This window comes from Rhizobium sp. SG570, assembly GCF_012275345.1.
In the GTDB taxonomy this organism is placed as follows: Bacteria; Pseudomonadota; Alphaproteobacteria; order Rhizobiales; family Rhizobiaceae; genus Rhizobium; species Rhizobium lusitanum.
The window spans coordinates 171,868-229,538 of record NZ_JAAZQI010000005.1 but is presented as its reverse complement, the minus strand read 5'-3'; the positions used below and the strand labels follow the sequence as shown (position 1 = coordinate 229,538).

Below are 57,671 nucleotides of genomic sequence, written 5' to 3'. Positions count from 1 at the left end.
ATGATGCCGGCCTCCGCCACATCGGCGCCGCTGCCGGACGCCTTCAGCAAGCTCGTGGTGCCGACGAAGACCTTCCTCATGAGTCCTGAAGTCGTCGAGAAGAACCGCAAGGCCTGGATCGACGAATGGCTGGCCGCCACCAGCGGCAACTGACATCGCGACCATGCTGACGGCACTCGAAAGAAGACGCGCCATTTCCGGCGGGGCGCTCAGCCTCGCCGGCATCGCGCTTTTCGTCGGGATCGCCGTCGTCGTCCTGCTTGCCGCCGGCATCGAATCCGGCGGCGACTCCACGCTCGCAGATCCCTATCTGCTGCGCGTGCTGCGGTTCACCCTGCTGCAGGCGACCCTGTCGGCGCTGCTCTCCATCGTGCTTGCCATCCCCGTCGCCCGCGCCCTGGCGCGCCAGCCGCGCTTTCCCGGGCGGCTGTGGCTGATCCGCCTGATGGCCGTGCCCATGGGCCTGCCTGTCCTGATCGGCGCGCTCGGTCTGCTCGGCATCTGGGGGCGCCAGGGATTGCTCAATCAGGCCCTCACGGCACTTGGCCTGTCGCAGCCCGTCAGCATATACGGCCTTGCCGGCATCCTGCTGGCGCATGTCTTCTTCAATATGCCGCTTGCCTGCCGGCTGATGCTCGCCGGGCTGGAGCGTGTGCCGGCGGAATATTGGCTTGTTGCCGGAGGCCTCGGCATGCGACCCGCCTCGGTCTTTCGCTTCATCGAATGGCCTGTCTTGCGCGGCCTCATTCCCGGCATCGCCGGTCTGATCTTCATGCTCTGCGCCACCAGCTTCACACTGGTGCTGATCCTCGGCGGCGGCCCGGCCGCGACCACGCTGGAAGTCGCGATCTACCAGGCGCTGCGCTTCGATTTCGATCCCGGTCGTGCCGTATTGCTGTCGCTGCTGCAGATCGTCGTCACAGCCGCGATTCTCGGCGCGATGACACTGTTTCCCTCGCCTGACGATCATGGGCTGACGAGCGGCCGCTCCCTGCGGCGCATCGACGGGCAGCTGCGCGCCGCGCGATGGGTCGATGCCGTATTGCTGTCAAGCGCTGCCCTCTTCATCGGCCTGCCGCTTGCCTCGGTCGTCGTCGCCGGCCTCGAAGCCGATCTTCTCAAGCTCGCCTGTCAGACGATCTTCCTGCAGGCGGCTGTCACGAGCTTCGCCATCGCACTCGCCGCCGGCCTTCTGGCCGTGGCGATATCGTTCGCGATCATCCGCGCCCGCTCGGTGATCTCCGCCGACCGCAACAAGACCTTCAGCCTGCGCGGTCTGGCGGCGGCTCTGAGTGGAACCTCCTCCCTCATCCTGCTCGTTCCGCCGATCGTGCTGGCAACCGGCTGGTTCCTGGCGCTCAGGCCATTCGGCGATCCCAGCCGCTTCGCCGCCGTCCTGATCGTGACAATCAATGCGCTGATGGCGCTGCCCTTCGTCATCCGCGTCCTCGAGCCGGCTTACGTGGTTCATAGACGCCGCACCGAGCGGCTGGCGGCGAGCCTCGGCCTTGAGGGGCTCTCCCGCTTGCGCCTGATCGACTGGCCCGGCCTGCGCAAACCGCTTTTCACGGCGCTCTCCTTCGCCATCGCGCTTTCGCTCGGCGATCTCGGCGCTGTCGCTCTTTTCGGCTCGGACAGCCTGATGACCCTGCCCTGGCTGGTCTACAGCAAGCTCGGCAGCTACCGCACCAACGATGCCGACGGATATGCCTTGATCCTCGGCGTGGTATGCCTTCTCCTCACCATCGCCGGCACGGCGGGCCAAGGCACCCGCGAAGACGAAGGCAGGCGAAATGACTGACCGCGGCGACATGATCGAACGCAGCATCGCGATGACCGGCGTAGAACTGCGCCTCGGCACGCATGATTTCCGCTTCGATTGCGCATTGCCGGAGGGCAGGATCATTGCCATTGCCGGCCCCTCCGGCTCGGGCAAGTCGACCTTCCTCAACCTGTTGGCCGGCTTCGAACAGCCCGATCGCGGCCGCGTCCTGCTTGCCGGACAGGATGTGACCGGCAAGCATCCCGCCGAACGGCCGGTGTCGCTCGTCTTCCAGGACAACAATCTCTTTGCCCATCTGGATCTCTTCACCAATGTCGGCCTTGGCATCAGCCCGTCGTTGAAACTCTCCGCCCGGGACCGCCAAAGGGTCTCGGAAGCGCTGGCGCGTGTCGGGCTCCCGGGTTTCGAAAAGCGCAAGCCGGGAACGCTTTCCGGCGGAGAGCGGCAGCGCGCAGCCTTCGCCAGGGCACTGGTGCGCGACAAACCGATCCTGCTCCTGGACGAACCCTTCGCCGCACTCGATCCTGGGCTGCGCTCCGGCATGGTCGAGCTGCTGAAGGCTCTCCACCACGAAAGCGGTAATACGGTCCTCATCGTCTCGCACGATCCGGCCGAGGTCAGGCGTCTTGCCGACCATGCCGTCTTCATCGACGGCGGCACGATTCGGCTTTCCGCGCCCATCGAAGCCTTCCTGAAGGAGGGCGGCATTCCGGCACTGACCACATTTTTGCAGCATTGAATGCGACGCAGCATGCTGTTGCCGGTTTTGCCTTAATTTCGTCCAGCCAAACGGCTGAAAGTCCTGGGAGAAATGCTTGCTAAAATACAACGCTGCCACATTTAAACGGAGTCTCGCTATGCAACCGGTGCCAAAATCGGCTAGAGCAAGGGGTGGAGACCGTCCGGTAAACGCGGATTGATGGGGTGAAAGCAACCTTTATCGGCGCGCGACGACGATCGGCCCGGTAACGATCAACCGGATTTTGGCGCCGAGCCGGCATGGCAGCGAAATGAGTGAGACACAGGTACTGAAGCAGAGCGAACGAGCAAAACGAAGGATCAGCGTGCCCGTCGCAGCCCGTTTGCGCCGCCTGGCTTCTCTTCTTGTCGCCGCGGCAATGTTGAACAGCTGCCAAACGGTGATGGATCAGTCCTATCAGCCGAGCGTTTCGCCCTCAGCCAATCCGCAGATCGTGTCCGAGGTGCAGAAAAACGATCCGCGCGCGCAGATGGGCGCGCGCGAGCATCCACGCATTCTCGCGAGTTACGGCGGCGAATACAAGGACGCCAAGACCGAACGTCTCGTTGCCCGCATCGCCGGCGCCTTGACCAGCGTGTCGGAGAACCCGCAGCAATCCTATCGCATCACCATTCTGAATTCGCCGTCGATCAACGCCTTCGCCTTGCCGGGCGGCTATCTCTATGTGACGCGCGGCCTTCTGGCTCTTGCCAACGATGCGTCGGAAGTTGCCGCCGTGCTGTCGCACGAAATGGCGCACGTGACAGCCAATCACGGCATCGAACGCCAGAAGCGCGAAGAGGCCGAGGTCATCGCCAGCCGCGTCGTCGCCGAGGTCCTGTCGAGCGATCTCGCCGGCAAGCAGGCGCTGGCCCGCGGCAAGCTGCGCCTCGCCGCCTTCTCCCGCCAGCAGGAACTGCAGGCCGACGAGATCGGCATTCGCACACTCGGCCAGGCAGGCTATGACCCTTACGCCGCGGCACGCTTCCTGAACGCCATGGAAGACTACAGCCGCTTCATGACGGCCAATTCCGACGTCGACCAGAGCCTGGACTTCCTGTCCAGCCATCCGAGCACTCCGCAGCGCATCGACCTCGCCAAAGCACACGCCCGCGAATTCGGCGAGGAAGGCAAGGTCGGCGACACCGGCCGCGACTATTATCTGAACGGTATCGACGGCCTGCTCTATGGCGACAGCCCGGAGGAAGGCTATGTGCGCGGCCAGACCTTCCTGCATGGCGGCCTTGGCATTCGTTTCGACGTGCCGCCTGATTTCCGTATCGACAACAAGGTCGAGGCTGTCATGGCGACCGGTCCTGGCGATATCGCCATTCGCTTCGACGGCGTTGCCGACACCCAGAACCAGAACCTGACGAATTATATTTCCAGCGGCTGGGTGACCGGCCTCGATCCTTCGTCGATCCAATCGATCACCGTCAACGGCATGCCGGCCGCCACCGCGCGCGCTTCTGCCGATCGCTGGGATTTCGACGTCACCGTCATCCGCGACCGCACGCAGATCTTCCGTTTCCTGACGGCGGTGCCGAAGGGGAACCTCGCCCAGCTCGATCAGACGGCCAATGTGCTGCGGTCGAGCTTCCGGCATATGACCCCGGAGGAGGCTTCATCGCTGAAGCCGTTGCGGGTTCGCGTCGTCACCGTCAAGCCCGGCGATACGATCACCACGCTTGCTGCCCGCATGATGGGCATCGACCGCAAGCTCGACCTGTTCAAACTGATCAATGCCCTGCCCACCGGCGCAAACATTGCACCGGGCGACAAGGTCAAGATTATTGCGGAATAACGGCGGGTTTACCTTCCCCCGCTCGGGAGAAGGTGTCTCTCAGGCATAGGTTGCCATACGCGGGTCGGCATCCACCAGCGCGCTGCGGAGCTTGTCCATCGCGCGGCTTTCGATCTGACGCACACGTTCCTTGGAAATGCCGAGATCGGCGCCAAGCTCCTCCAGCGTCGCCCCATCTTCGACAAGGCGGCGGGCGCGGATGATCTTCATCTCGCGTTCGTTGAGGTGCTTCAGCGCCGATGCGAGCCAGATGCGACGACGTTCGCCGTCGATCATGTCGGAAACCTGCTCATCCGGAAGCGGCTCGTCGCTGATGAGAAAATCGATACGTTCGGCGCTCTCGGAATCACTTGCTATCGAAGGCGCCTGCAGCGAGGTGTCGCTGCCGGAAAGGCGCGCATCCATGGTCTGCACATCGGCAAGGCTGACGCCGAGCGTGACGGCGATTTCCTCGTGGATAGACTGAACGGTAATGCTCGAATTGCTTCTTGCGAGCTTGGCGCGCAGACGGCGGAGATTGAAAAACAGCGCCTTCTGCGCCGAACTCGTGCCGCCGCGCACGATCGACCAATTGCGCAGGATATAATCCTGGATCGACGCGCGGATCCACCAGCTGGCATAGGTCGAAAAGCGCACTTCCCGCTCCGGCTCGAAGCGGGCGGCAGCTTCCAGCAAGCCGACGTAACCTTCCTGCACGAGATCGCTCATCGGCAGTCCGAAATTGCGGAATTTGCCTGCCATCGAAATGACAAGGCGCATATGGGCGGTTGCGATCTGATTGCGGGCGCCGCGATCATCGTGATCCTTCCAACGTATGGCGAGATCATGTTCTTCGTCACGATCTAGATATGGAGCAGCCATCGCAACTTTAATCATGCGCCGATCTGCAGACATATTCGTCATATGCATCTCCTGGGTTCGGCCTCAAGTCGTCTCTGTGCCGCGGTCGACGAAAAGGGCAGCAAGCGTCGTTTCCGAACATCCCTGCTCGGATGAAAATCAATGAATGAAATGCAATTGGAGACCAATCTCCGGCTCGCCGGATAATCGATGACTAGTCTAACTCGATATCAGCGAACGAATCTGACGATTGAAGCATCTTCAGATCGCCGGGGAGCTTCGAATGAAAACGCATAGGCCGGTCCTCGTGAACATCAATGAAACAGCCAGTCGAGACAACTCACCCGTAGGAAGGAACCCGCACCGACCGCCAACACGAGCTTTAAACGCGGCAGACGGAAAAAGGTTCCAAAGAAAAAACCCGGCACGAGGGCCGGGTTTTTTGAAGCAGTATCTGGCACTGGCCTTATGCGGCTTCGTCCTGTGAATCGTCTTCTTCGACGACCTTGCCGCGCTTGGGACCCTTGTTGAGATTGGCCTCGACGAGGCGAACGGCTTCGGTCTCCGACATCTTGTTTACGGCAGCAATTTCGCGCGCCATGCGATCGAGCGCGGCTTCATAGAGCTGACGTTCGGAATAAGACTGTTCCGGCTGATTCTCGGCACGATAAAGATCGCGAACCACCTCAGCGATAGAGATCAGATCGCCGGAATTGATCTTGGCATCATATTCCTGAGCGCGACGCGACCACATGGTACGCTTGACGCGGGCCTTGCCCTGGACGACCTTAAGTGCACGCTCGACGAAATCCGTCTCGGAAAGCTTACGCATGCCAATGCTCATGGCCTTGGCCACGGGCACCTTCAGACGCATCTTGTCTTTTTCGAAGTCGATCACAAAAAGCTCAAGCTTCATGCCTGCGACTTCTTGCTCTTCAATCGCGGTGATCGTACCAACCCCATGAGCGGGATATACGATCGATTCACCAGTCTTGAAGCCATGGCGTGCTGCTGAAGGTTTTTTCTGCTGGGTCGTCATTCTTTTCAAAAACTCCCTGTTACGCACCGGTAAAGGCCGGCGCCGGGTCAGTCAGGCCCGGATGAGACGGAAGCACCGTCGGGTGACTTCATCCTGGTCCAGCCAGACTCATGCAAAAGAAACCCCTCCATCGCGATCCCAGACCCGACAACTCAAAACGTTGATATGTCAAGGAAACCGCGTACGGATTGGTGATTTGCTTTCGTGATGGTTTTGGGCATGCGAAATGCCGCTGTGGATCAGTGTGGGCAAGCTATCACAAAAATCTGAGGAAATCAATAATTTGCTTCACGCGCGCCAAAAAGGCCACGTTGACAGCCCATGCGGCCCAACGGCAATGATTCGTTCCGTGCGATATCGACTACACCTTTATCGGCAGCCTGTCACGGCTTTCGATCAGTCGCCCGCACCCGGGTTCGCCGAGAAATACTTCTCGAACTTGCCCTCTTCGCCGTCCATTTCCTTGGCTTGCGGAAGCGGATCGCGCTTTACCGTGATATTCGGCCAGATGGACGCATATTCGGTATTGATCTTCAGCCACTTGTCGAGACCCGGCTCCGTATCGGGCTTGATCGCCTCGGCAGGACATTCGGGTTCGCAGACGCCGCAATCGATGCATTCGTCAGGATGGATGACGAGAAAATTCTCGCCCTCGTAGAAGCAGTCGACGGGGCAGACTTCCACGCAATCGGTGTATTTGCAGCGGATGCAATTGTCGGTCACGACGTATGTCATGAAGCACTCCAGGAATGTCTCTAGTTTTCCGCGGATGCGCAACCTGGAACGTCGCGCCCTCCCGCGGTGCCGAACGAACAGACGAATGCCAAGCGAGCACGCGTGCCGTCCGGCTGGTTACCGGCAGGTTGATGGTGAGGTATCGACTTTGTAAGCCAATTTCAAGGACAAACAATCTTGAAAACCATCCGGGGCAGACAGAGTTTTCTAATCCCCGTCCTTGGTCAGGCGATCGATGGCGCGCCGGTCGCGTTTCGTCGGCCTGCCGCTGCCCGGCGCCCGCAAGGCCTGTTCGAACGCCGTGAGGCGTTTTGTCTCATCTGGCGGAGGCGTCAGGTCCTCGTAGAGCAGCTTGGCTTCCTCAAAGGGTCCCCTGCGTTCGCCGGGTGCACGCACGACGAGGACCAAATCGCGCCGTTCGAGGGACAGCTCGATCCGGTCGCCTGCCTTGATGCCATAGCTCGGCTGCACGACCCGTTCGCCGTTCACCCGCACGCTGCCATTCTGCACATAGACCTGCGCCAGCGAACGGGATTTCACCATGCGGGCAAAGAACAGCCATTTGTCGATGCGCTGGCGCGAACCGGAAAATGTCTGTCCCTCATCCTTCATGGCCTATTTCTTCATCTGCTCCTTAAGCGCAGCGAGCTTTGCGAAAGGAGAATCCGGATCGATCGGCTTTTCCTTGCGCGGCGGCTTGGCTTCGAAGCGTAAAGGCTGCGACGCGCCGCGATTGTTCCGGTCGTTCCGATTGTTGCGGTCATTGCGATCGCCGCGTTCCTGGCGGTCGTTGCGCTCGGGGCGGCCACCTTGATGCGGCGGACGGCCACCATCGCGATTATTGCCGCGCGGGCCCTTGTCGGCACCACGGACTTCGCGACCGTCGCGCTTGTCACGGCCTTCGCGATTGCCTTCGCCGCTCGGCTGCTGCTGCTCGCCAGCGCGGCGGTTGCCGTTCTGAGCGCGGCCCTCGCCCTGTTGGCCACGGCGATCACCGTGACCACGCCCGCCTTGACGCTGCTGTTGATCGCTGCGACCGCCAAGACGCCAAAGCAGAACCGGCTTCGGCTCCACCGGCTCGGCTGCAACGGCCTCGGTTTCAGTGGCTTCGGTTGCCGCAACCGCCGGCTCAGTCGATGCATCCGCAGCCGGAACTGGTTCCTCGGCGGTTGATTCGGCCTCCTTGGCGGGCTCGTCGCTGGCAGCGTCGGCATCGTCGTGGTCTGCCTTTTCGGCAGCAGCTTCCGTCGCCTGCGCGGCCGGAGCCGCCACTGCATCCTGCTGTGCGAGGAAGGCTGTCGCCTCCTCCGCCTTCACGGGATCGGCACGATAGCCGAGACCCTTGAGGATCTCTTCCATATCCTCGAGCGTCGCGCCGAGGATCGAGAGCATCGCCGTCGTCGTCGTGAAGCGGCGGCCGTCATAGGCGCCTTCAGGTCGCGAAGCCTGGCCGGGCTTCCACTGCAGCAGCGGGCGGATGATATCCGCCAACCGCTCGAGAATGTCGATGCGCACCGCGCGCTTGCCAAGGAAGCGGAAACCGGCGAGCTTGTAGAACATGCGCTCGTAGCTCGGATCGGTGACAACAGAGGTGCGGCCGGCGGCCAGCACCGGAATGAGATCGCCATAACCCGGCTTGTCCAGGCCATCGTTCTTCAATGCCCAGAGCAGGCTGATGAGCTCGGCCGGAGCCGGCTTCAACAGCGCAGGCACGAAAATATGATAGGCGCCGAAGCGAACGCCGTAACGGCGCATGGAGGCGCGCGCGTCCTGATCCAGCGACTTCACCTCTTCGGTGACATCGCGGCGGAAGAGCACGCCCAGATTTTCCACCAGCTGGAAGGCCAGCCCCTTGGCGAGGCCCTGCAGATCCTCAGCGCGCTGGAGGTCGTCGAGCGGCTTCAGGATCGTGCTGATGTGATGGTTCACGAAGCGCTCAATGCGGGCGGCTACATGATCGCGCGCGTTGCCGGTCAATTGCTCGTCGGCGAGCAGGAGGACACGCGGCCGCATGATATGATCGCTGCCCGACAGGCGCGCCACGGGATCGCCGAGCCAGCGCACGAGACCATCGGCGCTGATCGCAAGATCGCTGTTGCCGGCCGCGTGCATGCGAGCGGCACGCGCCTCGAACTCCAGCGCAAGCGCCTTCAGCGAAGCCGACTGGACAGCCTTGGCGTCCGGCCCCTCCGTTCCGGAGATTGGCGTGAACCGGAATCCGGTCAACTGCCCCACATGATGCCCCTCGACGAAGACATCCCCATTCACACTGATTTCAGCTTCCAGCATCGCATTCTCTCTCAGGCGCTTCATGAGCACAGATGTCCTGCGATCAACAAAGCGTTTCGTCAACCGTTCATGTAACGCATCGGACAATCGATCTTCGATTTCCCGCGTCTTTTCTTGCCAGTGTGTCGGATCGGCAAGCCAACCGGGCCGGTTCGACACATAGGTCCAAGTCCTTATCTGCGCGATTCGCGCCGAAAGCGTGTCGATCTCGCCATCTGTCCGATCGGCACGATGCACCTGCTCGGCCAGGAAGTCCTCTTTCACCGTGCCATAGCGCACGAGATCGGAAAAGAGGGTAGCGATAAGATCGGCATGCTGGGCGGGCGTGATACGCCGATAGTCGGGAAGCGCACAGGCCTCCCATAATTTTTCGACCCGCGCCGGGCTGCTGGCAAGATCGGCAATCTCCAGATCGCGTGACAGATATTCCAACGCCTGCTGGTCTACCGCAGGCAGCGCCCGCGTCAAGCCCTGCACGCGCGGGGCGTCTTCGAGACTGGCGCGCAGCTCGGCGATCGAGGCGAAGTCGAAATCCTTGCTGCGCCATTGCAGCACCTTCACCGTGTCGAATTCGTGCCCCTCCATCCGACGCACCAGCTCGTCGTCGAAGGGATCGACCTGACCCGTCACGCCGAAAGTGCCGTCCTTCAGATGGCGCCCGGCGCGGCCTGCGACCTGGCCGAGCTCGGCGGGATTGAGATTGCGGAACTGATAGCCGTCGAACTTGCGGTCCTGGGCAAAGGCGACATGATCGACGTCGAGATTGAGGCCCATGCCGATGGCGTCGGTGGCGACCAGATATTCGACATCGCCTTCCTGGTAGAGCGCCACCTGCGCATTGCGGGTGCGGGGGCTCAGCGCGCCGAGCACGACGGCGGCTCCGCCGCGCTGGCGGCGAATAAGCTCCGCGATGGCATAAACCTCGTCGGCGGAAAAGGCGACGATCGCCGTGCGTTGCGGCAGGCGCGTGATCTTCTTCTGCCCGGCATAGAAGAGATGCGACAGCCTCGGCCGCTCGATGACGGTAATCCCGGGCAGAAGCTGCTCGAGAATCGGCCGCATCGTGCCGGCGCCGAGCAGCAGCGTCTCGTCCCGGCCGCGCAAATGCAGGATGCGATCCGTAAAGATATGGCCGCGTTCCAGATCTCCGGCCAGCTGCACTTCATCGATGGCCACGAAGGAAGCACGCGTCTCGCGCGGCATGGCCTCGACGGTACAGACCGAAAAGCGCGCATTGGGCGGCGATATCTTTTCCTCACCCGTCACCAGCGCAACATGCTGGGCCCCGACCTTCTCAACGACGCGCGTATAGACCTCACGCGCGAGCAGCCGCAGCGGCAGGCCGATCACGCCACTGCCATGCGCCACCATGCGCTCGATGGCATAATGGGTCTTGCCGGTATTGGTAGGTCCGAGCACTGCGGTCACGCCGCGTCCGCTCAGGATCATGGGGTGCGAGATTTGAGTCATGGGTCCGTGCATGAGCGAGAAACTACCGTCTTCCGATCAGCGAGCTCCTCCTTGAAGAGAAGAACAAATGACGACCATATGTGACAAAGGCAAGACCTGAATCAAAAAACAGCGGCCGCAACAGCTGATTTCATAAACGGCAGTCTCAACCAAAAGCTACATTATCCCTGCACCCCATGCGAGTCCCCCCGACTGGGGAACAGCTTGGGAACGAATCGGCGACGAATCGCTGACTCGGCGGCGTTCTTCATTCGTTCACTACTATATATGGATTTCGATTCACAGAATCCCACCAGATACTGAATCGCACTTTCATGGCCTTTTTCGTGGAAAGGGGAGTCAAGCAATGAATTCGCGGGAGGCGAAATTTCACACGGATTTACGGTTAATCATTTGTAAATATACCGGATTTCCCGATGTGCCCGTCGTCGCATTAACAATCGGGCCAAAGCCGGAACGAATCAGCGACGAATCGCTGATTCCGGCAGTTTCTGCCTTTGTTCTCTACAATATATAGCGGCTTTTCGTCGAAAGCACGCAGGACTCTGAATGGTTGAGACCGCGATTCGGCCCGAATCTTGGATTGCGGTTAATCTTTCAGCGAGCCCAGATATAATGAATCAATAAATACACCCTGTAATTGTATCCGTTAACGCTTCGACCAAAGCCGGAACGAATCGGAGACGAATCGCTGATTCTTCCGCGTATTTCGTTTGTTCACGGCCATATCTAGTAGCTGGCCAGAAATGCATCGCGAGATGAAGAACGGCACGCGCCCGCCGGCCAACGCGCAAACTGGTCCCCATTAACCAATCGGACCTGCGACGCACCACTTTCCGGCGAACCGCCCAGGCTCCTTCCCGCTCGAGCCTCGAGCGCAAGCGCCTTCCCCGCCGACCCCAACGTTAACCAAGGCCATATGCAGAACGAATCGCAGACGAATCACAGACATGATCGCCTTCCCGTTTCGTTCACCGCAACATATTGTATTTTCAGCAAATTTTAACCATAGGCATAAGTCCTGCCTGGCCGGTTCGCCATCACATCACATGATCGCGTTAACCCTTTGCCGGACACCGAGCCCATTGCACTCGCGTATTTTTATTTCTTAGCCGGAACAATTTTCCCGGAAGAAAGTTTCTACGGCAGCAACGCAAGGAACTCCGCTAGTTCCCCACAAACGAACCAGCGGGGTCGCATGGAATATGCTGTTGGCCGGGCGCCAAGCCCGTGCCGGCGAAATGTTCGAGCGACGCACATGGAGGACGCATCATGCTTGGTACGGTACTGCTCGTCATACTGATTCTGCTACTGATCGGCGCACTTCCGAGCTGGGGTTACAGCCGGGCTTGGGGATATGGTCCATCAGGCGGCCTCGGACTTGTTCTCGTTATCGTTCTTATTCTGCTATTGATGGGTCGGATCTGATCCTCAGACCATTGTTGAAAACCTCGAAACACTAGGGAGCTAACACCATGAAGAAGATCATCGTCGCGATCGCGCTCGTCGGCGCACTAGCGTCGTGCACCGCCACGGAGAAAGGCACAGCCATCGGCGCCGGTACAGGCGCCCTGATCGGTGGCGTGGCCACGCATAGCTGGGGTGGCGCCGCGGTCGGCGCTGTCGCCGGTGGTGTCGTCGGCAACCTTATCGGACGGTCGCATGAACGTAGCGGCTATTGCATCTACCGCGACCGCTATGGTCACCGTTACGAGGCTCGTTGCCGCTAAGGCAGGCTGACGCCTCATGGCCGGTTGCCCTTGACGGTCGATCATGATCGTCAGGCTCTTTGCGCCGCCCCCCAGGGAGAGCAACTCCTGTAGGACAATCCTCTTCCCGCGAGAACCGATCGCGGGAAGGGAGCAGTGTTTTGAGAAAGGAACGGCATCATGGCCGCAATCATCGCAAGCATTGCAGCGTTCGCGCTCATTGGCACCAGTTTTTATGCGCTCGTCTGCGCGACAAGGGCGCGTGACAAGGAAAAGCGGCGGATGCCGTTGGAAGCCGTCGTCCTGGAATTCAAGCCGCGACGGCAGCAATCGGCCAATTCAGGCCGAGGATGATTGCCGGGCTCGCCCGGCAATCCCACCGATAACGAAGATCGGCTTCAAGCGAAGAATTGCCCGCCATTGGCTGATATCGTCGATCCCGTGATGAAACCGGCATCGTCGCTGGCAAGGAAGACAACGACGCGGGCGATTTCCTCGGGCTGGCCCAGGCGTCCCACGGGGATCTGCGGAATGATGCGCTCGTTCAAAACCTTTTCCGGCACAGCAAGCACCATTTCCGTGCCGATATACCCTGGGCAAATGGCATTCACGGTGATGTTCTTGGCAGCCCCCTCCTGCGCGAGCGCCTTGGTAAAGCCGAGGTCGCCGGCCTTGGCGGCGGAATAATTTGCCTGGCCCATCTGCCCCTTCTGACCGTTGATCGACGATATGTTGATGACGCGGCCGAAGCTGCGGTCGCGCATGCCCTGCCAGACATGATGCGTCATGTTGAACAGGCCGGTGAGGTTTGTATTGATAACCTCCTGCCATTGCTGTGGCGTCATCTTGTGGAACATGGCGTCCCGGGTAATGCCGGCATTGTTGACCAGAACCTCGACATGGCCGAGATCGTGCTCGACCTTGGCGATGCCCTTGCCGCAGGCCTCGTAGTCGGTCACATCCCACTTGTAGACGGCAATGCCTGTCACTTCGTGGAAGGCCCGCGCTTTTTCCTCATTGCCGGCATAGGTTGCCGCCACCTTGTAGCCCGCATTGCGCAGCGCCATTGAAATGGCCGCTCCGATTCCTCGCGTACCCCCCGTTACCAATGCCACTCTGCTCATGTGCCACTCCCCTTTGTTGCTGCGGAGACGAGACGACCGCTCATCAGGTCGCCTGCTCCGCCTTCACCGCCTCTTCTGGAAAACCTTGCTCGGGATCTCGAGCGCCCCCGCGCTCAAGATGCTTCAAAATGCCTCGAAGCACATGGCAACACCCATGCCGCCGCCGATGCACAGCGTGGCGAGACCCTTGCGGGCGCCGCGGCGCTTCATTTCGAACAGCAGCGTGTTGAGGATGCGCGCGCCGGAAGCGCCGATCGGATGGCCGATGGCGATGGCGCCGCCATTGACGTTGACGATCGACGTATCCCAGCCAAGGTCCTTGTTGACGGCGCATGCCTGAGCGGCGAAAGCCTCGTTGGCCTCGACAAGGTCGAGGTCGTTGACCGACCAGCCCGCTTTTTCCAAAGCTTTGCGGGACGCCGGGATAGGTCCCGTGCCCATGATCTGCGGATCGACGCCTGCCGTTGCCCAGGAAACGATGCGCGCGAGCGGCTGGATGCCGCGGCGCGAGGCTTCGGCCTCGGTCATCAGCACGGCTGCGGCCGCACCGTCATTGAGGCCGGAAGCGTTGCCGGCCGTCACCGTGCCCTCCTTGTCGAAGGCGGGCCTGAGCTTGACCATGCCATCCAGTGTCGCGCCATGGCGGATATATTCGTCGGTATCGACAGTGACGTCGCCCTTGCGCGACTGGATCGTGAAGGGAACGATCTCGTCTTTGAACCGCCCGGCCTTCTGCGCTGCCTCTGCCTTGTTCTGCGAAGACACGGCAAACTGATCCTGATCCTCGCGCGAAAGCTGCCATTGGCGCGCGATATTCTCCGCCGTGATACCCATGTGATAGCCGTGGAAGGCATCCATGAGGCCATCCTTGATCATCGTGTCGACCATTTTCATGTCGCCCATCTTGGTGCCGGCGCGAAGATGCGCGGCATGCGGAGCCATCGACATGGATTCCTGCCCGCCGGCAACGATGATCTTCGCGTCGCCGGTCGCGATCTGCTGGAGGCCGAGCGCGACTGCACGCAGGCCGGAACCGCAAAGCTGGTTGACGCTCCAGGCGGTCGCTTCCTGCGGGATGCCGGCCTTCATCGCAGCCTGGCGGGCGGGGTTCTGTCCTTCGCCGGCCTGCAGCACCTGGCCAAGGATCACTTCATCGACTTCCTTGGCGTCGACGCCGGCGCGTTCCAGTGCGCCCTTGATGGCGGTGGCGCCAAGCTCGTGCGCGGGAACGGCCGCAAAAGCGCCGTTGAAAGAGCCGACGGCGGTACGCGCCGCGCTGGCGACGACGATGGATGAACTGCTCATGGATGCCTCCTCACAGAATGGACAGTATATGAGGCGAAACTGTCAAAGCTTTGCGCCTGAGTCAAACAGCAAGAATTTTCATCGCGCACATTTCGCGAAGCTGTCACTGCCTTCAAAAAATGCAATCAAAGGAAAGGTCTTGCCGCATCGCACAAAGCGATTGTCACCAAGCTTCTTTTGCGTCTACACTTAGGGGTGGAGGAGTATTCCATACAATCAGACGGGGCCAGGAGACTGATAATGGCAAAAAATGAGGGCCAGATCGTAATCAAGAAATATGCCAATCGCCGCCTATACAACACCGGAACCAGCACTTACGTGACGCTGGACGACCTTGCGGAGATGGTAAAAAAGGGCGAGGAGTTTACCGTCCAGGATGCAAAAAGCGGTGAGGATATTACGCATTCGGTCCTGACGCAGATCATTTTCGAACAGGAATCGAAGACCGGCAACACGCTGCTGCCGATTTCTTTCCTTCGCCAGTTGATCGGTTTTTACGGCGATCAGATGCAAATGGTCGTACCGAGTTTTCTCGAGCATTCCATGCGTTCGTTCACAGAGCAACAGGTGCAGATGCGCGAGCAGATCAACCGGGCCTTCGGCGAAACGCCTCTCGGCAAGAACCTGCAACTGCCGATCCAGATGGTCGAGGAACAGGTTCGCCGCAACACCGAGATGTTCCAGCAGGCCATGCAGATGTTCTCGCCCTTCATGAAGCCCCCGGCGAAGGAAAGCCGCAAGGCCGAGGCCAAGGATATCGACGAGCTGAAGGAACAGCTCCGCGCCATGCAGAGCAAGCTGGATAGCTTGTGAAATCTACCCTTCTCCCCTCGGGGAGAAGGTGCCCGCCATCCTTCAACGCTCCAGAGGGCGGATGCGGGATGAGCGCCGGCCTTGAATTTACGGAGAGTGCATACCCAGCAGCGCGGCCCCCTAACAGGCCGCTTTTCTTCCACCCATACAACCAGATCAAAACGGAAAAAGGCCGGCGAACCGCCAGCCTTTTTAATTCATGCCATCAAGGCAGCGCTGAAATTATGCGCTTTCCTTCGGCGTCAGGACCTGGCGACCGCGATACATACCGGTTTTCAGATCGATATGGTGCGGACGGCGCAGTTCGCCGGAGTTCTTGTCTTCAACATAGGTCGAAGCCTTCAGTGCGTCAGCCGAACGGCGCATACCGCGCTTGGACGGGCTTGTTTTTCTCTTCGGTACAGCCATTTTCGGTACTCCAATTTGCGGACGAAACATATCTACGGCCAGCCAGGCGGCCGAAATAGACATGCATCAATTTCGGAATTTGGCCGGGCTTGTACATGACTTATCGGGCTTTGACCAGTCCCTTCCAGCATTTTTTGCCCGCAGCAGCTGATTCGGCATATCGGAACCGATCGAGGTTCAATCCTCGTCTTCCGGCACGATCCATGTTTCCTGCAGCGCCGCCTCTTCCCACTTCTTCCAGGCAGGCAAGCCTTTCATGACAGCCATATAGTCCTTTGTGTCGGCATTGGTAGCGATATCGTATCGCTCGAGGCGGCTGATGACGGGCGCAAACATCGCGTCTGCCCCAGAAAACGCTCCGAACAGGAAAGGACCGCCGGAGCGGGACCGCGCCTCGCGCCAGATTGTCTCGATGCGTGCCACATCCTCCATGACCCCTTCCAGCCGGTCGGGGCGGCTCACCGGACGGCGCATGTTCATCGGGCATGCATTGCGCAGAGCACTGAAACCCGACAGCATCTCCATGCTGTAGGACCGTGCCAGCGCTCGCGCCTGCCGATCCCTGGGCAGCAGGCCGGCATCGGGGAAAAGCTCGGCCACATATTCGATGATGGCAAGCGATTCCCAGACCTTGAAGCCGCCATGCACCAGCATCGGTACTTTGCCCGTCGGCGAAACCTCGCGAATGTCGGGATTGCCGGCCGGAAAATCGAAGGGGATCAGAACCTCTTCGAAGGCGATGCCGCAACCCTCCAGCGCGATCCATGGCCGGAACGACCAGGAGGAATAGTTCTTGTTGCCGATATAAAGGATCAGCTTGTCCATGATCCCTGCTCCCTTGTTAGCTCCGGAATTCCAGGACGCGAAGTTCCTCGAAATGGTTCATATCATCGAACGAGCAGAAGGCCGGTGGCCGCAGCTCAAGAACGGGCACCTCGGCACGAAGCTCGGCCGCTACCTCGTCCAGCATCGCCTGCCAGCGCGGCAGCGCCTCATCGGCCAGCCGCTCGATGACATAGGTGAAGGTAATGTGAAAGGCATAGGTGTCGTGATCGGGATGGCGATAACCGAGGAGATCGGCCAGCGCATTGCGCCATTCCCGCATCGTCTTGCGGTCCGCTTCCGTTGCGCCATCGACCAAGAGGCCGCTCGGTCGCGCCTTTATCACCGCCACCTTGAACGGATCGCGCATGGAAAAGGCCTTTAGCCGCTCACGCATGATCTCGGTCATCTCGTCGATCGGCGTGTCGAGCGCAATGCCCGCGGGCCAATGAGGCTGCGTGCGGCGATATTCGATGACGCCCTGGAACAGCGTCATATGAAGGCTGGAAACCGGCGTGAAGGTAAATTGCCGGGTTTCCGGCATCTCCAGGTACTTCTGCCTCGCCACTACCATGGCACGCTGTGTTTGCGAGCCCTCAGGCACATGGCAGACGATCGTATTGCCAGGCTCGTACTGGAAGACCCCGGAAAGATCGTAGCGCGTACCGAGATGGCGCGGCGGCTCAGGATGCAGGCTCTTGGCATATTGCAGCAGCTCGGGGGAAAAGGCGGAGAAGTCCATGGCATGTCCGATCGTCGTTGGCAGATCATCCGCCCTTAGGTCATAGCCAAGAATGGCAGATGACAACAAGCCGATCGAACGACAAGTTCTGATCTCAATCATAAAGGCATTTGATGTATTCGTCGGCATTCCTCGCACGCCGCTGGATCAGCGAGGCGAGCTGGCTGAGGCCGCGCCCCGGCTTGCTCGCCACCCGATCGATCGGATTGGGGAGCGAGACCGCAAGAAGAGCGGCCTGGCGCGCAGTGAGCTTGGAAGCAGGCACCTTGAAATGATATCGCGCCGCCGCCTCGATGCCGTATATGCCCGGCCCCCACTCGGCGACATTCAGATAGATTTCCATCATCCGGCGCTTGGGCCAGACGAAGGAGGCCGAAACCGCAAGCGGCAGCTCCAGCGTCTTGCGCACGAAGGAACGGCTGTTCCAGAGAAACAGGTTCTTCACCGTCTGCATCGGGATCGTGCTGCCGCCGCGCGTGGATTTGCCCTGGAGCGTCTCCTGGACCAGCATCCGCATCTCGCCCCAATCGACCCCGCCATGGAAGCAGAACTGCCCGTCCTCGGAAACCAGGACCGATTTCACCAGCACCGGCGCTATCTGGTCGAGCGGAACCCAGCGGCGATCATATCCCTGAAACGTGACCACATCGCGCAGCATCAGGGTCGAGACCGGGTGTACGAACGGCAATACGTAGAGGAGGATGAAGAGATAGGGCAGCAGCAACAAGCCGATCAGGATGAGGACGATGCGTTGCCAAAGCGGACGGTCCTTGAAGCGCGCAAACAACGAGGACCGTTGCGGCATATCGGCTTCCTCCTCATTGTCCGTCGATATGTCCAATTGCCTGACGTCCACGATCGCTCCATCCCGGAACACTCTTCACGCATCCGGGAAACGCTCAGAATGCTGCAATCGTCATACCGTCTACACAAAGCGATGACCAGAGTGCGACGCAATTCCCCAACCGGCTGTTGACAATTCTCGTTGCCAGCCATCGCCTCTCATGCCAAACAGCGGCCATGGACAGCACCCATTCCTCATTCGAACAGCGCCTCAGGGACAATGCCGGCAAGATCGAGGCCACGTTGAGCCGGCTTCTCGGCGATGCCAGCCTCGGCGACGAGATCGTTCGTCCCGCCCGGCTTCTGAGCGCGATGCGCCATGGCGTGCTGAATGGCGGCAAGCGGCTGAGACCCTTTCTCGTCATGGAGTCATCAGCGCTTCTCGGCGGCAATGCGGATGCCGCCCTGAGGGTCGGCGCAGCCCTCGAATGCGTACATTGCTATTCGCTTGTCCACGACGACCTGCCTGCCATGGACGACGACGACCTGCGTCGCGGCCAGCCGACCGTGCATATCGCCTTCGACTACGCGACAGCGATCCTGGCGGGCGACAGCCTGCTGACCTACGCCTTCGATATCATAGCCGCACCCGAAACGGAGTTGCCGGCCGATCGGAAAATGGCGCTCGTGCTTGCGCTCGCGCGAGCATCCGGCATCGGCGGCATGGCCGGCGGCCAGGCACTCGACCTTGCAGCGGAAAAAGAGACGCCGGACGAAAACGGCATCACGACGCTGCAGGCGATGAAGACAGGTGCGCTGATCCGCTGCGCCTGCGAGGCAGGCGCGATCATCGCCGGCGCCGGCGTGGAAGACCGAAGGCGACTGCGGACCTTCGGCGAAAAGATCGGCCTCGCCTTCCAACTTGCCGACGACCTACTCGACCTGACAGCCGATGCCGCCACCATGGGCAAGGCAACGGGCAAGGATGCCGCCCGCGGCAAGGGCACGCTGGTGGGCCTGCACGGCCAGGAATGGGCCGAGACGACGCTCGCAAGGCTGGTCACCGAAGCGGCCGATCTGCTGTCCGGTTACGGCGACAAGGCGCATGTGCTTGTCGAAACGGCGCGGTTCGTGGCGAACCGCAGGAACTGAACTCTCTCGGACGCAGCGGCCTGCCTTGCACCAGAGCACCCCGTTGCAGGGGCCTTTCGAAACAGCCCAATGTCACCATGACAAGAATCTCCGCAGCGGAGGGTGATTTTCGCTGCGCTTTATGACAAATTCCCCTACCGAATTGGCCCGCAGACGCGGAATTGTCCGCGCGAGCCAAGGCCCCCGGGAATTTTCTCCATGCGCGAGACGCTTGCCTATCTGCCGCAGATCCTGCCGGCCTATATCGCCTATATCATCGCCGTCGTCAGTCCTGGACCGGCGATCATGGCCATCATCGGCACATCGATGACGCACGGCCGCAAGGCGGGCATGACCCTCTCGCTCGGCATCTTCGGTGGCTCGCTGACCTGGGCGATCGCCGCTGCTGCCGGCCTCGCCACCCTGCTGCAGACCTACGCGATGGCGCTGGAGGTGCTGAAGATCTTCGGCGGCATCTATCTGCTCTATCTTGCCTACAAGGCATTTCGCGCCGTGCGGGCAAGCGGCGACGTGCCAACCGCCACCATGGAAACAAAGGCACCGACCTTCAAGTCGCTGGTCCTGCGCGGCTACGGCATCCACGTCACCAATCCGAAAGCGATCTTCGCCTGGCTCGCCATCATCGCGCTCGGCATGCCGCAGGGCGCGCCCGCCTCCGTGGCGGTGCTGATCATCATCGTCTGTGGCGCCACAGGTTTCGTGGCGTTCATGGGCTATGCGATGCTGTTCTCGACGCCGCATGCGCTGAAGATCTACAGGAACGCGCGCCGCTGGATCGAAGGCGCCATGGCCGGCTTCTATTGCTTCGCCGGCATCAAGCTGCTGACGAGCAATATCTAGCGTGAGGGCGGCGGATCACTCCGCCGCGACGCTCTTCTGGCCGAACCGCTTCTCGATATAGTCGGCAACCAGCGCCTCGAAGTCCGAAGCGATATTCGGGCCGCGCAGCGTCATGGCCTTCTGGCCGTCGATGAAGACCGGGGCTGCCGGCGTTTCGCCGGTGCCTGGCAGGGAAATACCGATGTCGGCATGCTTGCTTTCGCCGGGACCGTTGACGATACAGCCCATGACGGCGACGTTCAGCGCCTCGACGCCCGGATATTTCTCGCGCCAGACCGGCATGTTCTTGCGGATGTCGTTCTGGATGTTCTGCGCCAGTTCCTGGAAGACGGTCGAGGTCGTTCGGCCGCAGCCGGGACAAGCCGCGACGACGGGTATGAACTGGCGGAAACCCATGACCTGCAGCAGCTCCTGCGCCACCTGCACCTCGCGGGTACGGTCGCCATTCGGCTCCGGTGTCAGCGACACGCGGATCGTATCGCCGATGCCGTGCTGCAGCACATAGCCCATGGCGGCCGACGAGGCGACGATGCCCTTGCTGCCCATGCCTGCCTCGGTAAGGCCAAGATGCAGCGCATGGTCGGAACGCTCCGACAGCATGGAATAGACGGCGATCAGATCCTGCACCTGGCTGACCTTGGCCGACAGGATGATGCGGTTGCGCGGCAGGCCGATTTCCTCGGCGAGATCGGCAGAGATCAGCGCCGACTGCACGATCGTCTCGCGCGTCACCTGGCGGGCCGACAACGGGGAACCCTCGGCGGCGTTCTTGTCCATCAGCGCGGTCAGAAGATCCTGATCGAGCGAACCCCAGTTGACGCCGATGCGCACCGGCTTGTCGTAGCGGATCGCCATCTCGATGATCTCGGCGAACTGCTTGTCCTTCTTGTCCTTGAAGCCGACATTGCCGGGATTGATGCGATATTTCGCCAGCGCCTCGGCGCAGGCCGGATGATCGGCGAGCAGCTTGTGCCCGATATAATGGAAATCGCCGATCAGCGGCACGTCCATGCCGAGCCGCAGCAGCCGCTCGCGGATCTTCGGCACGGCGGCCGCACTTTCGTCGCGGTCGACGGTGATGCGCACGAGCTCCGAGCCGGCCTTGAACAGGGCCGCCACCTGCGCCACGGTCGAATCGACGTCGGCGGTATCGGTATTGGTCATGGATTGCACGACCACGGGCGCACCGCCACCGACGATCACACCGCCGACATCGACGGCAACGGAGGAACGGCGCGGTTTCGGGTCGAAATCACTGGCAGACGACATGGATAGCTCTCGCAGGCCTTTGAAACTGGTGCCTTTCAGGTGGATCACGGAGCGGTCGTTGTCAACCGCTCCGGGTATCTCTTTTGATCGGACAGGATCAAGCCGATAGCGAGCAAAAGCGACAAAATTAATGCTTGCTGTCACCGATACCGTCAGCGTAGCGCGCCAGCGACGACAGCGCCAGCACGACGAGCAGCAGCACCGGCAGCGCCATCAGCACCGGCGAGAATCCGATGTGTTCGGCGGCAAAGCCGATGGCCGAAGGCGCAACCAGCATGCCGGAATAGCCGAGCGTGGTAACGACGGAGATGGCGATGCCGGGCTGCAGGCCCGGAATATTGCCCGCCGCGGAGAAGGCGATCGGCACCATGTTCGAAATGCCGATGCCGCAAAGCGCGAAGCCGAGAATGGCGATCTCCGCATTCGGCGCCAGCGCCGCCGTCAGCATGCCGACGATGGCAAAGATCGTGCAGACGCGCAGCGTCCTTACCGCACCGAGCCGATCACGCACGAAATCGCCGGCGAAGCGCATCGTTGCCATGGTGGCGGAAAAAGCGGCGAAGCCGAAGCCCGACAAGATGACCGATGCTCCCTTTTCCTGGCCGAGATAGAGCGCGCTCCAATCGAGCACGGCACCCTCCGGCACCATGCAGAACAGCGCGACGATGCCGAGCAGCCACGGCAGCGGGATCATCGGAAGCCGCGCCTTCGGCTTGGCCTCGTCCGGATGCGGCTGATCGCCGAGAACCATTGGCCAGGCGACAACCAGGAAGAGGATTGCCAGCACGGTCGAAACCTCAGCATGGCCGAGAACGCCCCAATGCGAAATCAGGAAGCCGCCGATCGCCGAGCCCAGCAGGCCGCCCAGGCTCCAGAAGGCATGGCAGGACGACATGATCGCCCGGCGCATGGATTGCTCGACCGATACGGCATTGGCGTTCATCGCCACGTCCATGGCGCCGATGAAGCCGCCGAAGAAGAACAGCGCAATGGCCGCCGTCCACACATTTGGTGCCAACGTCAGAGCCAGGAGCATCGGTACCAGCAGCACCCCGAGCGCCCTGACGACGACCCTCGAGCCGCGAACGGCGATCTGCGCGCCGGCCAGCGGCATCATGACAAGCGAGCCGACGCCGAAGACCAGGATCATCAGGCCGAGTTCGAATTTAGACAGTTGCAGCCGCTCGGCGAACTCCGGAATTTTCGGTGCCCAACAGCCGACCATGAAGCCATTCATCAAGAACAGCAGGGAGACGGCCGCGCGCGATTTTGTGAAAAACCCGCTCTTTCGCGCCTCAAGACCCTCCGATCTCGTCATATTGTCCATAAAAAATCCTCCGCATCGGTGCCGCACTCTATTTAAATCGATTGAAATCGCAACGATTGAAAACGGTCGACACGGTCACATTTCGTCTCCCTCTGTTAAAGCGGAGGCAAAGACGCCACAACCTCGAATAAATCATTCATATGTGCACGGCATTGGCAAAATGTCCTATTGACGGCGAAAAAGTAGGCTCCTATCGGTTGAGGCCTGAAAGATTCTTCAGTCGGCCCGAGTCGACCATTTTTTGTCGGCCATCCCTTTGGTGCTTCCGTGAAAAACCCCATCAGCTATGGCATCCTGCTTACGGTGTTTGCCTACATGCTGTTCACTGCCCATGATTCGGCTGTGAAGCTGCTCGTCGCTTCCATTCCGGTCTGGCAGGTCCTGTTCATTCGAAGCTGCACCATCCTTGCCGGCTGCTTCGTCTTCGAAGGCCCGTCGCTGGTCCGCAAGGTGGCGCGCTCGCCGATCATCAAGCCGATGATCGTGCGCAGCATCATCATCCTGATTGCCTGGATTTCCTATTATTCGGCGGCCTCCTACCTGCAGCTCGCGGAGGTGACGACGCTTTACTATGCCGCACCGATCGTCGGCACCATTCTCGCCACCATCGTGCTGCGCGAAAAGGTCACCTTCGCCCGCTGGATGGCGGTGGGCGTCGGCTTCTGCGGCGTGGTGATCGCCTCCAATCCCGTGGGACTGTCGATCTCCTGGCCGGTCTATCTGGCCCTCCAGGCCGCCATCCTCTGGGCAAGCGGCATGGTGCTGCTGCGCAAGACGGCGCTGCATGAGAAGAGCCATATCCAGATGGCCGTCTCCAACATCATGTTCATCATCCTCACCGCCGGCATGGCGATTGCGCACTGGCACACGCCGACGCCGTTCCAGATCGTCCTGCTTGCGCTGACCGGCGTCATCGCCGGCGCCGGCCAGCTGGCTCTCTTCGAAGGCATGCGGCAAGCACCCGTCTCCGTGCTTGCACCCTTCGAATATACGTCCCTCGTCTGGGCCTTCCTGCTCGGCTACCTGATCTGGGGAGACATCCCCGGCGCCAACACCTTCATCGGCGCCATCCTGATCCTCAGCGCCGGGTTCATCATCATTATCAGCGAACGGATGAAGCGGCGCGCCGCGGCGGCCTGAGGCGGATCCAGGCTGGCCGAAGGGATGATTACGCCGCCTGCCGGCGCGTAACCACGCTGAGATTCATTTCGGTGCGCAAGCGGAAACCAAGCGCCTTGTAGAGCGAGATGGCCGGAGTATTCGCCGCAAAGGCATGCAGGTAGACGGTCTCGTCCGTCGCCGAGATCTCGCCGGCAACGAAGCGGAAGAGCAGGGTGCCGAGGCCCCGCCCCTGAAAATCGGGATGGGTGCAAAGGCCGCTGAGTTCGGCAAAACCGGGCTGGCGCATGCGCTGACCGGCCATGGCAACGAGCCGGCCATCGATCTTGACGCCCCAAAAGGTGCCGAGGCTCTGGGCGCGCAACGTGAAGGGACCGGGCTTGGTCAATGTGGCCAAAGCGAGCATCTCCGCTGCATCGCCTTCCGTCAGCGGCGCGATCCGGCTGTCTGAGATGCGCTCATGGGGCCGTTCGGCGATCATCTGCACGAGCCTGCTTTCGGAGAGGACCGTCAAGCCCTGCGGGACCGTGATTGGGCAGGCTTCGACGAGCGCCATGACCTCGTCGGCGGCAGGCAGGTTCTCCAATGCCTCAAGGCTTTCCGCCGTATCATCGGCAGCGGCCGCGAAGGGCACGATCGAGGGCGGATAGCGGCGGGCACGTTCACCGCCTTCGGCCAATGTCGCATGGGCGGTTCGCAGCGCATTCCAGGCCGGCCGGTCGAGAATATGACTCATGATTTCTGCTCCTTATCGACACCTCGACGGGCAAGCGGTGCTTCGGCAAGCCCGTCCTCGATCGCGGCGAGCTGTTGCAGGATCGGTCCGGAGAGATCGCCGCAAAGCTCGGTCACCGCCTGTTCGATGCGCGGCCAGACCGATCGTTTCGAATAATCGACAAGTTCCCGGCCCTTTGGCGTCAGCGAAACCAGCCTTCGGCGCTGGTCCTCGGCCGAGGCCTGCATGTCGACGTAACCCAGCTCCAGAAGCTGCGAGATGGTGCGCGTGGCACCCGGCTGGGTGATGCCGACGGCCTGGGCAAGTTCGCCTATCGTCAGGGGGCCGGCGCGGTCGATCGCCGCGAGGAAGGGATATTGGGCCGACTGGAGGGAGACGCCGAACTCCTCCATGATCTGCTGCGTATCCGCCTGAAGGCGTTCGCCGATACGGCGAAAGCGGCTGCCCAGGCAAAGGAAACCCAACGATTTCACGATATCCTCAGCCAAGGTGTCCTCCATAACAATTACATAACTTGTTATATAAACTGTTATGGAATTGATATCAAGCGCCTCTTCAGGTTGGATGGCGAGCAATTTCATGTGGGAAGCCGGGCAAGGACTTGTCCAGGCGAAGTCGCAGCCGCAGGGCTCAACGAACGCGACGACGAGCTCACTCCAGAGGAATTCTGTGATACTCCGCAGCTGCGAAGCCGCTTCGAGATCAATATCCGCCGCGGCCAAATCTGCTATTGCCGGCACCCGCCAGGCGCAAGCCAGGGAGCGCCTCGCAAGAGATCCCTTCAACCGCCGCCGGGATAGCCGGGATTTTATTCCGCCTGAACGACAGGCTGTCCGATAGGTTTCGAACGCCTCATCAGAAAAGCCTGCATCGGTCGCTCAAAAAACTTCAGAAGCATCACAGAGATCCCAATCGTGCAAAGCGTAACCAGCACCAATATTCCCGTCACAAAGGATATGGAAAAGTGGTCGCCCAGCAATTTGATCGGAAGCTGCAATGTGTAGGGGTGTATGAGGTAAAGCGAGTAGGAAGCGTCGCCGAGGAGAACCAGGGTAGCCAATATTTTTCCGGCAGGCAGCCGCATGAGCAGGAAGCCCGAGACCAGCAGGACAGCCAACAGGCTCGAGGCGAAAATATTGGGGCCGGCGAGTGTCGTGATGAGGAAATGGGCTCCGCACGCCAAAATAACCAGAGCAACCGCGACGGTATTCGATCCGCTCCTGAAGGCGCTGGACGCGGAGTATGCTTTGTGAAGCATCATGCCGAGAGCGAACTCGATCAATATCGGACTTGTGTAGAAACGCCATTCGACAGACCCGTGCGGCCAGATCGCACCCAGTGCCACCAGGGATAGGACGATTGCGCAGGCATACCATGTCGCCTTGGCGCCAAACAGCAGGCAGGCACCGAAAATCATGTAGAAAAACATCTCGTAACAGAGCGTCCAACCCAGAAACAGGATCGGCTGTATCGCGCCTCCGCTTTTCTCATAAGGGATGAAAAGAAGAGATTTAACCACAGTCTCCACGCTCACGATCGTCGAGTTGAGCAGGTTGGGCTTCACAAGCGCGATCAAGATAATCGCGAACGTCAGCAGCCAGTAGAGCGGAACGATTCTGGAAAGTCGCTTGCGTGCGAAATAAGCAACCCCACGTGCCGGATCGGAGGAGTAGCTGATGATAAATCCACTGAGAACGAAGAAAACGTCGACGCCGGCTGCGCCCATGCCAAGATAGTTGCGATCGAGATGATATTGTATCGTGAGACCGCTTCCGAAATGGAAGAGAACGACCGCGAAAGCCGCCGCGAACCGAAGTACCTGGAGAGATTCAAAATGCTTCGAGTTTGATTGCCGAATTGAAAGTACGCGTTCGTTAATCATGAAGGCCCCGATCCGCTTTGATTGCCTGTTCCAACACTGTTGCCATTGCCGCATTGGTGCTGCGGCTTGGATGCCAGTCGCATCCGAAATCTGTCGGTTTGACCCGCAAGTTCAGATAGCGCAGACGATTTTCGCCTTTCGCGGCGCTCGTCTGGACGGCGAGTTCAATTGCTTTCTCCGCCACATCGAAATCCTTCTGGGACATCATCGGACCGAGTGCGGCGTATAGATACGCCTTCGGAAACTGATGCCTCAGCCTGGCGACGAGCTTGACGTATTCATCGACAAAATCGCTGGGATTCTTGTTACCCGAGAAGTCGTTCGTTCCCAGATTGATAACCACCGCGGAAACGCGTTCATTGGGAGCGCTGGGTGCGCCATGTCTCAACGGCGTCACGTTATCCATCACGTCAGCCATGGTTTTCGTGCCTTTGCCGGCATGCGAAAGACCGATTCCCGAAACCGCGAGCGTCGTCAGTTCCATCCCCAGACTACGCGCTGCCACGGCGGTGTATGTCAGGTATTGATTTTCCGTCTCGGGGCTGAATTTGCATCCGGGGCCGACGCCCTCGACGCCATAGCCGGCGGTGATGGAGTCCCCTATGGCCACCAGTTCATCCCTCGGGGCCGACGCCGGGAGAAACGAACCGTCCGTTTCCGCCGAAACGAATATGGTATCGCCAATCCATCCCTCGGTGCGGCGCGTCGCGCGAACATCATGGACACTTTGCTGCAACCCGTCGGCAAGCTGGTATTGGTGCTTCCCCGCCTGCAGATCGAGGCGCTGGGGAACGCCATCCACTTCGATCACCAGACTGTTTTTTCCGGTATCAACGAGCGTGACGGAGAGCGATCTGCCTTCAAAACGAAGCGCGAAACCGCTGCCAGGCCAGCCAAAAGCTGCCTCATCAGCAGCAACGCGGCCGATCCATTTCGATGGCCGCTCAGTCGTTTCCGCCGCAAAGGCCGGCATGAAAGTAGACAAACCCAGAAGGAAAGACGCAGCCACGACAACAAGCCTAGTAACCGGCCAAGGCCGCCAGCACGCAATGATGGGCAATTCGTCACCTCTTCGGGCTGTGTCAGATCAATTCCTGCACTTCACTTCGTAGTAGAAACGCATTTCGATTGCCGCCGGCGTCTCCCGGCAAACCGCCAGGAGACATTCATGGCGCGCACGCCCTGCGTGAACGATGCCGCACCAAACAACAATCACATGATGCAACGGGCAACATTGAGAGAAATGGAGCAACACCGGGAGAAGTAGGGCAACATTCAGAATTGTCACCATGCTGCACTGCCACATCAGTCAGCAATTATCGACGGAGGCGGAAGCCTCGGCTCTCCTGACGGCTAGATCGGCTGTTCTTTGAGAAAAATATTCGCAATTGCCCAATCGTTTCGCAGTTTTCTACGCTTCCGTGATGCAATTTTTCTGCGATGTATGCGACATTGATTGAAACCGCTCTCAAGAAACGGAAGAAAATTATGAACTGGTTGAAGACTGTTGCTGCCGCCGCCCTCGTGCAGGCTGCGTTTCTCCTGCCCGCCCATGCCGGCGACAACCTCAAGGCGATCCAGACCGCCGGCGTGCTGAAGGTCGGCACGGAAGGCACCTATGCGCCCTTCACCTATCACGACGAGAGCGGCAAGCTCACAGGCTTCGATGTCGAGATCGCCGAAGCCATCGCCGGCAAGCTCGGCGTCAAGGCGCAGTTCCTGGAAGGCAAGTGGGACGGCCTGATCGCCGGTCTCGACGCCAACCGCTACGACACGGTCATCAACGAAGTTGGCATCACCGATGCCCGCAAGCAGAAGTATGATTTCTCCGATCCCTACATTGCCTCGAAAGCCGTGCTGATCGTCAAGGAAGGCAATAAGGACATCAAGGATTTCGCCGACCTCAAGGGCAAGAAATCAGCGCAGTCGCTGACCAGCAATTTCGGCAAGCTCGCCCAGCAGTCCGGCGCCGAGCTCGTCGGCACCGACGGCTTCGACCAGTCGATCCAGCTCGTGCTGACAGGCCGCGCCGACGCGACGATCAATGACAGCCTCTCCTTCCTCGATTTCAAGAAGCACAAGCCCGACGCGCCGGTGAAGATCGTCGCCCAGCAGGCCAATGCCGATTATTCCGCCGCCATCATCCGCAAGGGCGAGCCGGAACTGCAGGCTGCCATCAACAAGGCACTGGCCGATATCAAGGCCGACGGCACCTATACCAAGATCTCTCAGAAGTACTTCGGACAGGACGTTTCGAAGTAAGTGGGAATAGGCAGAAACACCAATTTGTGAAAAAGATGCGTCCGGGGTCATCTCCGGACGCATTCTCTTATCGAAAGGCGCTTCTCCTTGGAGCACTGGTTGCAACTGATGTGGGACTCTTTGGGCTCACTGCTTTGGGCAGGGCTCGTCTTCACTATCCCGCTCACCCTCATCACCTTCGTTCTCGGCCTGCTGCTCGGGCTCGTCACCGCCGTTGTCAGGCTGTTCGGCCCGCGGCCGTTGGTCGCCGTCGCACGCTTCTACGTCTGGGTGATCCGCGGCACGCCGCTTCTGGTGCAGCTCTTCGTCATCTTCTACGGCCTGCCAAGCCTCGGCATCCTGCTCGATGCCTTCCCGGCCGCCATCATCGGCTTCACGCTGAACGTCGGCGCCTATTCGTCCGAGATCATCCGCGCCGTCATCTCCTCGGTGCCCAAGGGCCAGTGGGAAGCGGCCTATTCCATCGGCATGAACTGGCGCCAGGCGATGAGCCGCACCATCCTGCCGCAGGCCGCCCGCGTCGCCGTGCCGCCACTGTCGAACACCTTCATCTCGCTCGTCAAGGATACCTCGCTTGCCGCCGCGATCACCGTGCCGGAACTGTTCCAGGCCGCGCAGCGCATCGTGGCGACGACCTATGAGCCGTTGATCCTCTATATCGAGGCCGCCATCATCTATCTCGTGCTCAGCACGTTCCTCTCGACGCTGCAGGGCTATCTCGAACGCCGTTTCGCCCGCTCCGGCGGCACGCTGGAGGCGCAGACATGATCGAGCTGTCGCATATCGAAAAACGCTTCGGCGACAATGTCATCCTGAAAGATATCAGCCTGCTGATCCCGGAAGGCACCGTGACGGCCCTGGTCGGCCCCTCTGGCGGCGGCAAGAGCACGCTTCTGCGCTGCATCAACCTTCTGGAAATTCCGACTGCCGGCACCATCCGCATCGGCGGGGAAACGGCCACCTTCCTGCCGGGCAAGAGGCCCGCTTGGCAGGAGATCCAGAAAATCCGCCGCCAGACCGGTATGGTCTTCCAGAATTTTCAGCTCTTTCCGCACCAGACAGCGATCCAGAACGTCATGGAGGGCCTGACGACCGTGCTGCGCTGGCCGGCGGACAAGGCCCGCGCCCGCGCCGTCGAACTGCTGACCAAGGTCGGCATGGCGCACAAGATGGATGCGTGGCCCTCGACGCTGTCGGGCGGGCAGCAGCAGCGCGTCGCGATCGCCCGGGCGCTTGCGCCCTCGCCGCGCGTGCTGCTCTGCGACGAGCCGACCTCGGCGCTCGATCCGGAACTCGCAGCCGAAGTGGTCGATGTCCTCGGCAAGCTCGCCAACGAAGGCACAACCATGGTCATGGCGACACATGATCTGCGGCTTGCCTCGAAGATCGCCAACAATGTGGTTTTCCTCGAGGCGGGCAACATCGTCGAGACAGGTTCCTCCCGCAGCATCTTCGGCTCACCGTCGCAGGAGCGCACCAAGCAGTTCATCTCGACGCTGAATGCCGGTCACAGCTACGATATTTGAGGATCGGACCGCTCGCCGGAGGCAACGAGAGTGACGCAACCCTTTTTTCTGCGCGCGGCGACCGCTGACGATGCCGAGACCATTCGCCTGCTGACGCGGGAAGCCTATGCCAAATGGGTGCCCATCATCGGTCGCGAGCCGCTGCCGATGGTTGCAGACTATGCGGAGGCCGTTCGCAAGCACCGCATCGACCTCGTGGAGATCGAAGGCAGGCCTGCCGCGCTGATCGAAATGGTTCCCGGCGCCGACCATCTGCTGATCGAGAATGTCGCAGTATCGCCGGCACATCAGGGGCAGGGCATCGGCCGCAGGCTGCTGGCGCACGCCGAGGATGTCGCGGCCTCGCTGGGACACAGGGAAATCCGGCTCTATACCAACAAGCTTTTTGCCGAAAATGTGCGGCTCTATCTGAAGAATGGCTATGCGATCGACCGTGAGGAGGCGTTCAAGGGCGGCTTCATCGTCCATATGCGCAAATCGGTCGGATAGCGTGCGGAAAGCCGCAACGAGCCGGGTGTTTTACACCGGCGCGATCTGGTAGCCATCGGAGGCACGCCGCACGCGGCCGAAGCCGGTGATATGGCCGCCGGCGATGATCCAGCCTTCGCGGGCGGCATCTTCCAGCACGGCTTGACGCGTTCGCAACGCCATCTCGGCATCGAGATCGAAGATCAGCCCGATCTTCGGATCACCGGGTTGAAGATCGCCCAGATGCAAGGCATCGCCCCAGATCAGGAGATGGTTGTCTTCGCCGCGAACCAGATAACCGGTGTGACCGGGGGTATGGCCCGGCAGAGACCGCGCCTCTATGCCGGCCAATACAGGGCCTTCCTCGATCTGTCGGACTCGCGACCCATAGACTCGCTGGAGCTGTTCGGCCACCTTGAAGCCGCCACGCCGCGCCTCCGGTGTTGCCTCCCGAGCGGCCGGATCGGTGAAAAAGGCAAGATCCCTGTCCGGCACGAACACATCGGCATGGGGGAAATACGGGGTGTCTCCATCCAACAGACCGAGCGCATGATCGCCATGCAGATGGGTGATCAATATGTGCTGGACCTGTTCCGGCGTGATTCCCGCTTCACGCAATGCAGATCGCGCGTGACCGTAATTGGGTCCCCACGAAGTGCCCGTACCGGCGTCCACGAGAATGATGCCATCGGCACCCCGCAGGGCGAAACAGTTTACATCCACTCGAAGCGTCGGCTTGCCCCAAGCCTCGATGACACGCTGCCTTGCAACACCGCCATCGGCATGGATGAGCACATCAATCGAAGGTTCGAAAACGCCGTCGTGCAGAAGGATGACGTCATATTGCCCGAAACGCCGGAATTTGCTCGTCATCGATACGATTCCACCTCGATATCCAGACTCGAAAAAAGGGGCGGAGCCCGAGAGCCGCCCCTTCCTTATTTCATCAGCGACGATCAGGCGCCGTAGACGACCAGCAGGTCCTTGGCATCGATCTGATCGCCGGCGCGCACGAGCACCTCTGCGATGGTGCCGTCCTTCTCCGCATGCAGCGCCGTTTCCATCTTCATGGCCTCGATGGAAACGAGCACATCACCGGCCTTGATGGCCTGGCCGGGGGCCACGAAGACGGTGGAGATGACGCCCGGCATCGGCGCGCCGACATGGGCTGAGTTGCCCGCTTCCGCCTTGCGGCGGATGGCGCTGCCGGAAGCGCCATGGGCGCGATCCGGCACCTTGATGCGGCGCGGCTGGCCGTTGAGCTCGAAGAACACCGTCACCATGCCCTTGTCGTCGGTCGTCGTCATCGCCTGGTTGACGACGACGAGCGTCTTGCCGCGTTCGATCTCGGCGAACAGCTCTCCGCCTTCTTTCAGCCCATAGAAATAGGCTGGTGTCGGCAGCACGGAAACGGGGCCGTAGGTGTCGGCGGCCAACGCATAGTCGGTAAAGACCTTCGGATACATCAGATAGGAGGCAAACTCGAAGTCATCGACCTTGCGCTCCAGCTTGGTCTCGATCGCCTTGCGCTCGGCATCGAGATCAGCTTCGGCCAGCAGCGAGCCCGGACGTACAGTATAGGGCTTGTCGCCTTTCAGCGCCTTCTTTTGCAAGGCTTGCGGCCATCCGGACGGCGGCTGCCCGAGATCGCCCTTCAGCATGGAGACGACGGATTCAGGGAAGGAGACTTCCCGATCCGGGCTGACGACGTCGGCAACCGTCAGATCCTGGCTCACCATCATCAGCGCCATGTCGCCGACCACCTTGGAAGACGGCGTCACCTTGACGATATCCCCGAACATCTGGTTGGCATCTGCATAGGCCTGCGCCACCTGATGCCAGCGGGTCTCGAGGCCAAGCGAGCGGGCTTGTTCCTTGAGGTTGGTGAATTGTCCGCCCGGCATTTCATGCAGGTAGACTTCGGAAGCCGGTCCCTTGAGGTCGCTTTCGAAGGCAGCATACTGATTGCGCACAGCCTCCCAATAGAAGGAGATGCGGCGGATCCATTCGGGATCGAGGCCGGGATCGCGCTCCGTGCCCTTCAGCGCCTCGACGATCGAGCCGAGGCAGGGCTGCGATGTATTGCCTGACAGTGCATCCATTGCCGCATCGACCGCGTCGACGCCGGCGTCGACGGCGGCCAGCACCGTCGCGGCGGCAATGCCTGACGTGTCATGCGTGTGGAAGTGGATCGGCAGGCCGGTCGCCTCGCGCAGCGCCTTGAACAGCACCTTGGCGGCAGCCGGCTTCAACAGGCCGGCCATGTCCTTCAGCGCGATGATATGAGCGCCGGCCTTTTCCAGCTCGACGGCGAGATCGGTATAGTACTTGAGGTCATATTTCGGGCGGGCGGAGTTGAGGATATCGCCCGTATAGCAGATCGCCGCCTCGCAAAGCTTGTTCTCCTCGGCAACGGCATCCATCGACACGCGCATGTTCTCCACCCAGTTCAGGCAGTCGAACACACGGAAGAGATCAACGCCGCCCTTGGCCGCCTGGCGTACGAAGTATTTGACGACATTGTCGGGATAGTTGGTGTAGCCGACGCCGTTGGCGCCGCGCAGAAGCATCTGCAGAAGCAGGTTCGGCGCACCCTCGCGGATCAGCGACAGGCGCTCCCACGGATCCTCGGTGAGGAAGCGCATCGAAACGTCGAAGGTGGCGCCGCCCCAGCATTCCAGCGACAGCAGCTGCGGCAGCGCCCGCGCATAAGTGCCGGCGACATGGGCGATGTCATAGGTGCGCATGCGGGTGGCGAGCAGCGACTGATGGCCGTCGCGCATCGTCGTGTCGGTCATCAGCACGCGCTTTTCATTGCGCATCCATTCGGCGAACTTCTGCGGGCCGAGCTTGTCCAGCAGCTGCTTGGTGCCGTCAGGCACCTTGCCGTCGATATAGGGCAAGACCGGCTCCGCCGCCTTCGGCGAGGGCGTCGGGCGGCCGCGCGTTTCGGGATGGCCGTTGACGGTGACGTCGGCAAGATAGGTAAGCAGCTTGGTCGCTCGATCCTGGCGCTTGACCTGCTGGAACAGTTCCGGCGTCGTGTCGATGAAGCGGGTCGTATAGCTGTTGTCGCGGAATTTCGGGTGGGTGATGATCGCTTCGAGGAAGGTCAGGTTCGTCGCCACGCCGCGGATGCGGAATTCACGTAGCGCACGATCCATGCGGGCGATCGTCTCTGCAGGCGTAGACGCCCAGGCCGTCACCTTGACCAGCAGAGGATCGTAGAAACGGGTGATGATGGCGCCGGAATAGGCCGTGCCGCCGTCGAGACGGATGCCGAAGCCGGCGGCCGAGCGATAGGCTGTTATGCGGCCATAATCCGGAATGAAGTTGTGCTCGGGATCCTCGGTCGTCACGCGGCACTGCAGGGCATGGCCGTTGAGGCGGATATCCGCCTGCTTCGGAACGCCCGATTCCGGCGTGCCGATGGCAAAGCCGTCGAGGATATGGATCTGCGCCTTGACGATGTCGATGCCGGTGACGACTTCGGTCACCGTATGCTCGACCTGGATGCGCGGGTTGACTTCGATGAAGTAGAACTTGCCGGTATCGGCATCCATCAGATATTCGACGGTGCCGGCGCCGACATAGCTGGTCGCGCCGGCGATCTTCAGCGAATAGGTAGCCAACTCCTGGCGCTGCGCGTCGGTGAGGTAAGGCGCCGGCGCGCGCTCGACGACCTTCTGGTTGCGGCGCTGGACCGAACAGTCGCGCTCGAACAGGTGAACGACATTGCCGTGCGTGTCGCCAAGCACCTGGCTTTCGACGTGGCGGGCACGCTCGACCAGCTTTTCGAGATAGACCTCGTCCTTGCCGAAAGCGGCCATGGCCTCGCGCTTGGCTTCCGTTACCTCCTTGGCGAGATCCTTGGGATCGCGGATGGCGCGCATGCCGCGACCGCCGCCGCCCCAGGAGGCCTTGAGCATCACCGGATAGCCGATCTCCTCGGCCATCTTCGCGACTTCGGCCATATCATCAGGCAGCGGCTCGGTGGCGGGCACGACCGGCACGCCGACCGAGATGGCGAGGTTGCGGGCCGCCACCTTGTTGCCGAGCTGGCGCATCGTATCGGCCCTCGGACCGATGAAGATGATGCCAGCGGCATCGCAGGCGTCGACGAATTCCGGGCTTTCCGACAGCAGCCCGTAGCCGGGGTGAATGGCGTCGGCGCCGGAAAGCTTGGCGACGCGGATGATCTCGTCGATCGACAGATAGCTTTCGATCGGGCCGAGGTCGCGGGCCAGATGCGGGCCGCGGCCAACCTGATAGCTCTCGTCCGCCTTGAAGCGGTGCAATGCCAGCTTGTCTTCCTCGGCCCAGATGGCGACTGTTTTTATGCCGAGCTCGTTGGCGGCGCGAAAGACGCGGATGGCGATCTCGGAACGGTTGGCAACCAGGATTTTGGAAATGGGCAATGCAGTCTCCTCACGGCATCGAAACGGGCAATGCTGCACCCGCGAAGAGAATTCTTAACTTCTTGTCACGAGAAGTTCAATTACGGAATAAGTCCGTTTCTGAAAGCAATCGCGACGATATGCTGCCGGTTCCGGGCCTTCAGCTTGTCCTGGATGCTGTTCGTGTACCAGTCGACGGTATGGTTCGAGATTTTTAGAAGCTTGCTGATCTCGATCGACGTCATGCCTTCGGCGAGGTGATTCAGAACTTCCATTTCGCGCTTGGTCAGGTTGACGTCGCCCTTGGCGGCTTCTTCCAGCGATTGGGCCTCGTCGCGCAGTTCCAGAAGCCTCCAGAACGCCTTTCTTGCCACGGCATCGAAAAGGGAAAGCTCCGTCGGCGACAGGTCGACGGCATCGCCGCCGATCGTCATGCTTCCAAGCAGGCCGTTGCGCCCGTGAATGGGGAAGATATAGCCGTCGACGAGCCCGTTGGCGCGGGCATCCGCCATCATCTGCTCCATCCGCCGCCGCAGAGGGTCTCCCTTCAGCGCAATCATGGCATCGCGCCAACGGAAGGGCCGCTGCGCCCGGCCGAGATGGCGCGCCACCGGGTCGACGAGCAGATATCTCTTGCTGGCGTAGGTCCGCGGCCAATTATCGGGCCAACGACCCGCAAGTATGAAGTTGGCAATATCGACATTCGGCCGCGGCTGCCTCAACAGGCCATAGAAGTCGAACTTGTAGGAGCGGAGCACCAGCTCGAGTTCGACCACGACATTCTTGGTAAGCTTGCATTCTTCGATGACCACAAGCAATTGCAATAACGAATGGATAGTCACATGCACCCCTTGGCTTTACAGCCCGAATTGTTGGCGGCCGGACATTGCGGTCGATATCCGCTTAAGTCCGCAACCCGCTCGATCGCCGGCAACATACTCAGCTCGGCATAAAATTGAACGCCTTTGGCGAAATTTTTATCTTTCAACCTGGAATGGATGTATTTGCACGACGCAACGGCGTGGTGGCGAAACCATTCTCAAATTGTCACATTTCTGCGGCGACCGATAGCGTCACCTTCGCGCGAGTGCGCGCGGCACGTGAAAATTCCCGTGAAAAAACAGCGTTGGATTCCGTTAATCGCCGGTTCAGGTAGCGATATGTAGCATCGCAACATTCCTAGTTCTGCTTATGCACAGAGGGTGCCCAACGTGTCGCTGTTCAAAGTCTATGCAAGAGCCCTGAAGTATCTTGGCGCGTATCGCTACCGCGTCTGGATGGTCGTGATCGCAAACATCGCGTTGGCGATGACGACCATTTACGAACCGGTTCTGTTCGGCCGCATCTTCGACGCCATTGCCAAGAAACAGGCAGTGACGCCGACCATGATGCTGTGGGCCGGCTTTGCCGTCTTCAGCGCTGTCGCCTTCATCGTCGTGTCCCGCGAGGCGGATCGTCTCGCGCATGGACGCCGCGCGTCCTTGTTGACCGAGGCCTTCAGCCGCATCATTTCCATGCCGCTCTCCTGGCACAGCCAGCGCGGCACGGCGAGTGCGCTGAACACGCTGCTGCGCGCCTGCGAAGCGCTGTTCGGTCTGTGGCTCGAATTCATGCGCAACCACCTGACGACGGCCGTAGCGCTCGTCGTCATGGTCCCGACTGCCATGGCTATGGACCTGCGCCTCTCGGCAGTGCTCATCCTGCTCGGTATCTTCTACTGGGTCATCGGCCAGATGGTCATGAACCGCACGAAGGACGGCCAGACGTCGGTCGAAAGCCACTATAACACGGTCTTCTCGCATGTCAGCGACTCGATCAGCAACGTTTCGGTGCTGCATAGCTACAACCGCATCGAAGCCGAGACCAAGGCGCTGAAGTCGTTCACCGAACGTCTGCTTGCCGCCCAGTATCCGGTTCTCGACTGGTGGGCGCTTGCCGGCGCGCTGAACCGCACGGCCTCGACCGTTGCCATGATGGCGATCTTGATGATCGGCACCGTGCTCGTCCAGGACGGCAGCCTGAGCCTTGGCGCGCTGATCACCTTCATCGCCTTCGCCAACGTGCTGATCGGCCGTCTGGAACAGCTGCGCAACTTCGCCAACCAGATTTTCGAGGCACGCGCCAAGCTGATTGACTTCTATACGCTGGAAGATTCGGTTCGCGAACGCGAAGAGCCGGCTGGCCTGGCCGAAATCAAGGACGTGAAGGGCGAAGTCGAGTTCCGCAACGTTTCCTTCGGCTTTGCAAGCACCTCCCAGGGCCTGCACGACATCTCCTTCAAGGTGAAGGCCGGCCAGACCGTTGCCATCGTCGGTCCGACCGGCGCCGGCAAGACGACGCTCGTCAACCTGCTGCAGCGCGTCTTCGACCCGCAGGGCGGCCAGATCCTGGTCGATGGCCAGGACATCACCAAGGTGACGCGCCGGTCGCTGCGCCGCTACATCGCCACCGTCTTCCAGGACGCCGGGCTGCTGAACCGCTCGATCAGCGACAACATCCGCCTCGGCCGTGAAGGCGCGACCCAGGAAGAGATGATCCGCGCTGCCCAGGCGGCTGCCGCCAACGACTTCATCGAAACCCGCGAAAGCGGCTACGAAACCCGTGTCGGCGAGCGTGGCAACAAGCTTTCCGGTGGCGAGCGCCAGCGTATCGCGATCGCTCGCGCCATCCTGAAGGACGCACCGATCCTCGTGCTCGACGAAGCCACGAGCGCGCTCGACGTCGAAACGGAGAACAGGGTCAAGGCGGCGATCGACAACCTGCGCCAGAACCGCACGACCTTCATCATCGCCCACCGTCTGTCGACGGTACGCGAGGCCGATATCGTCCTCTTCCTCGACAACGGCCGCGTCATCGAGAACGGCAGCTTCAGCGAGCTCAGCCAGAGTAACGGTCGCTTTGCCGCCCTGCTGCGCGCCAGCGGCATCCTGACGGACGAGGAAGTCCGCAAGGCGCACACGACGGAACACGAAGCCGCCTGATATTCGCAAGGGGCCCAAGATCGAAGCCGGGAGAGCACTGCTCTCCCGGCTTTTTGCTGCCGAACTTCCGGCCGGACGACGTTTGTCAGGCAAGCGCGATGCCACCGCAATCTGCGCCTGGCCCCTCACCCCAACCCTCTTCTCCCCGTTGAAACGGGGAGAGGGAGCTTGCCGCACAAAATCAGCACCTTTTCCCCCGTCCACAGGTGCCGCAAACACGAACAGATCCCCTCTCCCCGCCTGCGGGGACACCTACATCCAGAAGCCACAGCCAATCAAAAACAAAGAAAGGCCCGGCGGGAAAACCGGGCCTTTCCGCGTTTCTGATCGGAGGTCAATTCGGTTGGGCGCTACCAGGAGTTAACATCGGCGCCCAACCGAGATCGGATCAGAACTTGCGCTCAAAGCGGAGTACGCCGGCCCACTGGTCGCGGTCGACGGCATCCCAATCGGTGTAGGAGACTTCCGGCTCGATCAGCAGATCCTTGACCGGACGCCAGGCGACGTTTGCGGTAGCGGCGAAGATCTTCGAGTCGGTGTAGGCCACCTTGGGCATTGGCCTGCAGCTTCGGGGTCAGCTGATAGCTGGCGCCGGTCCAGAAGGCCCAATCGCCCCAGCCGCAATCCGCGCCGTTGGTCGGGCAGGCGGAACGGTTGCTGTTGAGGTAGGAGCCTGCATACTTGTTCAGCTTGTCGCCGTCCGTATTCCAGCCACCCATGAGGAAGGCCTTGACGGCACCGAAGTCGGCGTCGATACGGGCCTTGACGGCACCTTCCTCGACGACGGAATCATAGCCGCCGATGCCCCTCAGCGACCAGGCACCCGTTGTGTAGCCGGCGCCGAGGACGACGTCCGGAGCATAGTGGTTGCCCTTGCCGGTCTGCCATGCGCCGCCATAGGACGAGGTGTCGCCCGAGGAGTTGGAATCTTCCAGCGAGATAATGACCGTGAAGCCGTTGCCGGCATAGCCCATGTAATAATTGTACTGCGAGTCGGTCACACTTCTTTCGCGAAAGTGTCACAAACAAAGTTATGAAGAAAAATCAAACAATTGAGCCGCGCATAAAGCGCGCCTCTACAAAACGTTCAGCGGCGTTTTCCGAAATGCACGGGCATTGCAATCGCTGCGGCCGGCGCTTTCGCAGGACGTTGGCCAGCCACCTGAAGCCGCTTGTGCTCGAGATGATAGGCGTAGGCGAACTGTGCGGCGATACCGATGACGACATAGATCGCGCCGACGGTAGGGCTCTTGTTGGTCACATAGAGAAGGACCTGGCCGGCCATGGCAAGGATCGTGCCCGCAACGAAGATGCTGAGCGAATGCCGCCCGAGGATCGTCAACGGATGGTTCGCCGAGCGCCGCAGCAGCGCTGATAAGGACGGTATGCTGACGATCAGATAGGCCAGCGCCAGCACATGCAGCAATCGTGGCAGCGACAGGAACGTCTTGTCGAAGCCGGTGACGACTGTCGGCAGGCCGAATGTCGCAAGATAATCGCCGATCACCCAGAGCTTGTCGGTCACCCAGATGAAGGACAGGAGCACATAGGCGGAAGCGAGCCCGATCAGCACGGGATGAACGAGGATCCGCCCGCCACGCTTCACATGCATGGTGGCAACGAAACCGATGACGAACAGGAACTGCCAGGACAGCGGATTGAGGAACCAGAATCCGTCAAGCAGTGTCGTGTGCGGCGCGATGTAATAGATGCCCGAAACAAGCCAGACGCTGGCGGACACGAGAAGCAGGAGCAGGGGATTTTTCGCCTCCAGCAGCATCATCAGCGGCAGCATCAGAAACAGGGCGCCATACATGGGCAGGATATTGTTGTAGCCGATCTGATGCCCGAGCGTCAGCAGCGCCGGAATGCCACGACCCGGATCCATCAGCAGCGCGAGGATATTCACCTCGCACAACAGGCCCTTCTGATGGAAGATCCACGCGCCGCAGATGAACAGTACCAGCGTCACGAAAGTGGTGATCATATGCGCGGTATAAAGGGTGAAGGCGCGCTTGACCGCCTTCCACATCATTGCCAGCCGATTGCCGGGAAGAAACTTCGTTCCATAGGCGAGGCCGACGGAGATTCCGGAGATCAGAACGAAAGCTTCCGCTCCATCGGAAAAGCCGAAGTTTTTCGTGGTCAGTTGCTCGAAGAACTGCCCCGGCACGTGATTGATGAAGATCATGATCAGGGCCAAGGCCCTGAGGACATCCAACCGAGTGTCCCGCAGCATCGCCGCAGGCTTTGGCAAACTCATTCGTTTTGCCGCAGCCGCGTCGATATTCACCCTCGAGTTCATCAAACTCTCCTGTTCCGACAATCAAATGCGATCGGGGCCAAAGAGTTCCCCCTTTGGCCCCGATCGTCGAAGCAAAACAGTGCGGAAAGCACTACTGTCCGATCGGGTAGCCCTCTTCGGGATGGGCGATTGCCCTATCATTTATGGTGACCGAGTATCCCTCAGCATCGGGCGCTTTTGAGACGGAAATACGGTATTTTCCGCTCGGCAGTTCGAGGTCCGCCCCAAAGCCGTCCCATGTCGAAGGCAGCGCCGGCCTAACATACAGTCTGCCGTTTTTGACACGAATGCCAAGAATGCCTTCGATTGCTACGCGATACAGCCAGCCGGCCGATCCTGTGTACCAGGTCCAACCGCCACGGCCGGTCAATTCACCTTCACCGTAAATATCAGCGGCAACGACATAGGGCTCTACACGATAGGTATCGGCCTGATCACGATCGCGTGCATGGTTGACCGGATTGAGCATGTCGAAGCAATGCCAGGCGTCATCGCCGCGGTCCATTTCCGCCAGTGCCATCACGACCCAGGTGGCCGCATGCGTATACTGACCGCCATTTTCACGGACGCCCGGCGGATAGGACTTGATGTAGCCCGGATCGCGCGCCGACTTGGCGAAGGGTGGCGTGAACAGCCGGATGATCCGGTTGTCGTCGTCCACCAGTTTGTCGAGAACGGCATTCATCGCCTTCTCGCCGCGTGCCTTATCGCCTTCGCCGGAGAGAATGTTCCAGGACTGCGCGATCGAATCGATCTGGCACTCGAAATTCTCGCTGGAGCCGAGCGGGCTGCCATCGTCGAAATAGCCGCGGCGATAATGACCGCCGTCCCAGCCCGCCGTTTCCAGCGCCTTGCGCAATTCCGGCAGATGATCCGACCACCGCTTGACGCGCTCCTTGTCGCCGCGAGCTTCCGCATAGGGCAGGAAGGCGGTGAGGGTACCGGCCAGGAACCAGCCGAGCCAGATGCTTTCGCCGCGACCCTGGATGCCGACGCGATTCATGCCGTCGTTCCAGTCGCCGCCGAGGATCAGCGGCAGGCCGTTGCCGCCCTTGCGCTTGATCGCGAGATCGAGCGCCAAGGCCGCATGTTCGTAGACGCTGGCTTTGTCCTCAGAGACGGTCGGCTGATAGAAGACGTCGTGTGTGCCGGGCATCAGGGCAGCACCCTCGACGAAGGGAAGCTCCTCGTCCAGGATCGACCTGTCGTTAGTGACAGTGCAGTACTGGTTGATGGCATAGGCCAGCCAGACGACGTCATCGGAGATATGCGTGCGCACGCCGGCGCCGCTGCCGGGCAGCCACCAATGCTGCACGTCGCCCTCGCGGAACTGGCGCTGTGCCGCATTCAGGATCTGCTTGCGGGCAAGTTCCGGCGCATGCATCAGGAAGGCCAGCGTATCCTGCAGCTGATCGCGGAAGCCGAAGGCACCCGACGCCTGATAGAAGGCCGTGCGCGACATGATACGGCAGCCGAGGCTTTGATAGGGCAGCCAGGCATTGATCATGTTGTTCATCGCCTTGTCCGGCGTCGAAATCTTCACGCGGCCGGTGAAATCATCCCAGAAACCGCGGTTCGCCGAAAGCACCGCATCGAAGTCGGCCTTGCGGATATCCGCCACCAATGCACGCGCCTCTTCGAGCGAAGCGGTGTCGCCCATATAGAAGCAGATCTCCTTCTGCTCGCCGGCCCCGATCGTCAGATCGAAGGCAAGAGCTGCGCAGGGATCGCCGTCCAGATCGGTCGAATTGGAGAGTGCCGCACCGGAGACGACGGCCTCCGGCAACTGCACCGTGCCATGGCGGCCGATGAATTCGCGGCGGCTTGCCGAGAAGCTCGAATGCGCCTCGCTTGCCGCCATGAAGGCGATCCGCTTGGAATAATCGATGCTGTAGGGGTTGTTGGCAAACAGCGCGCCCGTCCCCTCGTCCAGCGACGAGAGGATGAAGGGCTTGGTCTTGTGCGGATTGATGCCGAGCACCCATTCCGCATAATTGTAGACCCGCAGCCGCCGGCTGCCCGTGCCCTTGTTGCTGAGGCGCAGGCGGAAGAGCTTGACCGGACGCTCGCGATCGACCGTCTGGGTCAGCTCCAGCGCCACGCCATCCTCTTCGCTCGAGAACACGGAATAGCCAAGGCCGTGACGGGTCTCGTACCGGACCTTCGGGTTACGGGACAGGCCCGCATAGGGTGTCATGACCCTGTTGCCATCGAGATCGGCCACGTAGAGCGCTTCGCCCGGGCGGTTGAGGACCATGTCGTTGGTCCAGGGCGTCAGCTGGTAGTCGCGCGAATTGTGACTCCAGGTGAAGCCGCCGCCTTCGGCGGGCACGTGGAAGCCGAAACGCTCGTTGGTGATGACGTTGATCCACGGATGCGGCGTCGATTGTCCGCCGGCGAGCCGGACGACATATTCGCGGCCATCCTTGGCGAAACCACCATAGCCGTTCCAGAAATCGAGATCGTCCTGCGCTTCGAGCGCATCGGCAACAAAGACCGACTTCTGCGGCGCCATCGGCACTGCAAGTCGATTGACCGGCACCGGTCCGTCGGACTGCGAGGAGGCAAACAGCGTCGCCGCACGGGCAATCTGGTCGACGAGCTTGCCGTTTCGTGCGTGGAAGATCACGCGCGAGGCCGCGAGGATCTGCTGGTAGGTCTCGTTCTCGATCAGATCCTTGCGAACCGAGAAGATATTCGGCCGCAGCCCGTCGCCCTGATTGTGACGGACGTGCTCGACGAGCTTATCCAACTCGCTCTGCATTTCCTGGACGTGATCCGAGGTGCGTTCGTTGACGATGACAAGATCGGCGTTGATGCCGCGCGAGCGCAGATAGTCCGCCGCACTCAGCGCTTCTCTCGCGATTTCGAGATCGATGTCGTCGTTGATGCGCAGGGTGAAGATCGGGAAATCACCCGATATGGTCACCGGCCAGAGCGCCGATTGCGAATGCAGACCGGCCAGCACGGTGGCGCCGTCGGCGCGCAGGTGCATGTCCGGATAGACGAGGTAGCGGGCAAGCTTCTGGAAGGCTGCCGCCTGCTGCGAGGTGACGCCGACATGGCGCATCTGCATTTGCGTGCGCGTCCAGGCCTGCGTGAGCTCGACCCCGAAAGTATCGGGATTGCGATAGCGGTCGACCGCCTTGTCGACGTCCTCGCGGCTGGGTGCTGCAATCGTCCAGAAGATCACGCTGACCTTCTTGCCGGCCGGAACGCGCACGACGCGACGCAGCGACAGGCAGGCGTCCATGGTGAAGCCGTCCGTACCGGAGAGCGTTGCGCCCGGATCGAAAGCCGCAGCTTCGGCAAGCGTGCGGCCGCGGCCGAGGAACTTGCGGCGGTCCGTCTCGAATTCCGTCGGGCGTTCGGAGCCGGCATTGTCGACGACCAGATGGGCGACCGACATATCCGGCTCGTTATAGTCGCGCTTGTTGCGCTCCGCCCGGATCATGTCTCCCTTGCCGCCGATCTCGGTGCGCACGAACATGCGCGCGAAGACCGGATGACCCGAATCGACATCGTCGCTGGCGATGGCCGGCTCGAGATAGGAGGTGACTTCGATGAAGCGATCCTCCGCGCCCATGTTGAGCAGCGTCACGCGGCGGCCTTCGGCATCGTGTTCGGTCGCAACGATGCACTCGACCTCGCTGGTGAGGTCGCCCACGGTCTTGCTGTACTCAGCCTTTTCGTCGCTGAAAGTGACCTTGACCTTTTCGCCTTCGACACTGCGCGGCTCTGCGGTTGCCGACCACCATTGGCCGGAAGCGGTATCGCGCAGGAAGATGAAGGTGCCCCAACGGTCTTCCGTCGGATCCGGGCGCCAGCGCGAGACCGACAGGCTGTTCCAGCGTGAATAACCGGCGCCGGTCGCCGTCAGCATGACCGAGTAGTGACCATTGGACAGGAAGGCGAGTTCGCGATCCTGCGTGGCCGGATCGGCGATCTTGCGAATTTCCGGACGCAGCAGATCTTCCTGGATGTTGGCCGGCTGGTCGCTCTCGTGCTTGGCGGCCATGACCGGAATATCGCGCGGAGCCTTTTCCTGCAGCAGCAGTTCGGCAGCTTCGATCACCGGATCGGCATGGAAGAGTTCACGCAGACGGCCATTGAAGGCGACGTTGGCAATGGCGGCGATCGACATGCCGTGATGGTGCGCATAGTAGTTGTAGACAACAGCGCATTTCTTGCCCTCGGGAACACGGGTCGGCGTGTAGTCCACGGCGTCGTGGAAGCCGTAGATGCCGAGCGCGCCGACCTTGCGCAACTTCTGCAGATTCTCCAGTGCGGCGGCTGGGCGATACTGGCTGGCGAGGATCGAGGCATATGGCGCGATGACGGCATTCTGGCCGAGGCCGCGCTTCAGGCCGAGCGAAGGCACGCCGAAATTGGTGTACTGGTAGTGCATATAATGGTCGCGGGCATTGAAGGCCGCTTCCGAAATACCCCAGGGGATGCCGGTGCCGAGGCGCTTGGCATAGTTCATCTGTTCCTGGACGATCAGATTGTTCGTCTGGTTCAGGATACCGCCCTGACGCTCCTGCATGACGAGCGGCGGCATCAGATATTCGAACATCGAACCCGACCAGGATACCAGCGCGCCGCGCGACCCCACAGGCACGACCTGGCGGCCGAGACGATACCAATGCTCGGTCGGCAGATCGCCCTTGGCGATGGCGAAAAGGCTGGTGAGGCGGGCTTCGGAAGCCAGCAGATCGTAGCAGGCAGCATCGAGTTCGTTCGTCTCGACGCGGAAACCGATGGAGAGCAGGCGCCGCTCCGGGCGATAGAGGAAGCCGAACTCCATGCCGAAGGCGATCTCGCGCATGCGGTCGCGCAGCTTCGTCAGGCGCTGGCGCAGCGAATCGACGTTGGCGAGATCGAAAATGCTGTCGGCGATATGGCCTTCGCAGACCTTCACCAGCGTTTGCGACCAGGTGAGCACTTCACCGCTCTGCGGAGACTTGACCTCATGATCGAGGTTGCCCGCCAGCTTCTGGATATCCTGCGCCAGAACCGAGAGGTTGATGACGCGGATGGAGGCGAACTCATGCTCGCGCTTGACAGCGACGAGCGCGTTCTGGAAGCCGGCGATGCGCTCTTCCAGGCGGCGGCGCAGAGGCCGCACGGTCTTGCGATCGTCCGGGAGCTCGGCAAGCGTCTCGGCGAGAATGCCGGCAACGTCGCCGATGCCGTCGAGATTGCCCTGCATATGCGCCGAGGGCGCTTCCGCCCAGATGCGGCAGGCCGAGGACACAGCGATCAGATGACCGGCGAAATTGCCGCTGTCGACAGCCGAGACATAACGCGCGCCCATCGGCTTCAGCGTATCGGTGTGATACCAGTTGCACAGGTGCCCGCGGAACTTTTCGAGCTTCTCGACGGTCGCCATGGTCTTTTCCATGCGATCGATGGTTTCCTCGAAGGAAATCCAGCCGAAATGACGCGCGGAGATGATCGACAGGAAATAGACGCCGATATTGGTCGGCGAGGTGCGCGATGCCACAACCGCATTCGGGGTCTGCTGCACGTTGTCAGGCGGCAGATGGTTCTGCTGCTCGACCACGAACGTATCGAAATAACGCCAGGTGCGGCGAGCGATCTTGCGCAGCTCGGCCGAGACGCTTTCCGGCACGTCAAGCCTGTCTTCGGTTTCCGCCGACTGGCTGACATACCAGGCGATCGCCGGCGACAGCATCCAGAGCAGCGCAAAGGGAATGCCGACGAAGAAGGCGTTGTCGCCGGAAAGCGAGGCGAAGGCGAGGGCCAGCAGCGCCAGCACCGGCGCATGCCACATGACGCGATAATGGCCGAGGATCGTCGTCTGCGCGGCGGCCTGGGCGCTGGCGGCCGTGCGCCATTGCAGCATCAGCTTGCGGCTGACGAAGGCGCGATAGAGCGAGCGGCCGATGGCATCGGCCATGATGCAGGCGCCGTCGGCGATGAAGACGATGCGCAGCGCCACTTGCGCATTGGCGGCGCGAATATCGGTCCAGACCGTATAGAGATGGGCGCGCGCGATGATATCGCTGGTGCGGGGGATGATGCCGTTGATGAGCGACAGCGTCGGCGCCACGAACAGGCAGAAGATCAGCAGGATCTGCCACAGAAGCGCGGCAAGCGGTCCCATGAAATACCAGCCGAGAACGGAGGCGAAGAACCAGGCGATCGGCGTCAGCGAACGACGCAGATTGTCCACCATCTTCCAGCGGCCGAGGCCGGTCACGCCGCGCTTCGGATTGAAGAGATAGGGAAGGAGCTGCCAGTCGCCGCGGGCCCAGCGATGCTGGCGCGAGACTTCGACTTCATAGCGGATCGGAAAGTCCTCGACGAGCTCGCAGTCGGTGACCAGCGCGCAACGCGCCATCGAGCCTTCGAGCAGGTCGTGGCTGAGAACAGCGTTCTCCTCGATCTTGCCCTTCAGCGAGGCCTCGAAGGCGTCGACATGATAGAGGCCCTTGCCGGTGAAGGTGCCTTCCTCGACCAGATCCTGATAGACGTCGGAAACGGCGAAGACGTAAGGGTCGAGGCCGCGATTGACCGAGAAAACGCGCTGGAACACCGACGCATCCTTGCCCGTCGTCAACGACGGGGTGACGCGCGGCTGCAGCACGCCATAACCGCGAACGACGCGCTTGCTGTCGGGATCGAATACGGGCCGGTTGGTCGGATGATGCAGCTTGCCGACGAGCTTGGTGACCGTATCGCGCACCAGGCGCGTATCGGAATCGAGCGTCATGACATATTGCACATCCTTCGGCACCGTGTTGGCGCCAGGCAGGAAGGTGGTGTCGCGGTCGCCGCGCAGGAGCATGTTCAGCTCATGCAGCTTGCCGCGCTTGCGCTCCCAGCCCATCCAGGCGCCTTCGGCCGGATTATAGAGACGGCGGCGATGCAGCAGGTAAAAGCGCTGCTTGCCGTCCTCGTCGTAGCGGGCTGCGAGATTGGCCACTTCGCGGCGGGCGTAGTCCAGGATTTCCAGATCGCGCTCGCTCTCTTCCTCCTGGCTATCAGGCCAGTCGCTGAGCAGCGCGTAATAAACTTCGCCGCGCGGATTGGCGAGGTAGTGAACCTCGAGATTGCGGACGAGCTCGTCGACGCTGTCGCGATTGCCGATCAGGGTCGGCACGACCACAAGCGTGCGGGCTTCTTCCGGAATGCCTTCCTTGTATTCGTAGCCGACGAGGCGCGCCGGCGTCAGATACATGGTGACGACGAAATTGAAGAGACCGGTCGCACCCTCGGAGGCTGGCAGCGAGAACATCAGCAGCAGGATGACGGTTTCAGCCCAGCCCATGCCGGCCTGGATCATGTAATAGCCGACGACGCCTAGCACCACGGCGGTGAGAAACAGCACCGGCGCCGCGATCGCCAGCCAGTTGAGCTTGCGCCACTGGCGCACGAAGCTCGTCGATATCGGCGGACGATAGCCGATCGCCTTCTCCAGCTTCTCCGTCTGCTGGCCTATGATGAAATCGCCGATATTCGGCTCATGCGGCTCATGTTCGCCGGACGCCGTCGCCGCCGCGGTCATCGCCATGGCGACCTGGGCGATCTCCATTTCGGTCTTTTCGGAACGGCGCGCAAGCTTTTCAATGCGGCGGCGATAGCTGTTGCGCGAGCCCGGATCGAGCTTGGCATAGTCGGTCTCGTCCCACAGCAGCTTGTCGACCGCACTGACGTCTTCCACCCAGACCGACCAGTCTGTGTCGTCGATCAGGCGCAAGCTCTTGATGATGTTGCCCATCGTCACATTGCCTGATGACAGCCGATTGTGCTCGGCCATCATGACGCTTTCGGCGTCGGTGCCGGCTTCGGTCAGCCGCTTTTCCATCCAAGTGACGGCAAGGCCCGAAGTGTGCGAGCCGTCGCGCAGGCGATAGAGGAACTGCGTGGCGAAGGTATTGTCCGACGTATAGGGCTCGAGTGTCTTCAGGAATTCGGCGACCTTGGCCTCGTCGTTGAGGCGGATCAGCTCGTCGACGGCGGCATTGGCCTTTTTGCGCGTGAGACGGCTCTGCTCGACGCGGCTCGAAATGCGGCGCAGATTGTCGACGAGAATATAACGCACCAGCGACGGAACGGCCCAGAGCTCGCCGATCTTCAGCATCTCTACCGACTGGAAGCCTTCGACCAGCGCCAGCAGGCCCGGACCGGAAACCGTGCTGTGCGTATGGGCGACATAGAGCCAGGCCAGCGCCATCGTGCGCGGCATGACCATGCCGCCGAGGGTGATCGTCTGCAGCTGATCGTAGAATTTCTTCGGGAAATCGCGGCGGACTTCCTGAATGGCTTCTTCGATGATGTAGTGGTTGTCGAGCAGCCATTCGGCGGCCGGCGTGATCGATTCACCGGCGTCGACATCGGCATTGGCCGAGCGATAGACGCGCAGAATCTCTTTTTCGTTCTCCTTGTGTCGCGCAAAGAAGTCGAACGGTGCAAAGCCCGGCAGCTTGGTGTTGGCGCCATTGCGGGCGAAGGTCGCGCCGCATTCCCGTATCTGCTCGTTGGAGAAATAGGTCGCGCGGATCGCATCGTTGTGATCGATCTGCTTGGCTTCAGAATCGCGCGGCGTAACGGTGGAGAGATTTTGAGATGTCATGGATTCGGGTTCTGGGTCCAAACAGAGTGAGTGGCATTGCCGCCTTTATCGTTTTTGCCCTGCCTGACACAAGAATTCACGCATCTGGACCCTTTTGCTTCGCTTCCCGGCGGGCGAAGGGGGTGAATTCGAGGTGACAGCTTAGAACAAACATATAGAGGCGAAGATTTTCACGGGCGGTTTTTGAGAATAATGGCGATTTCCATCATCCCAAAGGAAGTGTCCGTGAAACTGGATATGCGGCTAAATGGTTCCGGCCGCGATCCGCACACGTCAACGACAATCGATCAAGGTCATGAGGCATTCTCCTTGGGCTGATTCATCCAATTGCGGAAATTCAGCATGGTTCGGCATATTGAACCCTCAATATCCCGCAGAAGATGAACTTAAACTGAACCCCCTCAAAAGATTCGCAAATTCCTTTCGGGACGCATCGGCTCCGGAAGCGATTAAGGCCGATTGGCTGACCATAAGCGAGCTACCGCCTGAAACGGAGACACCGCAAAACCTACTCGCCGCCATCCCGCGACGACAAAGTCACGCTCATTTCGAGCCTGGGAAGCGCGACGCACCTGCGCGCAAGGGTTACTTGGCATTCTACATGCCGCCAAACGCCTGATTGCGCCCGGCCGCCTCCCGAAATCTCTCTCATCTTTGCGGGAAGCTTACTGTTTTCACGAGGCGTATACCATCGGGTCGGGCAAATTTTCTTTGTCCGGCAAAGTTCCGCCAGTCGGATGGAGAGGAATTGTCTGAAGTGGAAATGGAGGCTTGAAAAAGCAGCATACCAGAACGACGCGGCTCGACATCGCAGTCAGCCACGCTTGTCATCACTCTATATTATAGGGAATGGTCTGCATCGTCGCAGATGGCGGTCACGCCGACCGCCTCGCGAACAGCGTGTTTAAACAACGATGCCGCAAACAATGGCCGCGACGAAAAGAAACGCCGCGGAAAACAGAACGACATGAATCGCCATCTGTATCTTGTGCCGCGTCTTCGCGGCGCGCTTGGAACCATCGAACTGATTCACATGCGTATTCGATATACCCAAATTCGCCATGTGTTGCCTCCGTTCGTTTTTATTTATATCTCATGGGACCAAGCCCAAGGCGGATATTCATATATTTCCTATCAATTAGGTAGACATGAATTTCCGTCCAGAACTCCGTCTGAGAAAAATTAAACCACTGGACTGCTAGGGGCCCGAAAGATCGGCAAAGCCAAAATCAGCAGAGAATGCGGCGAGCCCAAATCAAACTGCGCTCTATGGCGCTTGCATCAGCGACCTGCTCTTCGGCAGGACCTGTCCGGCGGCGGCTGTTTTCTTCCGAAAGAGCGGCAGCCCCTACGCGTTCCTCTTTCGCCGGCACCGGCGGATGAAGATAGCCCATGGTCATGCCACCCATGAAAAACATGCCTGCCTCCACTTAACGTCTGACCCTTGATCGGGATCACGAAAGTTAACTGCCATTAACGAGATCATGACATAATTGCGGCGGGTGTCAATAGTCTATACGATTGGTCGTGTTTCGATGGGCCATTCGTTAACGAGCGCGCGGGGTCTGGAGACCGTCCGATCAGGCGCGGACGAAGCCCTTGCTGGCGATCATCAGATTGCGCGTATAGTCTTCCTTCACGTCGCCCGCCGCCAGGTCTTTTGCACTCAGCCGCTCGACAACGGCGCCGTTGCGCATGACAGCAAGGCGTTCGCACATATGCGTGACGACGCCGAGATCGTGGCTCACCATGACGAAGGTCAGATGGCGGTCCTTGCGTATCTGTTCGAGCAGATTGAGCACCTCGGCCTGCACCGAAGCATCCAGCGCCGACGTCGGCTCGTCGAGCAAAAGGATGGAGGGTTCGACGATCAGCGCGCGGGCAATGGCGACGCGCTGACGCTGGCCACCGGAGAGCTGGTGCGGATAGCGGAAGCGAAAGCCGGTTCCGAGACCCACTTCATCGAGCGCCCTCGCAATGCGCTTTTCGCCGTCGCCGATACCATGGATCACCAGCGGCTCCAGCAGCAGCCGATCGATCGTCTGGCGCGGATGCAGGGAGCCATAGGGGTCCTGGAACACCATCTGCACCTGGCGATAGAAAGCCTTGCTGCGTCTTGCTCCCTTCAGCTGCTCGGCGCCGATGCGGATCCTGCCATCGCTGACGGGCGCAAGGCCCGCGACGGCGCGCAGCAGCGTCGACTTGCCGGAACCGGATTCGCCGACCAGACCGAAGGATTCGCCCTTGTTCACCTCGACGCTGACGGCATCGAGAGCGTAGTAACCATCATAGACGACGCTGAGGCCGTCAACCGCGAGCGCCACCGTCATGCCGCCCACTCCGGCTTGCGATCGAGAACCGGCAATGGATGGCGGTTCTCGCCGATGACCGGCATGCAATTCAGCAGACCGCGCGTATAGGGATGCTGGGCGTTATTGAGCTCGGAAGCCTTGATTTCCTCCACGACCTTGCCTGCATACATGACGATCACGCGATCGCAGAAGGAAGAAACCAGCCGCAGGTCGTGTGACACGAAAATCAGTCCCATGCCGCGCTCCGACACCAGCTTGTCCATGATCCTGAGCACATCGAGCTGCACGGTGACATCGAGAGCGGATGTCGGCTCGTCTGCGATCAGAAGCTCAGGCCCGGCAATCAGCATCATCGCAATCATCACACGCTGGCCCATGCCGCCCGATACTTCATGCGGATGCAGGTCGTAGACACGCTTGGGATCGCGGATCTGCACGGCCTCCAACATCGCCATGGCGCGGTCGCGCGCTTCTCCCCTGCCCACCTTCTCATGCGTGCGCAGCGTCTCGGTGATCTGCCGGCCGATGGGCATGACAGGATCGAGCGAATATTTCGGATCCTGCAGCACCATGGCGATGCGCTTGCCGCGCAAAGACCGCCGCTCCTTGGCCGAGACCGACAGCAGCTCGATACCGCTGAAATTCAGCGTGTCGGCGCTGACGAGAGCATGTGGCGGCGTCAGGCCCATGATAGCCCGACCCGTCTGCGACTTGCCGGAGCCGCTTTCGCCGACGATGCCGAGCCTTTCGCGGCCGAGCGTGAAGGACACGCCGCGCACCGCTTCGATGACGCCCGTGCGCGTGGGATAGCGAACCCTAAGGTTTTCTACGGTCAACATCGTCGTCATTGGCCGCTCTCCTTCGGATCGAGCGCGTCGCGCAGACCGTCGCCGAGCAGGTTGAAGCCGAGGCTGACGATCAGGATCGCGATGCCGGGCATGGCCGCCACCCACCACTGGTCGAGATAATATTTGAAGCCGTTTGCAATCATAACGCCCCATTCCGGTAGCGGCGGCTGCGCACCAAGGCCGAGAAAGCCGAGACCGGCCGCGGTCAGGATGACGCCCGCCATATCGAGCGTGACGCGAACGATCACTGACGAAATGCAAAGCGGCATGACGTGGCGGAAGATGATGCGCAGCGACGAGGCGCCCATGAGCTGAACGGCGGCGATATAGTCGGAATGCCGCACCGTCATCGTTTCCGCCCGCGCCAGACGCGCATAGGGCGGCCAGGAGGTGATCGCGATGGCAATGACGGCGTTCTCGATGCCCGCCCCGAGCGCGCCGGCAAAGGCGAGCGCCAGCACCAGCTTCGGGAAGGCGAGGAAGATGTCTGTGATGCGCATCAGCACGGTGTCGACCCAGCCGCCCAGGTAGCCGGAAACCATGCCGATGATGAGCCCGATCGGCGCCGATATGATCGCCACCAGCACGACGATATAGAGCGTCCACCGCGAACCGTAGATGAGGCGAGAAAGGATGTCGCGCCCGAGATCATCCGTGCCGAGAAGATAGCCCGGCGTGCCCGGCGGCTTCAGATAGGCATTGGTCAGATCGCCGATGACGGGCGAATGCGGCGCGATGACGTCGGCAAGCGCTGCCACCAGCACGAGCGCGATGATGATCAGCAATCCGACAACGGCCAGGCGATTGGCGGAGAATTGCCGCCAGGTGACATAGGCACGCCCGAGCCTTGCCTGCCGGCGCGACTGCGGCCGGTCGGACAGCAGCCAGTCACGCCAGCCGAGGTGGGTGGTCTCAGCGGTCGCCGTCATTTACGTCGCGTCCTTGGGTCGAGGGTCCGATAGAGCAGATCGGAGAACAGGTTGATGCCGATGAAGACCGTGCCGACGACGATTGTGCCGCCGAGAACGGCGTTCATGTCGGCATTGCGCAGCGAACTGGTGATGTAGAAGCCGATACCCGGCCAGGAGAACACGATCTCCGTCAGCACCGAACCCTCCAGCAGCCCGGCATAGGACAGCGCGATCACCGTGATCAGCGGCACCGCTGCGCTGCGCAGGGCATGGCCCCAGATCACCCGCGTCTCCGAAAGACCCTTTGCGCGGGCAGCGACGATATATTCCTGGCCCAGTTCGTTCAGCATGAAGCTGCGCGTCATGCGACTGATATAGGCGAGCGAGAAATAGCCGAGCAACGACGCCGGCAGGATGATGTGGCGGAAGACGTCCCAGAAGACGTCCCACTGCCCCTGCAGAGCGCTGTCGAGCAGATAGAAGCCGGTGATCGGCGTGAAGGTATATTCGTAGGCGATGTCGATGCGGCCGGGATAGGCCACCCAATTCAGCTTCGCATAGAAGATGACCAGCGACACCATGGCCAGCCAGAAGACCGGCACGGAATAGCCGACGAGGCCGATGACGCGGACGATCTGGTCGATGAAACTGTTGCGGCGCACGGCGGCAAGCACGCCGAAGGGAACCCCGAAAATCGCACCGATGATCGTGCCGACGGTCGCAAGCTCCATCGTCGCCGGGAAAACGCGCTTGATGTCGTCCATGACCGGATTGGTCGTCAGCACCGACGTGCCAAAATCGCCGGTGAGCGCGCTCACCAGGTAGTAGTAGAACTGCTGGTACAGCGGCTGATCGAGATGCATTTCGCGGCGCAGGCGATCAATCACCTGCGCAGGCGCATGATCGCCGGCGATCGCCAGCGCCGGATCGATCGGGATCACCCGTCCGATGAAGAAGGTGACGGCCAGAAGCCCGAGATAGGTCGTGACGGCCACGACGAGGAATCGCAGCAGACCCATGAAGAAAGGTGCGGCACGGCCCTTCTTGGGCCGCACCTGCATTTTCCGCTCGACAGTGCTCAAAGGACTAATCCTGCCGGATTATCACTTTGACACCGGCCAGACGAAGTTGGTGTCGAAGCTCGGACCGAGCTTGAAGTCCTTCACGTCCTTGCGATAGCCGGCAACTTCCGTCTGCTGGAACAGGATGACGAAGGGGCTGGCATCCAGGAACTTCTTCTGGATATCCTGATACATGGCGGCACGCTTGGCGGCATCGCCCTCGAACAGCGCTGCCTTGGTTTCCTTCTCCAACTCAGGCGTCGTCCAGGTATTGCGCCAGGAGAGCGTCTTGTTCGAGCTGCCGTCAGAATTGTCGTCGTTGGTCGTGAAGGTATCGGCGTTGGAATGGGGATCCCAATAGTCGTTGCCCCAGTTGCCGAAATAGATGTCGTGATTGCGGGCGCGATATTTGGTCAGCTTCTGCTTGCCGTCGCCGGGGATGATCTCCACCTTGATGCCGGCCTGGCCGAGCGTCTGCTGGATCGATGTGGCGACACCGGTATCCGGCTCGATGCTGCGCACGTCCATGGTCACGGAGAAGCCGTTGGGCAAGCCGGCCGTGGCGAGCAGTTCCTTGGCCTTGGCGATATCGAGCTTGAACGGATTTTCATCCAGCGCACCGAGCAGGCCCTTCGGCTCGAAGGTCTGATGGATTTCGCCGATACCCTTGATCAGCGTCTTGCCGATGGCATCGTAATCGACAAGGTACTTGAACGCCTGCTGCACTTCCGGCTTGGCAAGGTTCGGGTTCTTCTGGTTGAGGCTGATGTAGTAGATCGTGCCCTTCGGCGCGTTGGTGGAGGCAAGCTGGGCGTTCTTCTCGACGGCTGCGAGATCGGTCGGCGACAGGTTGCGGGCAACATCGATATCGCCGTTCTCCAGCGCCAGACGCTGCGCCGAGCTTTCCTTCATGAAGCGGTAGATGACGCGGGCGAGCTTCGGCTTTTCGCCGTAGTAATTGTCGTTGCGCTCGAGGACGACGGCTTCGTTGGCGCGCCATTCACGCAGCTTGAACGGGCCGGAGCCGGCGAAACCGGTCTTCAGCCAGCCATTGCCGAAGTCGTTGTCGTATTTGCTGTCGGCCGATGGCGTCACCGGCTTGACGTGCTGCAGCACCAGCTTCTTGTCGACCACTTCGGCGACGGTCGCGGTCAGGCAGTTCAGCACGAAGCTCGGTGCGTAGGGCTTGTCGACGGTGAAGACGAAGGTATTCGGATCGGTGGCCTTGGCCTTTTCCGTCACATTGTCGCCGGTCAAGCCGAACTGGGTAAGAATGAAGGCCGGGCTCTTGTTGATCTTGACGACGCGCTCGAAGGACCATGCCACATCATCGGCGGTGATCGGATTGCCGGAGGCGAATTTCAGGCCGGGCTTCAGCTTGAACGTATAGGTCAGATGATCATCGGAAACCGACCAGCTCTCGGCAAGATCGCCCTGGATCTTGGAGGTGTCTTTGATATCGAGGCGAACGAGCAGGCTGTAGCTGTTGCCGGTGATTTCGGCAGCGGAAAGTTCGTAGGCCTCCGCCGGGTCCATGCTCAGAATGTCGTCGAAGGAAAAACCTTCGACCAGCGTGTCCTTCGGCGTTGCGGCAAAAGCGCTCGGCACGGCCATTGTCAGAATAGAGAGAGCCACACCGGCCGTAAGGACGCGGAAGCTGCGGTTCATTCTGGTAATCATCATTGTTTTCGTTCCCTTCTTTGAGCTTTTATCAATATTGCGACGCGCGTGTTGCGCTGCCTTCCTTCCAAGCGGACGCCAGGATGCGAAGCCAGTTCTCCCTACACAGCTTTACAAGATCGGCTTCAGCATAACCAACGTTCCGAAGGGCGGCAATCAGCTTCTGGTTACCCGCCGCATCACTGATTTCCTCGGGAATCGTCGCGCCGTCGAAGTCCGATCCGAGGCCGACGCAATCGATACCGACGCGGCTGACCAGATGATCGACATGACGCACCATGGCTTCGATCGGCGTATTGGCATCAGAGCGGGCATCTTCGCGCAGCATCGCCGTCGCGTAGTTCAGGCCGACAATGCCGCGGCTTTCCTTGATTGCGCCGAGCTGCTTGTCGGTGAGATTGCGGGCAACGGGCGTCAGCGCATGCGCATTGGAGTGGCTTGCCACAAGCGGCTGATCCGAGGTCTTGGCCACATCCCAGAAGCCCTTCTCGGTGATATGGGCGAGATCGATGAGGATACCCAGCCGGTTGCATTCGCGCACCAGCGCAAAGCCCGCATCCGTCAGGCCCGGGCCGGTATCCGGAGAGCTCGGATAGGCAAAAGGCACACCGTGGGCGAAGACATTGTTGCGGCTCCAGACGGGGCCGAGCGAACGCAGCCCCGCCGCATAGAAGGTTTCGAGCGCGACGAGGTCGGCATCGATGGCTTCGCAGCCCTCCATATGCATCACGGCTGCGAAAATGCCCTTCTCCATGCAATCGCGAATTTCTCCGGTGGTACGGCAGAGCTTCCACGCGCCGGCGCGATCGAGCCGCAGCGCGATCGCCGCCATTTCCAGCGCGATATCGAGCGACGGCGCCCGCTCCAGGGGAGCAGCAAGCGGCGTTGCGTAATGACCGTTGCGATCGGGATCGGCGAAGACGAGGTCGCCTGATGGAATGTAGATGGCGCAGAGACCGCCGGCCAGACCGCCCGCTTTGGCGCGCGGCGCATCGATATGACCGCTCGATATCCCATCCTTGAATTCGGCGATCGGGTCGGCGCCATCGCGCTCGTGATGCCAGAGTCTCAACAGAACGTCATTATGACCATCGAATACGGACTGCATTGTCTATCCTGGGTGAAGCTCATGGGGAGCAGATGGAAAGCGGCCAGAATAGAAAAGCTGGCGGGATTCGCCATACCCAAATGAAAAAAATTTGCATTTGCATGGAATGCCGGATGCAAATGAAAAAGGCGGGGCAAAACCCCGCCTCGGATCATCGATCCTGTTTCAGGCGTTTCAGCGTTTCGCCCGCTTCTTCTGGCGGTAGACGTCGATGGCGACGGCGGCGATGATGATGACGCCCTTGGCGATTTCCTGGTAATAGGCGTCGACGTTCAGGAAGGTGAAGCCGGAAATCATCACGCCGAGGATGACCGTGCCGATCACCGTGCCGGCGATGCGCCCGACGCCGCCGGTAAGCGAGGTACCGCCGATGACGGCGGCTGCGATCGCGTCCAATTCATAGGTCACACCCATGCCGGCCTGCGCCGTCTGGACGCGGGCGGCGGTGATGATGCCGGCAAGCCCGGCCAGAAGCCCCGC

At 60.7% G+C, this 57,671-nt stretch carries 47 protein-coding genes and 1 pseudogene (2 of these 48 only partly in view); 17 read left to right on the top strand and 31 right to left on the bottom strand.

The window, feature by feature from the left end:
* From thiB to FHT28_RS12965, 4 genes are all read left to right on the top strand, one after another.
* Positions 1–153, top strand: partial view of a thiamine ABC transporter substrate binding subunit gene (thiB, locus tag FHT28_RS12980; protein ID WP_168596459.1) — the final stretch only. It extends 876 nt beyond the left edge of the window; the window shows 153 of its 1,029 coding nt (coding positions 877–1,029); its start codon lies beyond the left edge, outside the window; its stop codon occupies positions 151–153.
* Between the two features lie 10 nt (positions 154–163).
* Positions 164–1,801, top strand: a complete 1,638-nt coding sequence (gene thiP / locus FHT28_RS12975) for a thiamine/thiamine pyrophosphate ABC transporter permease ThiP (RefSeq protein WP_168596458.1) — start codon at positions 164–166, stop codon at positions 1,799–1,801.
* On the top strand, positions 1,794–2,522 hold the full coding sequence (locus FHT28_RS12970; protein WP_047637692.1) for an ATP-binding cassette domain-containing protein: 729 nt from the start codon (positions 1,794–1,796) through the stop codon (positions 2,520–2,522). Before thiP ends, FHT28_RS12970 begins: the two co-directional genes overlap by 8 nt.
* 379 nt (positions 2,523–2,901) lie before the next feature.
* On the top strand, positions 2,902–4,326 hold the full coding sequence (locus tag FHT28_RS12965; RefSeq protein WP_168596524.1) for a M48 family metalloprotease: 1,425 nt from the start codon (positions 2,902–2,904) through the stop codon (positions 4,324–4,326).
* A gap of 39 nt (positions 4,327–4,365) precedes the next feature.
* Here the strand turns inward: FHT28_RS12965 and FHT28_RS12960 are convergent, their stop codons facing one another.
* From FHT28_RS12960 to FHT28_RS12940, 5 genes are all read right to left on the bottom strand, one after another.
* Positions 4,366–5,229: an RNA polymerase factor sigma-32 gene (locus FHT28_RS12960; RefSeq protein ID WP_037195866.1), complete on the bottom strand. Its 864-nt coding sequence runs from the start codon at positions 5,227–5,229 to the stop codon at positions 4,366–4,368.
* Between the two features lie 403 nt (positions 5,230–5,632).
* Positions 5,633–6,205, bottom strand: a complete 573-nt coding sequence (locus FHT28_RS12955) for a CarD family transcriptional regulator (RefSeq protein WP_034509382.1) — start codon at positions 6,203–6,205, stop codon at positions 5,633–5,635.
* A 396-nt stretch (positions 6,206–6,601) separates the two neighbouring features.
* On the bottom strand, positions 6,602–6,940 hold the full coding sequence (gene fdxA, locus FHT28_RS12950; protein WP_034509384.1) for a ferredoxin FdxA: 339 nt from the start codon (positions 6,938–6,940) through the stop codon (positions 6,602–6,604).
* A gap of 207 nt (positions 6,941–7,147) precedes the next feature.
* Positions 7,148–7,552 (bottom strand): RNA-binding S4 domain-containing protein, encoded by a 405-nt coding sequence (locus FHT28_RS12945; RefSeq protein WP_037195864.1) that lies wholly within the window; start codon positions 7,550–7,552, stop codon positions 7,148–7,150.
* Between the two features lie 3 nt (positions 7,553–7,555).
* Positions 7,556–10,699, bottom strand: a complete 3,144-nt coding sequence (locus tag FHT28_RS12940; protein WP_168596457.1) for a helicase-related protein — start codon at positions 10,697–10,699, stop codon at positions 7,556–7,558.
* Between the two features lie 1,272 nt (positions 10,700–11,971).
* On the opposite strand from FHT28_RS12940, the gene FHT28_RS12935 reads away from it, so the two are divergent.
* From FHT28_RS12935 to FHT28_RS12925, 3 genes are all read left to right on the top strand, one after another.
* Positions 11,972–12,127, top strand: a complete 156-nt coding sequence (locus tag FHT28_RS12935; RefSeq protein ID WP_075853478.1) for a DUF3309 family protein — start codon at positions 11,972–11,974, stop codon at positions 12,125–12,127.
* Positions 12,128–12,174: 47 nt separating this feature from the next.
* A complete protein-coding gene (locus FHT28_RS12930; RefSeq protein ID WP_037195857.1) occupies positions 12,175–12,429 on the top strand; it encodes a YMGG-like glycine zipper-containing protein in 255 nt (84 codons plus the stop codon).
* Positions 12,430–12,588: 159 nt separating this feature from the next.
* A complete protein-coding gene (locus FHT28_RS12925; RefSeq protein WP_167669527.1) occupies positions 12,589–12,762 on the top strand; it encodes a hypothetical protein in 174 nt (57 codons plus the stop codon).
* A 44-nt stretch (positions 12,763–12,806) separates the two neighbouring features.
* Here the strand turns inward: FHT28_RS12925 and FHT28_RS12920 are convergent, their stop codons facing one another.
* Together FHT28_RS12920 and FHT28_RS12915 are read right to left on the bottom strand one after the other, a co-directional pair.
* A complete protein-coding gene (locus FHT28_RS12920; protein WP_037195853.1) occupies positions 12,807–13,532 on the bottom strand; it encodes a beta-ketoacyl-ACP reductase in 726 nt (241 codons plus the stop codon).
* A gap of 123 nt (positions 13,533–13,655) precedes the next feature.
* Entirely contained in the window at positions 13,656–14,837 is a 1,182-nt protein-coding gene (locus FHT28_RS12915) for an acetyl-CoA C-acetyltransferase (protein WP_092573105.1), read from the bottom strand.
* Positions 14,838–15,077: 240 nt separating this feature from the next.
* Here FHT28_RS12915 and phaR point away from each other — a divergent pair, with 240 nt between their 5' ends.
* Positions 15,078–15,650, top strand: coding sequence for a polyhydroxyalkanoate synthesis repressor PhaR (gene phaR / locus FHT28_RS12910; protein ID WP_034509395.1), 573 nt, complete (start codon positions 15,078–15,080; stop codon positions 15,648–15,650).
* Positions 15,651–15,872: 222 nt separating this feature from the next.
* Here phaR and rpmF read toward each other — a convergent pair whose 3' ends face one another.
* The 4 genes from rpmF to mtgA all read right to left on the bottom strand — a co-directional run bounded on the left by rpmF (position 15,873) and on the right by mtgA (position 18,463).
* Positions 15,873–16,058: a 50S ribosomal protein L32 gene (gene rpmF, locus FHT28_RS12905; RefSeq protein ID WP_006724402.1), complete on the bottom strand. Its 186-nt coding sequence runs from the start codon at positions 16,056–16,058 to the stop codon at positions 15,873–15,875.
* A 177-nt stretch (positions 16,059–16,235) separates the two neighbouring features.
* A complete protein-coding gene (locus FHT28_RS12900; RefSeq protein ID WP_168596456.1) occupies positions 16,236–16,883 on the bottom strand; it encodes a glutathione S-transferase family protein in 648 nt (215 codons plus the stop codon).
* A 16-nt stretch (positions 16,884–16,899) separates the two neighbouring features.
* Entirely contained in the window at positions 16,900–17,622 is a 723-nt protein-coding gene (locus FHT28_RS12895) for a DUF1868 domain-containing protein (protein ID WP_168596523.1), read from the bottom strand.
* 94 nt (positions 17,623–17,716) lie between these two features.
* Positions 17,717–18,463: a monofunctional biosynthetic peptidoglycan transglycosylase gene (gene mtgA / locus FHT28_RS12890; protein ID WP_047554408.1), complete on the bottom strand. Its 747-nt coding sequence runs from the start codon at positions 18,461–18,463 to the stop codon at positions 17,717–17,719.
* Positions 18,464–18,642: 179 nt separating this feature from the next.
* Between mtgA and FHT28_RS12885 the strand changes: the two genes are divergently transcribed.
* Entirely contained in the window at positions 18,643–19,557 is a 915-nt protein-coding gene (locus FHT28_RS12885; protein ID WP_047554291.1) for a polyprenyl synthetase family protein, read from the top strand.
* Positions 19,558–19,755: 198 nt separating this feature from the next.
* Positions 19,756–20,397: a LysE family translocator gene (locus FHT28_RS12880; RefSeq protein ID WP_037195838.1), complete on the top strand. Its 642-nt coding sequence runs from the start codon at positions 19,756–19,758 to the stop codon at positions 20,395–20,397.
* Between the two features lie 15 nt (positions 20,398–20,412).
* Here the strand turns inward: FHT28_RS12880 and ispG are convergent, their stop codons facing one another.
* Together ispG and FHT28_RS12870 are read right to left on the bottom strand one after the other, a co-directional pair.
* The gene (gene ispG / locus FHT28_RS12875; protein ID WP_037195836.1) at positions 20,413–21,666 is read right to left on the bottom strand and encodes a flavodoxin-dependent (E)-4-hydroxy-3-methylbut-2-enyl-diphosphate synthase; all 1,254 of its coding nucleotides are present in this window, start codon (positions 21,664–21,666) and stop codon (positions 20,413–20,415) included.
* Positions 21,667–21,793: 127 nt separating this feature from the next.
* Positions 21,794–22,993 carry an MFS transporter gene (locus tag FHT28_RS12870; RefSeq protein WP_168596455.1) on the bottom strand — a complete coding sequence of 400 codons (1,200 nt, stop codon included), beginning with the start codon at positions 22,991–22,993 and terminating at the stop codon, positions 21,794–21,796.
* Positions 22,994–23,260: 267 nt separating this feature from the next.
* Between FHT28_RS12870 and FHT28_RS12865 the strand changes: the two genes are divergently transcribed.
* Positions 23,261–24,133, top strand: coding sequence for a DMT family transporter (locus FHT28_RS12865; protein ID WP_037195833.1), 873 nt, complete (start codon positions 23,261–23,263; stop codon positions 24,131–24,133).
* 28 nt (positions 24,134–24,161) lie between these two features.
* On the opposite strand, the gene FHT28_RS12860 is transcribed toward FHT28_RS12865, so the two are convergent.
* From FHT28_RS12860 to FHT28_RS12845, 4 genes are all read right to left on the bottom strand, one after another.
* The gene (locus FHT28_RS12860) at positions 24,162–24,848 is read right to left on the bottom strand and encodes a GNAT family N-acetyltransferase (RefSeq protein WP_168596454.1); all 687 of its coding nucleotides are present in this window, start codon (positions 24,846–24,848) and stop codon (positions 24,162–24,164) included.
* On the bottom strand, positions 24,845–25,336 hold the full coding sequence (locus FHT28_RS12855) for a MarR family transcriptional regulator (protein WP_168596453.1): 492 nt from the start codon (positions 25,334–25,336) through the stop codon (positions 24,845–24,847). Before FHT28_RS12855 ends, FHT28_RS12860 begins: the two co-directional genes overlap by 4 nt.
* Positions 25,337–25,656: 320 nt before the next feature.
* Positions 25,657–26,730, bottom strand: a complete 1,074-nt coding sequence (locus FHT28_RS12850) for an acyltransferase (RefSeq protein ID WP_037195825.1) — start codon at positions 26,728–26,730, stop codon at positions 25,657–25,659.
* Positions 26,723–27,703: an SGNH/GDSL hydrolase family protein gene (locus FHT28_RS12845; RefSeq protein ID WP_168596452.1), complete on the bottom strand. Its 981-nt coding sequence runs from the start codon at positions 27,701–27,703 to the stop codon at positions 26,723–26,725. Before FHT28_RS12845 ends, FHT28_RS12850 begins: the two co-directional genes overlap by 8 nt.
* 515 nt (positions 27,704–28,218) lie before the next feature.
* Here FHT28_RS12845 and FHT28_RS12840 point away from each other — a divergent pair.
* From FHT28_RS12840 to FHT28_RS12825, 4 genes are all read left to right on the top strand, one after another.
* Complete coding sequence (locus tag FHT28_RS12840; RefSeq protein WP_047554412.1) at positions 28,219–28,992, top strand: amino acid ABC transporter substrate-binding protein; 774 nt, start codon at positions 28,219–28,221, stop codon at positions 28,990–28,992.
* An 87-nt stretch (positions 28,993–29,079) separates the two neighbouring features.
* The gene (locus tag FHT28_RS12835; protein ID WP_113118904.1) at positions 29,080–29,760 is read left to right on the top strand and encodes an amino acid ABC transporter permease; all 681 of its coding nucleotides are present in this window, start codon (positions 29,080–29,082) and stop codon (positions 29,758–29,760) included.
* Positions 29,757–30,518 carry an amino acid ABC transporter ATP-binding protein gene (locus FHT28_RS12830; protein ID WP_047637677.1) on the top strand — a complete coding sequence of 254 codons (762 nt, stop codon included), beginning with the start codon at positions 29,757–29,759 and terminating at the stop codon, positions 30,516–30,518. Before FHT28_RS12835 ends, FHT28_RS12830 begins: the two co-directional genes overlap by 4 nt.
* A gap of 30 nt (positions 30,519–30,548) precedes the next feature.
* Positions 30,549–31,007 (top strand): GNAT family N-acetyltransferase, encoded by a 459-nt coding sequence (locus FHT28_RS12825; protein ID WP_113118903.1) that lies wholly within the window; start codon positions 30,549–30,551, stop codon positions 31,005–31,007.
* A gap of 30 nt (positions 31,008–31,037) precedes the next feature.
* Here FHT28_RS12825 and FHT28_RS12820 read toward each other — a convergent pair whose 3' ends face one another.
* The 3 genes from FHT28_RS12820 to FHT28_RS12810 form a co-directional block, all read right to left on the bottom strand.
* A complete protein-coding gene (locus FHT28_RS12820) occupies positions 31,038–31,859 on the bottom strand; it encodes an MBL fold metallo-hydrolase (RefSeq protein WP_168596451.1) in 822 nt (273 codons plus the stop codon).
* Positions 31,860–31,942: 83 nt separating this feature from the next.
* The gene (pyc, locus tag FHT28_RS12815; protein ID WP_037195808.1) at positions 31,943–35,404 is read right to left on the bottom strand and encodes a pyruvate carboxylase; all 3,462 of its coding nucleotides are present in this window, start codon (positions 35,402–35,404) and stop codon (positions 31,943–31,945) included.
* An 80-nt stretch (positions 35,405–35,484) separates the two neighbouring features.
* Positions 35,485–36,225, bottom strand: a complete 741-nt coding sequence (locus FHT28_RS12810) for a LuxR family transcriptional regulator (RefSeq protein WP_037196160.1) — start codon at positions 36,223–36,225, stop codon at positions 35,485–35,487.
* A gap of 369 nt (positions 36,226–36,594) precedes the next feature.
* Here FHT28_RS12810 and FHT28_RS12805 point away from each other — a divergent pair, with 369 nt between their 5' ends.
* Complete coding sequence (locus FHT28_RS12805) at positions 36,595–38,364, top strand: glucan ABC transporter ATP-binding protein/ permease (RefSeq protein WP_037196158.1); 1,770 nt, start codon at positions 36,595–36,597, stop codon at positions 38,362–38,364.
* 388 nt (positions 38,365–38,752) lie between these two features.
* On the opposite strand, the pseudogene FHT28_RS12800 reads toward FHT28_RS12805, so the two are convergent.
* From FHT28_RS12800 to FHT28_RS12790, 3 genes and pseudogenes are all read right to left on the bottom strand, one after another.
* A pseudogene (locus FHT28_RS12800) lies at positions 38,753–39,329 on the bottom strand (porin); the annotation flags it as partial.
* Between the two features lie 122 nt (positions 39,330–39,451).
* Positions 39,452–40,627 carry an OpgC domain-containing protein gene (opgC, locus tag FHT28_RS12795; RefSeq protein WP_246704861.1) on the bottom strand — a complete coding sequence of 392 codons (1,176 nt, stop codon included), beginning with the start codon at positions 40,625–40,627 and terminating at the stop codon, positions 39,452–39,454.
* Positions 40,628–40,760: 133 nt separating this feature from the next.
* Positions 40,761–49,271 (bottom strand): glucoamylase family protein, encoded by an 8,511-nt coding sequence (locus FHT28_RS12790; protein ID WP_047637671.1) that lies wholly within the window; start codon positions 49,269–49,271, stop codon positions 40,761–40,763.
* A gap of 868 nt (positions 49,272–50,139) precedes the next feature.
* Between FHT28_RS12790 and FHT28_RS12785 the strand changes: the two genes are divergently transcribed.
* Positions 50,140–50,457, top strand: coding sequence for a hypothetical protein (locus tag FHT28_RS12785; protein WP_168596379.1), 318 nt, complete (start codon positions 50,140–50,142; stop codon positions 50,455–50,457).
* Positions 50,458–50,500: 43 nt separating this feature from the next.
* Here FHT28_RS12785 and FHT28_RS12780 read toward each other — a convergent pair whose 3' ends face one another.
* The 8 genes from FHT28_RS12780 to FHT28_RS12745 all read right to left on the bottom strand — a co-directional run.
* Complete coding sequence (locus FHT28_RS12780; RefSeq protein ID WP_037195806.1) at positions 50,501–50,689, bottom strand: hypothetical protein; 189 nt, start codon at positions 50,687–50,689, stop codon at positions 50,501–50,503.
* 162 nt (positions 50,690–50,851) lie between these two features.
* Positions 50,852–51,601 (bottom strand): ABC transporter ATP-binding protein, encoded by a 750-nt coding sequence (locus FHT28_RS12775; RefSeq protein ID WP_047554416.1) that lies wholly within the window; start codon positions 51,599–51,601, stop codon positions 50,852–50,854.
* Positions 51,598–52,431, bottom strand: coding sequence for an ABC transporter ATP-binding protein (locus FHT28_RS12770; protein WP_037195802.1), 834 nt, complete (start codon positions 52,429–52,431; stop codon positions 51,598–51,600). Before FHT28_RS12770 ends, FHT28_RS12775 begins: the two co-directional genes overlap by 4 nt.
* Positions 52,428–53,360: an ABC transporter permease gene (locus FHT28_RS12765; RefSeq protein WP_168596449.1), complete on the bottom strand. Its 933-nt coding sequence runs from the start codon at positions 53,358–53,360 to the stop codon at positions 52,428–52,430. The genes FHT28_RS12770 and FHT28_RS12765 overlap by 4 nt, the downstream gene beginning before the upstream one ends.
* On the bottom strand, positions 53,357–54,424 hold the full coding sequence (locus FHT28_RS12760; RefSeq protein ID WP_047554313.1) for an ABC transporter permease: 1,068 nt from the start codon (positions 54,422–54,424) through the stop codon (positions 53,357–53,359). Before FHT28_RS12760 ends, FHT28_RS12765 begins: the two co-directional genes overlap by 4 nt.
* Before the next feature lie 21 nt (positions 54,425–54,445).
* Positions 54,446–56,086 (bottom strand): ABC transporter substrate-binding protein, encoded by a 1,641-nt coding sequence (locus FHT28_RS12755; protein ID WP_168596448.1) that lies wholly within the window; start codon positions 56,084–56,086, stop codon positions 54,446–54,448.
* A gap of 28 nt (positions 56,087–56,114) precedes the next feature.
* Positions 56,115–57,191, bottom strand: a complete 1,077-nt coding sequence (locus tag FHT28_RS12750; protein WP_037195794.1) for a dipeptidase — start codon at positions 57,189–57,191, stop codon at positions 56,115–56,117.
* A 174-nt stretch (positions 57,192–57,365) separates the two neighbouring features.
* Positions 57,366–57,671 carry the 3' portion of an ABC transporter permease gene (locus FHT28_RS12745; protein WP_037195791.1) on the bottom strand. The gene runs 720 nt beyond the window's last position, so only the last 306 of its 1,026 coding nucleotides appear in the window; the start codon falls outside the window, past its right edge — the gene reads right to left on this strand; the stop codon is at positions 57,366–57,368.

What these genes read in the sequence shown, in the direction of transcription:
- thiP (WP_168596458.1), top strand. Translation starts at nt 164, where the DNA reads ATGCTGACGGCACTCGAAAGAAGACGCGCCATTTCCGGCGGGGCGCTC.
- FHT28_RS12970 (WP_047637692.1), top strand. Translation starts at nt 1,794, where the DNA reads ATGACTGACCGCGGCGACATGATCGAACGCAGCATCGCGATGACCGGC.
- FHT28_RS12965 (WP_168596524.1), top strand. Translation starts at nt 2,902, where the DNA reads ATGTTGAACAGCTGCCAAACGGTGATGGATCAGTCCTATCAGCCGAGC.
- FHT28_RS12960 (WP_037195866.1), bottom strand. Translation starts at nt 5,229, where the DNA reads ATGACGAATATGTCTGCAGATCGGCGCATGATTAAAGTTGCGATGGCT.
- FHT28_RS12955 (WP_034509382.1), bottom strand. Translation starts at nt 6,205, where the DNA reads ATGACGACCCAGCAGAAAAAACCTTCAGCAGCACGCCATGGCTTCAAG.
- fdxA (WP_034509384.1), bottom strand. Translation starts at nt 6,940, where the DNA reads ATGACATACGTCGTGACCGACAATTGCATCCGCTGCAAATACACCGAT.
- FHT28_RS12945 (WP_037195864.1), bottom strand. Translation starts at nt 7,552, where the DNA reads ATGAAGGATGAGGGACAGACATTTTCCGGTTCGCGCCAGCGCATCGAC.
- FHT28_RS12940 (WP_168596457.1), bottom strand. Translation starts at nt 10,699, where the DNA reads ATGACTCAAATCTCGCACCCCATGATCCTGAGCGGACGCGGCGTGACC.
- FHT28_RS12935 (WP_075853478.1), top strand. Translation starts at nt 11,972, where the DNA reads ATGCTTGGTACGGTACTGCTCGTCATACTGATTCTGCTACTGATCGGC.
- FHT28_RS12930 (WP_037195857.1), top strand. Translation starts at nt 12,175, where the DNA reads ATGAAGAAGATCATCGTCGCGATCGCGCTCGTCGGCGCACTAGCGTCG.
- FHT28_RS12925 (WP_167669527.1), top strand. Translation starts at nt 12,589, where the DNA reads ATGGCCGCAATCATCGCAAGCATTGCAGCGTTCGCGCTCATTGGCACC.
- FHT28_RS12920 (WP_037195853.1), bottom strand. Translation starts at nt 13,532, where the DNA reads ATGAGCAGAGTGGCATTGGTAACGGGGGGTACGCGAGGAATCGGAGCG.
- FHT28_RS12915 (WP_092573105.1), bottom strand. Translation starts at nt 14,837, where the DNA reads ATGAGCAGTTCATCCATCGTCGTCGCCAGCGCGGCGCGTACCGCCGTC.
- phaR (WP_034509395.1), top strand. Translation starts at nt 15,078, where the DNA reads ATGGCAAAAAATGAGGGCCAGATCGTAATCAAGAAATATGCCAATCGC.
- rpmF (WP_006724402.1), bottom strand. Translation starts at nt 16,058, where the DNA reads ATGGCTGTACCGAAGAGAAAAACAAGCCCGTCCAAGCGCGGTATGCGC.
- FHT28_RS12900 (WP_168596456.1), bottom strand. Translation starts at nt 16,883, where the DNA reads ATGGACAAGCTGATCCTTTATATCGGCAACAAGAACTATTCCTCCTGG.
- FHT28_RS12895 (WP_168596523.1), bottom strand. Translation starts at nt 17,622, where the DNA reads ATGGACTTCTCCGCCTTTTCCCCCGAGCTGCTGCAATATGCCAAGAGC.
- FHT28_RS12885 (WP_047554291.1), top strand. Translation starts at nt 18,643, where the DNA reads ATGGACAGCACCCATTCCTCATTCGAACAGCGCCTCAGGGACAATGCC.
- FHT28_RS12880 (WP_037195838.1), top strand. Translation starts at nt 19,756, where the DNA reads ATGCGCGAGACGCTTGCCTATCTGCCGCAGATCCTGCCGGCCTATATC.
- ispG (WP_037195836.1), bottom strand. Translation starts at nt 21,666, where the DNA reads ATGTCGTCTGCCAGTGATTTCGACCCGAAACCGCGCCGTTCCTCCGTT.
- FHT28_RS12870 (WP_168596455.1), bottom strand. Translation starts at nt 22,993, where the DNA reads ATGGACAATATGACGAGATCGGAGGGTCTTGAGGCGCGAAAGAGCGGG.
- FHT28_RS12860 (WP_168596454.1), bottom strand. Translation starts at nt 24,848, where the DNA reads ATGAGTCATATTCTCGACCGGCCGGCCTGGAATGCGCTGCGAACCGCC.
- FHT28_RS12850 (WP_037195825.1), bottom strand. Translation starts at nt 26,730, where the DNA reads ATGATTAACGAACGCGTACTTTCAATTCGGCAATCAAACTCGAAGCAT.
- FHT28_RS12845 (WP_168596452.1), bottom strand. Translation starts at nt 27,703, where the DNA reads ATGCCGGCCTTTGCGGCGGAAACGACTGAGCGGCCATCGAAATGGATC.
- FHT28_RS12840 (WP_047554412.1), top strand. Translation starts at nt 28,219, where the DNA reads ATGAACTGGTTGAAGACTGTTGCTGCCGCCGCCCTCGTGCAGGCTGCG.
- FHT28_RS12830 (WP_047637677.1), top strand. Translation starts at nt 29,757, where the DNA reads ATGATCGAGCTGTCGCATATCGAAAAACGCTTCGGCGACAATGTCATC.
- FHT28_RS12820 (WP_168596451.1), bottom strand. Translation starts at nt 31,859, where the DNA reads ATGACGAGCAAATTCCGGCGTTTCGGGCAATATGACGTCATCCTTCTG.
- opgC (WP_246704861.1), bottom strand. Translation starts at nt 40,627, where the DNA reads ATGAGTTTGCCAAAGCCTGCGGCGATGCTGCGGGACACTCGGTTGGAT.
- FHT28_RS12790 (WP_047637671.1), bottom strand. Translation starts at nt 49,271, where the DNA reads ATGACATCTCAAAATCTCTCCACCGTTACGCCGCGCGATTCTGAAGCC.
- FHT28_RS12785 (WP_168596379.1), top strand. Translation starts at nt 50,140, where the DNA reads ATGGCGGTCACGCCGACCGCCTCGCGAACAGCGTGTTTAAACAACGAT.
- FHT28_RS12780 (WP_037195806.1), bottom strand. Translation starts at nt 50,689, where the DNA reads ATGTTTTTCATGGGTGGCATGACCATGGGCTATCTTCATCCGCCGGTG.
- FHT28_RS12775 (WP_047554416.1), bottom strand. Translation starts at nt 51,601, where the DNA reads ATGACGGTGGCGCTCGCGGTTGACGGCCTCAGCGTCGTCTATGATGGT.
- FHT28_RS12770 (WP_037195802.1), bottom strand. Translation starts at nt 52,431, where the DNA reads ATGACGACGATGTTGACCGTAGAAAACCTTAGGGTTCGCTATCCCACG.
- FHT28_RS12765 (WP_168596449.1), bottom strand. Translation starts at nt 53,360, where the DNA reads ATGACGGCGACCGCTGAGACCACCCACCTCGGCTGGCGTGACTGGCTG.
- FHT28_RS12755 (WP_168596448.1), bottom strand. Translation starts at nt 56,086, where the DNA reads ATGATGATTACCAGAATGAACCGCAGCTTCCGCGTCCTTACGGCCGGT.
- FHT28_RS12750 (WP_037195794.1), bottom strand. Translation starts at nt 57,191, where the DNA reads ATGCAGTCCGTATTCGATGGTCATAATGACGTTCTGTTGAGACTCTGG.